The 54216-nt window shown below is 69.7% G+C and carries 63 protein-coding genes; 42 read left to right on the forward strand and 21 right to left on the reverse strand.

Annotation, left to right across the window (positions count from 1 at the left end; genetic code table 11):
* Nucleotides 1-1169 precede the first annotated feature (1169 nt).
* From ABD385_RS34770 to ABD385_RS34780, 3 genes are all read left to right on the forward strand, one after another.
* On the forward strand, nt 1170-1946 hold the full coding sequence (locus ABD385_RS34770; RefSeq protein WP_344583462.1) for a hypothetical protein: 777 nt from the start codon (nt 1170-1172) through the stop codon (nt 1944-1946).
* Nucleotides 1943-2386, forward strand: coding sequence for a hypothetical protein (locus ABD385_RS34775; protein WP_344583463.1), 444 nt, complete (start codon nt 1943-1945; stop codon nt 2384-2386). The genes ABD385_RS34770 and ABD385_RS34775 overlap by 4 nt, the downstream gene beginning before the upstream one ends.
* 209 nt (nt 2387-2595) lie before the next feature.
* Nucleotides 2596-2802, forward strand: a complete 207-nt coding sequence (locus ABD385_RS34780; RefSeq protein WP_344583465.1) for a hypothetical protein — start codon at nt 2596-2598, stop codon at nt 2800-2802.
* A gap of 217 nt (nt 2803-3019) precedes the next feature.
* On the opposite strand, the gene ABD385_RS34785 is transcribed toward ABD385_RS34780, so the two are convergent.
* The gene (locus tag ABD385_RS34785; protein WP_344583467.1) at nt 3020-3955 is read right to left on the reverse strand and encodes a hypothetical protein; all 936 of its coding nucleotides are present in this window, start codon (nt 3953-3955) and stop codon (nt 3020-3022) included.
* 253 nt (nt 3956-4208) lie between these two features.
* Between ABD385_RS34785 and ABD385_RS34790 the strand changes: the two genes are divergently transcribed.
* The gene (locus tag ABD385_RS34790) at nt 4209-4685 is read left to right on the forward strand and encodes a hypothetical protein (protein ID WP_344583468.1); all 477 of its coding nucleotides are present in this window, start codon (nt 4209-4211) and stop codon (nt 4683-4685) included.
* 239 nt (nt 4686-4924) lie between these two features.
* Here ABD385_RS34790 and ABD385_RS34795 read toward each other — a convergent pair whose 3' ends face one another.
* Nucleotides 4925-5488, reverse strand: a complete 564-nt coding sequence (locus ABD385_RS34795; RefSeq protein ID WP_344583469.1) for a helix-turn-helix domain-containing protein — start codon at nt 5486-5488, stop codon at nt 4925-4927.
* Nucleotides 5489-5932: 444 nt separating this feature from the next.
* Nucleotides 5933-7453, reverse strand: coding sequence for a hypothetical protein (locus ABD385_RS34800; protein ID WP_344583470.1), 1521 nt, complete (start codon nt 7451-7453; stop codon nt 5933-5935).
* Nucleotides 7454-7853: 400 nt separating this feature from the next.
* Between ABD385_RS34800 and ABD385_RS34805 the strand changes: the two genes are divergently transcribed.
* Nucleotides 7854-7976, forward strand: coding sequence for a hypothetical protein (locus ABD385_RS34805; RefSeq protein ID WP_344583471.1), 123 nt, complete (start codon nt 7854-7856; stop codon nt 7974-7976).
* A 101-nt stretch (nt 7977-8077) separates the two neighbouring features.
* Here the strand turns inward: ABD385_RS34805 and ABD385_RS34810 are convergent, their stop codons facing one another.
* The gene (locus tag ABD385_RS34810) at nt 8078-9355 is read right to left on the reverse strand and encodes a DUF2637 domain-containing protein (protein WP_344583472.1); all 1278 of its coding nucleotides are present in this window, start codon (nt 9353-9355) and stop codon (nt 8078-8080) included.
* Nucleotides 9356-9519: 164 nt separating this feature from the next.
* Here ABD385_RS34810 and ABD385_RS34815 point away from each other — a divergent pair, with 164 nt between their 5' ends.
* Nucleotides 9520-9756 (forward strand): hypothetical protein, encoded by a 237-nt coding sequence (locus tag ABD385_RS34815; RefSeq protein WP_344583474.1) that lies wholly within the window; start codon nt 9520-9522, stop codon nt 9754-9756.
* A 107-nt stretch (nt 9757-9863) separates the two neighbouring features.
* Here the strand turns inward: ABD385_RS34815 and ku are convergent, their stop codons facing one another.
* The 4 genes from ku to ABD385_RS34835 form a co-directional block, all read right to left on the reverse strand.
* Entirely contained in the window at nt 9864-10664 is an 801-nt protein-coding gene (gene ku, locus ABD385_RS34820; protein WP_344583476.1) for a non-homologous end joining protein Ku, read from the reverse strand.
* A gap of 126 nt (nt 10665-10790) precedes the next feature.
* Complete coding sequence (locus tag ABD385_RS34825) at nt 10791-12797, reverse strand: FtsK/SpoIIIE domain-containing protein (protein WP_344583477.1); 2007 nt, start codon at nt 12795-12797, stop codon at nt 10791-10793.
* 150 nt (nt 12798-12947) lie between these two features.
* Nucleotides 12948-13160, reverse strand: coding sequence for a hypothetical protein (locus ABD385_RS41445; protein ID WP_425585546.1), 213 nt, complete (start codon nt 13158-13160; stop codon nt 12948-12950).
* Between the two features lie 521 nt (nt 13161-13681).
* A complete protein-coding gene (locus tag ABD385_RS34835; protein ID WP_344583480.1) occupies nt 13682-14479 on the reverse strand; it encodes a ParA family protein in 798 nt (265 codons plus the stop codon).
* A 204-nt stretch (nt 14480-14683) separates the two neighbouring features.
* Between ABD385_RS34835 and ABD385_RS34840 the strand changes: the two genes are divergently transcribed.
* The 6 genes from ABD385_RS34840 to ABD385_RS34865 all read left to right on the forward strand — a co-directional run bounded on the left by ABD385_RS34840 (nt 14684) and on the right by ABD385_RS34865 (nt 22167).
* Entirely contained in the window at nt 14684-15055 is a 372-nt protein-coding gene (locus tag ABD385_RS34840) for a hypothetical protein (protein ID WP_344583481.1), read from the forward strand.
* A 9-nt stretch (nt 15056-15064) separates the two neighbouring features.
* Nucleotides 15065-15433, forward strand: a complete 369-nt coding sequence (locus ABD385_RS34845) for a hypothetical protein (protein ID WP_344583483.1) — start codon at nt 15065-15067, stop codon at nt 15431-15433.
* Between the two features lie 62 nt (nt 15434-15495).
* The gene (locus ABD385_RS34850) at nt 15496-18195 is read left to right on the forward strand and encodes an ATP-binding protein (RefSeq protein ID WP_344583485.1); all 2700 of its coding nucleotides are present in this window, start codon (nt 15496-15498) and stop codon (nt 18193-18195) included.
* A complete protein-coding gene (locus ABD385_RS34855) occupies nt 18195-20597 on the forward strand; it encodes a hypothetical protein (RefSeq protein ID WP_344583487.1) in 2403 nt (800 codons plus the stop codon). Before ABD385_RS34850 ends, ABD385_RS34855 begins: the two co-directional genes overlap by 1 nt.
* Entirely contained in the window at nt 20590-21132 is a 543-nt protein-coding gene (locus ABD385_RS34860) for a hypothetical protein (RefSeq protein ID WP_344583488.1), read from the forward strand. The genes ABD385_RS34855 and ABD385_RS34860 overlap by 8 nt, the downstream gene beginning before the upstream one ends.
* Before the next feature lie 3 nt (nt 21133-21135).
* Nucleotides 21136-22167, forward strand: a complete 1032-nt coding sequence (locus tag ABD385_RS34865) for a C40 family peptidase (protein ID WP_344583489.1) — start codon at nt 21136-21138, stop codon at nt 22165-22167.
* Nucleotides 22168-22216: 49 nt separating this feature from the next.
* On the opposite strand, the gene ABD385_RS34870 is transcribed toward ABD385_RS34865, so the two are convergent.
* Nucleotides 22217-22471: a hypothetical protein gene (locus ABD385_RS34870; protein ID WP_344583490.1), complete on the reverse strand. Its 255-nt coding sequence runs from the start codon at nt 22469-22471 to the stop codon at nt 22217-22219.
* 231 nt (nt 22472-22702) lie between these two features.
* On the opposite strand from ABD385_RS34870, the gene ABD385_RS34875 reads away from it, so the two are divergent.
* The 15 genes from ABD385_RS34875 (at nt 22703) to ABD385_RS34945 (ending at nt 31866) form a co-directional block, all read left to right on the forward strand.
* Nucleotides 22703-22963, forward strand: a complete 261-nt coding sequence (locus tag ABD385_RS34875; protein ID WP_344583491.1) for a hypothetical protein — start codon at nt 22703-22705, stop codon at nt 22961-22963.
* A 7-nt stretch (nt 22964-22970) separates the two neighbouring features.
* Complete coding sequence (locus ABD385_RS34880; RefSeq protein WP_344583492.1) at nt 22971-23369, forward strand: hypothetical protein; 399 nt, start codon at nt 22971-22973, stop codon at nt 23367-23369.
* 118 nt (nt 23370-23487) lie between these two features.
* Nucleotides 23488-24063, forward strand: a complete 576-nt coding sequence (locus ABD385_RS34885) for a hypothetical protein (protein WP_344583493.1) — start codon at nt 23488-23490, stop codon at nt 24061-24063.
* Between the two features lie 5 nt (nt 24064-24068).
* The gene (locus ABD385_RS34890) at nt 24069-24389 is read left to right on the forward strand and encodes a hypothetical protein (RefSeq protein ID WP_344583495.1); all 321 of its coding nucleotides are present in this window, start codon (nt 24069-24071) and stop codon (nt 24387-24389) included.
* A gap of 122 nt (nt 24390-24511) precedes the next feature.
* Nucleotides 24512-24739 (forward strand): hypothetical protein, encoded by a 228-nt coding sequence (locus ABD385_RS34895; protein ID WP_344583497.1) that lies wholly within the window; start codon nt 24512-24514, stop codon nt 24737-24739.
* The gene (locus ABD385_RS34900) at nt 24739-25485 is read left to right on the forward strand and encodes a nuclease-related domain-containing protein (protein WP_344583498.1); all 747 of its coding nucleotides are present in this window, start codon (nt 24739-24741) and stop codon (nt 25483-25485) included. The genes ABD385_RS34895 and ABD385_RS34900 overlap by 1 nt, the downstream gene beginning before the upstream one ends.
* 98 nt (nt 25486-25583) lie before the next feature.
* Nucleotides 25584-25904: a hypothetical protein gene (locus ABD385_RS34905; RefSeq protein ID WP_344583500.1), complete on the forward strand. Its 321-nt coding sequence runs from the start codon at nt 25584-25586 to the stop codon at nt 25902-25904.
* Complete coding sequence (locus ABD385_RS34910) at nt 25901-26242, forward strand: hypothetical protein (RefSeq protein ID WP_344583501.1); 342 nt, start codon at nt 25901-25903, stop codon at nt 26240-26242. Before ABD385_RS34905 ends, ABD385_RS34910 begins: the two co-directional genes overlap by 4 nt.
* A 10-nt stretch (nt 26243-26252) precedes the next feature.
* Nucleotides 26253-26711 (forward strand): Pycsar system effector family protein, encoded by a 459-nt coding sequence (locus ABD385_RS34915; protein ID WP_344583502.1) that lies wholly within the window; start codon nt 26253-26255, stop codon nt 26709-26711.
* Nucleotides 26712-26794: 83 nt separating this feature from the next.
* Nucleotides 26795-27427 carry a hypothetical protein gene (locus ABD385_RS34920; RefSeq protein WP_344583504.1) on the forward strand — a complete coding sequence of 211 codons (633 nt, stop codon included), beginning with the start codon at nt 26795-26797 and terminating at the stop codon, nt 27425-27427.
* A 121-nt stretch (nt 27428-27548) separates the two neighbouring features.
* Entirely contained in the window at nt 27549-28412 is an 864-nt protein-coding gene (locus tag ABD385_RS34925; protein ID WP_344583505.1) for a ParA family protein, read from the forward strand.
* Nucleotides 28409-29326, forward strand: coding sequence for a hypothetical protein (locus ABD385_RS34930; protein WP_344583506.1), 918 nt, complete (start codon nt 28409-28411; stop codon nt 29324-29326). The genes ABD385_RS34925 and ABD385_RS34930 overlap by 4 nt, the downstream gene beginning before the upstream one ends.
* 171 nt (nt 29327-29497) lie before the next feature.
* On the forward strand, nt 29498-30862 hold the full coding sequence (locus tag ABD385_RS34935) for a hypothetical protein (RefSeq protein WP_344583507.1): 1365 nt from the start codon (nt 29498-29500) through the stop codon (nt 30860-30862).
* Between the two features lie 102 nt (nt 30863-30964).
* The gene (locus ABD385_RS34940) at nt 30965-31186 is read left to right on the forward strand and encodes a hypothetical protein (protein ID WP_344583508.1); all 222 of its coding nucleotides are present in this window, start codon (nt 30965-30967) and stop codon (nt 31184-31186) included.
* Between the two features lie 68 nt (nt 31187-31254).
* Nucleotides 31255-31866, forward strand: coding sequence for a restriction endonuclease (locus ABD385_RS34945; RefSeq protein WP_344583509.1), 612 nt, complete (start codon nt 31255-31257; stop codon nt 31864-31866).
* A 58-nt stretch (nt 31867-31924) separates the two neighbouring features.
* On the opposite strand, the gene ABD385_RS34950 is transcribed toward ABD385_RS34945, so the two are convergent.
* A complete protein-coding gene (locus ABD385_RS34950) occupies nt 31925-32875 on the reverse strand; it encodes an SUMF1/EgtB/PvdO family nonheme iron enzyme (protein ID WP_344583511.1) in 951 nt (316 codons plus the stop codon).
* A gap of 59 nt (nt 32876-32934) precedes the next feature.
* Entirely contained in the window at nt 32935-33717 is a 783-nt protein-coding gene (locus tag ABD385_RS34955; RefSeq protein WP_344583512.1) for an aminotransferase class IV family protein, read from the reverse strand.
* A gap of 448 nt (nt 33718-34165) precedes the next feature.
* Between ABD385_RS34955 and ABD385_RS34960 the strand changes: the two genes are divergently transcribed.
* Nucleotides 34166-34480 (forward strand): hypothetical protein, encoded by a 315-nt coding sequence (locus ABD385_RS34960; protein WP_344583514.1) that lies wholly within the window; start codon nt 34166-34168, stop codon nt 34478-34480.
* Between the two features lie 198 nt (nt 34481-34678).
* Here the strand turns inward: ABD385_RS34960 and ABD385_RS34965 are convergent, their stop codons facing one another.
* Nucleotides 34679-35386 carry a hypothetical protein gene (locus tag ABD385_RS34965; RefSeq protein ID WP_344583515.1) on the reverse strand — a complete coding sequence of 236 codons (708 nt, stop codon included), beginning with the start codon at nt 35384-35386 and terminating at the stop codon, nt 34679-34681.
* Nucleotides 35387-36021: 635 nt separating this feature from the next.
* Here ABD385_RS34965 and ABD385_RS34970 point away from each other — a divergent pair.
* The 3 genes from ABD385_RS34970 to ABD385_RS34980 all read left to right on the forward strand — a co-directional run bounded on the left by ABD385_RS34970 (nt 36022) and on the right by ABD385_RS34980 (nt 41577).
* Nucleotides 36022-40299 (forward strand): hypothetical protein, encoded by a 4278-nt coding sequence (locus ABD385_RS34970; RefSeq protein WP_344583516.1) that lies wholly within the window; start codon nt 36022-36024, stop codon nt 40297-40299.
* Nucleotides 40296-41078 (forward strand): hypothetical protein, encoded by a 783-nt coding sequence (locus ABD385_RS34975; protein ID WP_344583518.1) that lies wholly within the window; start codon nt 40296-40298, stop codon nt 41076-41078. Before ABD385_RS34970 ends, ABD385_RS34975 begins: the two co-directional genes overlap by 4 nt.
* A gap of 142 nt (nt 41079-41220) precedes the next feature.
* Nucleotides 41221-41577 (forward strand): hypothetical protein, encoded by a 357-nt coding sequence (locus ABD385_RS34980; protein ID WP_344583520.1) that lies wholly within the window; start codon nt 41221-41223, stop codon nt 41575-41577.
* A gap of 60 nt (nt 41578-41637) precedes the next feature.
* On the opposite strand, the gene ABD385_RS34985 is transcribed toward ABD385_RS34980, so the two are convergent.
* Both ABD385_RS34985 and ABD385_RS34990 read right to left on the reverse strand, forming a co-directional pair.
* Nucleotides 41638-42543: a hypothetical protein gene (locus tag ABD385_RS34985; protein WP_344583522.1), complete on the reverse strand. Its 906-nt coding sequence runs from the start codon at nt 42541-42543 to the stop codon at nt 41638-41640.
* 53 nt (nt 42544-42596) lie between these two features.
* Complete coding sequence (locus ABD385_RS34990; RefSeq protein WP_344583524.1) at nt 42597-43367, reverse strand: GntR family transcriptional regulator; 771 nt, start codon at nt 43365-43367, stop codon at nt 42597-42599.
* A 76-nt stretch (nt 43368-43443) separates the two neighbouring features.
* Between ABD385_RS34990 and ABD385_RS34995 the strand changes: the two genes are divergently transcribed.
* A complete protein-coding gene (locus tag ABD385_RS34995) occupies nt 43444-43719 on the forward strand; it encodes a hypothetical protein (protein WP_344583526.1) in 276 nt (91 codons plus the stop codon).
* Nucleotides 43719-44639 (forward strand): diaminopimelate epimerase, encoded by a 921-nt coding sequence (dapF, locus tag ABD385_RS35000; protein ID WP_344583528.1) that lies wholly within the window; start codon nt 43719-43721, stop codon nt 44637-44639. Before ABD385_RS34995 ends, dapF begins: the two co-directional genes overlap by 1 nt.
* Before the next feature lie 68 nt (nt 44640-44707).
* Here the strand turns inward: dapF and ABD385_RS35005 are convergent, their stop codons facing one another.
* Nucleotides 44708-45748, reverse strand: coding sequence for a fatty acid desaturase (locus tag ABD385_RS35005; RefSeq protein ID WP_344583530.1), 1041 nt, complete (start codon nt 45746-45748; stop codon nt 44708-44710).
* Nucleotides 45749-45936: 188 nt separating this feature from the next.
* Between ABD385_RS35005 and ABD385_RS35010 the strand changes: the two genes are divergently transcribed.
* From ABD385_RS35010 to ABD385_RS35035, 6 genes are all read left to right on the forward strand, one after another.
* The gene (locus ABD385_RS35010; protein WP_344583532.1) at nt 45937-46272 is read left to right on the forward strand and encodes a hypothetical protein; all 336 of its coding nucleotides are present in this window, start codon (nt 45937-45939) and stop codon (nt 46270-46272) included.
* A gap of 195 nt (nt 46273-46467) precedes the next feature.
* The gene (locus ABD385_RS35015) at nt 46468-47706 is read left to right on the forward strand and encodes a helix-turn-helix domain-containing protein (protein WP_344583533.1); all 1239 of its coding nucleotides are present in this window, start codon (nt 46468-46470) and stop codon (nt 47704-47706) included.
* 145 nt (nt 47707-47851) lie between these two features.
* Nucleotides 47852-48484, forward strand: coding sequence for a recombinase family protein (locus ABD385_RS35020; RefSeq protein WP_344583534.1), 633 nt, complete (start codon nt 47852-47854; stop codon nt 48482-48484).
* Nucleotides 48481-48735, forward strand: coding sequence for a hypothetical protein (locus tag ABD385_RS35025; protein WP_344583536.1), 255 nt, complete (start codon nt 48481-48483; stop codon nt 48733-48735). The genes ABD385_RS35020 and ABD385_RS35025 overlap by 4 nt, the downstream gene beginning before the upstream one ends.
* A complete protein-coding gene (locus ABD385_RS35030) occupies nt 48732-48950 on the forward strand; it encodes a hypothetical protein (RefSeq protein WP_344583538.1) in 219 nt (72 codons plus the stop codon). The genes ABD385_RS35025 and ABD385_RS35030 overlap by 4 nt, the downstream gene beginning before the upstream one ends.
* A complete protein-coding gene (locus ABD385_RS35035) occupies nt 48947-49198 on the forward strand; it encodes a hypothetical protein (protein ID WP_344583539.1) in 252 nt (83 codons plus the stop codon). The genes ABD385_RS35030 and ABD385_RS35035 overlap by 4 nt, the downstream gene beginning before the upstream one ends.
* A gap of 526 nt (nt 49199-49724) precedes the next feature.
* Here ABD385_RS35035 and ABD385_RS35040 read toward each other — a convergent pair.
* The 4 genes from ABD385_RS35040 to ABD385_RS35055 form a co-directional block, all read right to left on the reverse strand.
* Entirely contained in the window at nt 49725-49973 is a 249-nt protein-coding gene (locus tag ABD385_RS35040) for an NUDIX hydrolase (RefSeq protein ID WP_344583540.1), read from the reverse strand.
* Nucleotides 49974-50276: 303 nt separating this feature from the next.
* The gene (locus ABD385_RS35045; protein ID WP_344583541.1) at nt 50277-50798 is read right to left on the reverse strand and encodes a hypothetical protein; all 522 of its coding nucleotides are present in this window, start codon (nt 50796-50798) and stop codon (nt 50277-50279) included.
* Between the two features lie 241 nt (nt 50799-51039).
* Entirely contained in the window at nt 51040-51510 is a 471-nt protein-coding gene (locus ABD385_RS35050; protein WP_344583542.1) for a DUF6233 domain-containing protein, read from the reverse strand.
* Nucleotides 51507-51842 carry a hypothetical protein gene (locus ABD385_RS35055; RefSeq protein WP_344583543.1) on the reverse strand — a complete coding sequence of 112 codons (336 nt, stop codon included), beginning with the start codon at nt 51840-51842 and terminating at the stop codon, nt 51507-51509. Before ABD385_RS35055 ends, ABD385_RS35050 begins: the two co-directional genes overlap by 4 nt.
* 271 nt (nt 51843-52113) lie before the next feature.
* Here ABD385_RS35055 and ABD385_RS35060 point away from each other — a divergent pair, with 271 nt between their 5' ends.
* The 3 genes from ABD385_RS35060 to ABD385_RS35070 are packed head-to-tail and all read left to right on the forward strand — an operon-like array spanning nt 52114 to nt 52663.
* On the forward strand, nt 52114-52362 hold the full coding sequence (locus ABD385_RS35060) for a hypothetical protein (RefSeq protein ID WP_344583545.1): 249 nt from the start codon (nt 52114-52116) through the stop codon (nt 52360-52362).
* Nucleotides 52359-52493: a hypothetical protein gene (locus tag ABD385_RS35065; protein ID WP_344583546.1), complete on the forward strand. Its 135-nt coding sequence runs from the start codon at nt 52359-52361 to the stop codon at nt 52491-52493. Before ABD385_RS35060 ends, ABD385_RS35065 begins: the two co-directional genes overlap by 4 nt.
* Nucleotides 52490-52663, forward strand: coding sequence for a hypothetical protein (locus ABD385_RS35070; protein WP_344583548.1), 174 nt, complete (start codon nt 52490-52492; stop codon nt 52661-52663). The genes ABD385_RS35065 and ABD385_RS35070 overlap by 4 nt, the downstream gene beginning before the upstream one ends.
* 138 nt (nt 52664-52801) lie before the next feature.
* Here the strand turns inward: ABD385_RS35070 and ABD385_RS35075 are convergent, their stop codons facing one another.
* Together ABD385_RS35075 and ABD385_RS35080 are read right to left on the reverse strand one after the other, a co-directional pair.
* Nucleotides 52802-53506 carry a helix-turn-helix domain-containing protein gene (locus tag ABD385_RS35075; protein ID WP_344583550.1) on the reverse strand — a complete coding sequence of 235 codons (705 nt, stop codon included), beginning with the start codon at nt 53504-53506 and terminating at the stop codon, nt 52802-52804.
* Between the two features lie 71 nt (nt 53507-53577).
* Nucleotides 53578-54111, reverse strand: a complete 534-nt coding sequence (locus tag ABD385_RS35080; RefSeq protein WP_344583551.1) for a GNAT family N-acetyltransferase — start codon at nt 54109-54111, stop codon at nt 53578-53580.
* Nucleotides 54112-54216: the final 105 nt, after the last annotated feature.

Consider the following 54216-nt stretch of genomic DNA (forward strand, 5'->3'; position numbering starts at 1 on the left):
CACCATCACCAAGGCCAACACCCCGCTGAATGTGCTGGCCTCGCCGCCACCAACTCGGCGGGGGCTGCCTGGCACGGCAAGGGGCCTGCACCCTCAAGTGCAGGCCCCTTGCCGAGGGTCTTTGGACTGTCGGCCCCTCCTGGGGGTTTGTGTACGACGAGCCGAAAGACCCCGTTCGCCAAGCGAACGGCGGGAGCCACAGGAGACTCCCCTTCCACACCCAACAACGACCAGACACACCAAGTCGTCACGCAAAAAACGGGACGGGCCGGGCGGCTGACGACCGACCGAAACGGGCCCGCACCGGCGACGCCAACAACCACCAACCGGACGGCGGACGACGGACGACGACGGAGCCGGAGCGACAACCCGGTCGACAACCACCAGGACTGACCGGAACGCCCGCTCCGCGGATGACGCGCAGCAACCGGATCACCGACGCCAGGCGAACGCAGCCCAGTGACGCCCGCGGGCCGACGAGCAAGGAGGCGACCACCAGGCGAGCCGCCGGCGACCACCAGCTCCCCCGCGCCCCGCAGCCAAGAAGCCGAGCAGGAACCGCCAGCGGCCGGATGGCGAGTCAGGGCCGGCACACGGCGGGCGAAGACGGACCGCGGCCGGCGACTCGGAACGGCGCCGACCGACCGCGGCCCGCACACGGCGGTGAAGCCGAACACGAACTCGACCAGAACGATCCCGCGCCCGACGAGGAGGCCCAGCGACGAGCGCGGCGCCGCGGCCGCGGCAGGCGGGGCGACGGAGGCTGGCCCGGAACAGCCAGACCTCGCCTGCTCCACGGCCAGCAGCCGGCCCGGCCCGGGCAGCGCCGCCCCGGCCACGGGAGCGCGGATCCGCCCGAATCAGCAGGACGCCGACTGCGCTGAAGGTGCATCGGCCGCTTCGGGCCGAACCGCCCGAAGCGTCGAGCTGCTGACCTGGGCGAACGCGCACGGCGGGCGGCACCCGGAGAGTGGGTGCCGCAGGGACCGCCGCCGGTGTCCGCCCGGCGCGCCCTGGCCCTCCTCGGGGTCCTAGCCGCCGTACTGCTGGCCGCCCGACTGCTGGGGCAACTCACCCAGTAGGGAACCGATTTCGCCACCATCACCACTTCGAGCCAAGCACCGTAAAGCCGCTTTACATGTCAAGCCGCTTTACAGCATGCTCTGTGTATGAGCACCGCACGAGCCGACGCGATGGCCGCACTGCGCGACTGGTCAACCCCCGGACGCCGGGCGGCCCTTGTCGGGGCCGCATGGCTGGCCGGAGAAAACAACATCGTCGCGCTCGCCGAAGCCGCCCGCACGAGCCGACCGACCGTCTACGCCGACCTGCGCACGCAGGGCATCGTCCCGGAGCAACGACCCAAGGAGCACGACATGACCACACCCGTTGTCATCAACGGATTGACCGGCCTGGACCTGGAATCCGATGGCCGCATCATCCTCGACGCGACGCGCCGTTACGCCGCCGAGCACCCGGGCGGACGCGGCATCGTGGAGTTCGAGGGTAAATCCATCTACCTCCAGGCAGTCCTGCGCGTCTACAACACGCTGCGGCCCCTGCTTGTCGCCGAGGAGCGCGCCCGCGCGGACCGCGACCGCGCCCTCCACCTGGTTGAGGCCGGGTGGGAGGGGCTGACCAGCGCGGCGAACTGGCTGGGGGCACACCACGCCTACGTCGTCGCCGTCGACGAGGCCCGCACCGCGATCAGCGCGTGGGCCACTGCGGCGGCGGACGCCGCGGACGCCGAATGGTTCCGCGACGACGCTCAACTTGCCGTGTACGAGGAGCGCATCCTTGCGGCCGGCCACCCGCCCCTTAGGCGACTGCCCTCCCCCAACAGCGAGCGCGACGAGCTGCTCCGCCGGCTGGACGAGACCCACGCCCACCGTCGGACCCTGACCGCGCAGACCCTCGGACTCGCCACGGAGGCGGGCACCCGATGACCACCAACGACCGCTGGATCGACCGCTTCATCATCGACGACGGCCGCCACCTGCCCGAATTCGTCATCGTCGAGGATGCGTCCACCGCCGCCGGTGCCGCCCGGTACCAGGTCGCGTGCTCGTGCGGCAGGATGCCCAAGCACGCGGCAGGTACCCAGGACGAGGCGCTCGCCACGCACATGGCCCACGTGCAAACCAAGGTGGGCCCGAGCAAGGGGCCGAAGTGGCTGCCGGAAGGCGCCCGCGTCGCCCTCCTCGCGGCGGCCATGATGGTCGGGTGGGGGGCGTGCTACGCCGCTGGGAACATCGTCGTCGCCGACCAGGCACTCACCGGCGCCGCGGCTAAGACCGTCCTGGGCGGGGCGGTGCTCCTCGGGTTCACCCTCGACTTCGCGCTGATGGTCGCCACCCGCCGATACATCGCACCTACCCGAACCTGAACCCGCATTCCGCAGAGGAGAGGGGACTCACAACGAGGGCCGGAGACAGGGCTAGTGCCTCCGGCCCTCACTCTGAGGGTACGCGTGCCTCACTCCCACTTGCTGACCGAGCGGGGCTCAGCCTCTGGCTGGGCCCCGCTGCGTTTCTGCCGCCCTGACACCACGCGCCTTGTGCTGGAGGGGCCGGCCGAGGCTCGTAGCATCACGCCATGAGCACCACGCGCCGCCGGCCCCTCGGCCACGGCCCCCAACAGACCCACACCGCCGCCACGGTGGCCCGGGACGTCCAGCCTCATGTCCGCGCTGTAGAAGCCGACGTCGACCGGACACCGCTGCGGCTCGGCATCGGCCTAGACGACGAGCTCGCCCGCCTTCGCGACCGCGGCATCCTCGGCCCGCAGACGGCGCCGCACTGAGCGCCCTTTCGACCCGCTCTTCGCCATCTACCGCGGCAGAAGAGATGTCGGCGGCCAGGCAGCCCTGCCCATCGGCCCTGAGCTGCGTAGACAGCCCGCGCGCTCTAGGAGGGCTTCCTACCTTCGGCCCCACCTTCGAGACCACGATGCGCCCCAGCATCCCTCCGTCCTGGGATCCCACCTCCGGACCCCCGGGTACTGGCCAGGCTCAAGGCCGTCAACCTCTGAACCGACCGTCGTCTACCTGGCAGGTCCTCCACGCCGCGCGGCTGAAGACAGGCTCGGTGCCGTCCGCGATGCGGTGTAGGACGCCAGCCATCGACCTGCCGTCGGCGACGACGTCCAACGAGCGCGTCCACGGCACCGGCTGGCCGTCGCGGGGCACACTCGGGATCGTGCTCCCGGGCGAGTCCGTCCAGCCGAACCAGGCCGACCAGATCCCCGCGACAGCGGGGTCGAGCGTCGAACGCGTCGCCCACGGGTGGAGTGGGTCCGGGCCGAGCTGAATCGGCTGGTCGGGCAGGCGCAGCAGTGCGTCCGGGTAGCGCGAGGCGGGGCCCATGAAGGTGGGTTCCCTGATCACCCGCCGGTCGGCGAGCAGCGCGTCGAGTTGGTCGAGGACCGCGCGCCGTTCGGCGGTGCCGTACTCGCCGGCCGGGGCGGTGTAGAGGGCGTGGCCGTCGTGCATGGCGACGACGGCGACGGCCTGCTCGGCCGGCAGCGCGCCCGGTTCAACGTCGACTACCAGGAGCACGGCCCCGGTGTCGGCGACCAACTCGCGGGCCAGGACCTGGGCCTGCTCGTGCTGCTCCCACATCGTCACCACATACCGGCAGCCGTCGCAGTACCGGCCCTTGCCCAGCGGCTCCTCCCCCCGGACACCGCACCGCCGGCATTCGTGCTGGAGCCCGCGGGCACGGTCGAGGGCGGCGCGCTGCGCCGGTGTGCACGGCCGCTTCGCCACCGCGGCGGCCGTCTCGTACAGCGGGGCGTAGCAGTTGCCGTGGTAGAGCACCTGGCCCACCGGCTCGATGCCGGGGCCGGGTTTGAGGCCCTGACGGTCCAGCTGCGACTTGGTGTGCAGGCCGTCCGGGACCAGGTCCCAGCGGGTGTAGCGCGGCAGGCCCGGCAACGGCGGGACGGAACGGGGCATGACGACCTCCTGGCAACAGGCCGGGTACGACGCACCCGGCTCGATGACACGAAAAGTGACATAACCACGCAAACCATGTCAACAAGCTTGCGTGCGGCGGGAGTTGGGGCCGTGCGCTTAGATCCGCACCCGCGTACACGAGGCCAGCAATCACCCGTTCAGGGCACACGCCCCGCGCCAAGACACACCCGTCCTGCGTACTCGTGGCCGAACTCGGTCCAGGGCGGGGCCGGTCGTCGATACGGTCGGCTCCATGAGCGCGACATGGGGCCTGGGCGTCCTGCAAAGCGATGACGGTGACCGGTGGGCCCAGGTGGTCATCCAACCCGACGAGACCAGCGAGCACGCCGAGCTGGCGGTCCGGCTGAAGTCCGCCGGCTGCAAGCGGCTGAGCCGGCGGGAGTGGGACGGCGGGCTGTGGCCGCTGTCCAAGTGCTCGGTCACCGTCGAGGCCGGCCGCCTCACGCAGTTGCACACCGGCCGCTCCCGCATCCTGTGCTCCGAGCCCATGCCGGCCTCGACCCGATGGCAGGCAGCCGCCGAGCGCGGGCGCGTCCTCCTGGCGCTCGTGCAGCCCGGGACACTGAACGGCGTCCCGCTGGACGTCGACGTCGTCGCCGACGCCGCCGAGCCGTGGCCGGGGATGCTGGACGCGGTCAGCGCCGGCCGGCTACTGGGCGGGCTGGCGGAGGTGCGCACCAACGCAGAACCGTACGGACGACGCTGGTAGCCCCCTGCGCCGAACTCCAGCAAGACCACGCCCGGACCACAGCATCAGCCCTCTCCCTGGCTATCGCAGAGAGAGGTGTCGGCGCGCGAAAGCGGCTTGCCCACGGGGTCTGACCTGGGCAAACACGCGGATTCGCGAAAAGGGGGTGCCTACCTCCGGTAGTACCTCCGGTGCACCTGTGGGCCCCCCGCTGGGCGCAACGGTGGAGACAACCCTGGGCGCAACCCTCCCCGACAGCGTCAGCGCTTCCTGCGGACACCCCGCTTGATGATCCGCTCCCACCTCGCGGCCCACTGCGGGTCCGCCTCCCGGATCCGCTGCCACCGTTGCTCGCGCAGCACCGGCCAGTACTCCTCGGTGCGGCGCAGCGCGGCCAACAGCCGCTCGGGGGTGGTGGCGAAGGTGGGTGCGGCCCAGTCCTCCCAGGCGATCCACTCGTCACGGGCGTGGTCGTAGTGGGCGAGGGTGAGGCGGCCGCGGTGACCGGTGGTCTCCAGCTGCCGGTAGGTCTCCTCGGCCAGCCCGAGCGCCTTCGCCATCTGACCGCGGCTGCGACCGGTGAACACCCTGAGGTGGACCAGCCGCTCGTTCTCGATCGTGCACAGGTCCGCCGGCCCGACACCGAGCGCCGCCGCCAGCCGGGGCAGCACCTCCGGACGGGGCACACGGGCACCGGCGAGGTAGAGGTGCACCGCGCGTTCGCTCACGCCCACCTCCCGGGCGATCCGGGAGATCGAAGCCCCAGCCGCGGTGCGGGCAGCGCGCGCCTTCGCCGCGTCGAAGCCATACGGAGCGTTGCTCACACCCGTCTCCTACCCGCCGTCGTACATCAAGGTCCGTTCACCCTGAACAATCGGCACAGCACCCGGGCCTGTGGAGGTCCGTTCAGGGTGAACGGACCACACCAGACCGCCGTCATCACGGTGTCACGGACCCCCGAAGCCGCACGACCAGCTGTAACGGGGCCGGGCCCGGCGGTCTCGATCGACCCGGCCCGACCCCGTTACGGACCCGCGTGCGGATGCGGGGCAAGCCCTACGCCGCCCGGCAAGCCCCTCCAGGAGTGGCTGGGCAAGCCCCGGCCTGCCGGGGCAAGCCGGCTGGGCATGCCTCCGCGCGGCTAGAGCGTGTCCGACGGTCGGTGCCGAGCTATCGGACGTGCGGCACGGAGGCGAAGCGGGTACGACGCAGCGGCGGCCGCGGGGTGGCGGGGCTGGCCCTGTGGTGCAGGCCCCGGCGCGCCGTGATCAGGCGGTCAGGCCGTCAACTCCGTCGACGTCCCTGCCAGGCGACAGGTACTCCTGCAAAGCCCGCCGGCGCCATCGCCTCGCGCCTGCGGTGTAGTGCGCGTCGCGGGGGGTGTTCGCCATGTGGGCGGCGGTCAGCTCGTTCACCCAGTCGTCGACCTGGTGGTGGTTCTCCAGCACGTCCAGCGCTGTGCGCATCCGCAGCCGTTCGTCTCCTTCGACGGTCAGGCGCTTGTCGTTGAGGGCGTCCATGATGCAGATCTGCCCGACGCGCAGGAAGTCGCGGTACTTCTGCCCGCCGGCCTCGATGCGGGCGGCGGCTTGCTCGGTGGTGAGCGTGCCGCCGCTGCGGGCAGCGAGCGCGGCCGCCAGGTCGGCCGTCTCCTGGCGGTGCTTCTCGTCGTAGCGGGCGGTGCGCTCGGCGTACGGCTCGTCGGGGCGGCGGTCCATCAGCTCCCGTCCCTCCTGCGTCCAGTTGTGGTTCCAGGCGTCCGGGTGGCGCGGCCCCCACGTCTCGGCGAACGGGAACGGACCGCCGGTGCCGACACGCAGCAGGGCGGCGGCGATGCCCGCCGAGCCGCGGCCGCCGACGATCCAGCCGAGCGTCATCCACCCGCCGTCCTCGGACCAGACCCGCAGGTCGTAGGTCGGCGGGTGCTTCTCGCCCTGGAACCAGGTCGGCTCCGGAGTCGGCTCGTTGGAGGCCGGACGCCCCTCGGGCCAGGTATCGAACGGCAGGCGGGGCACCACCAACCGGTCCGGGGCGGCGTCGGCCCGGTGGACCCGCGCGGGCAGGGTGCCCAGGTCGGAGGTGACGTGCTCGTAGACCTCGGCGCGCAGGACGCCGCAGTCGCCGCCGGCCGGACGCTCCGGCACACTCAGCCGGTGGGCAACCGCCGTGTCCGCCAGGAGGACCGCCTTGTCGAGACGGTCGCACCAGGCCCGCGTCCACCAGCTCGGTGCGCCGCCGGAGTGGTCCTCGCCCACAACGCCATCCGGCACGCTGTAGACCCGCACCTCGTACGGCAGGTCCGGGCTCGGGCACACCGGATCGAGGGTGGCCGGGAAGGTGCCGGGCTGCTCCACCGACCAGCCGTTGTGGACGTAGCGCCAGAACGGCTGGTCGTTCGAGCACCAGACCACCGGCCACAGGGCGGCGACCTCCACCCGGCCGTCGTCCAAGCGGCGCGGCACGGGCACCCGCGTGCCCTTGGGCGCCACCCCGACGTCGCCGCGGACCTCGCGGATGACGACGCCGTCGGCGGCGGGCTCGGCGACGCCCCACCGCACGCCGTTGTCGCGCTGGACCATCGAGTGGCGGGCGTCCTCGTTCCAGATCACCGTGACGGGCACGATGCCGTGCTTGGCGACGACGTCGGACAGCGCGGCCACGACCAGGTCGTCCCACTCCGGGGACGCGGGATCGGGGGAGGCGCTGCGCAGCGCCTCGGTGTACTTCGCGCCCTCCCGGGCGGCGGCGCGGGCCCTCTTGCCCGCGGTGCTCTGCTTCTTCGGCGACATGCGTACTCCAGACCCAGCGGTCTCCCACGCTCCCGCCGGCCGTGTACGTCGGGGCCGATCCAGGACAGAGCAGTGCTTGAACTCGCGGGCCCCGAGAGACCTTGACCGGCGGTGTCCCGGGCGGCGTGGGCGCCGGGACGGCGGTGGACGGCAGTACGCGTCTAGCCGTACGGAAACGGTAGCGCCCACCACTGACAGGGCGCCAGGAAACAGCGAGTGACCCCGTGAACAGCCACGGGGCCACTGGTGAGGGAGATGACAGGACGCTAGGCCTGACCTGGGAGGGGCAAGGGATTGAAGAGCAGCGCGACTAGCCCTCGCCACCCAGTGCGCTGCGGTCCGGTCTTCGTAAGGGTGAGCATTCAGGATTTCGCTCACCAGCTCGCAATCAGAGGGCTACATGGCCGGGGTACCCGCCCTGACGCTGGGGATCTTCAACGCTTTCGCGCCCCGGGACGAGGCCCTGGCGGCGATGCGCGCGGACGGCGCAGCGCGCTACGAGGGCGAGGCGCCGTCGTCCTGACCCACGGTGCCTCGCCGAGGCCGTGACATCTGGGACATGACATGTGGGTGGCCCTGGCTTCAAGCCAGGGCCACCCACATGTCATGTCCCAGATGTTGTGCTCAGCGGCTAAGGGTTTCCTTCGGGAGCAGCCCCTCGTCGTCCATCCGGTTCAGGTGACGCTGGACAGTCCTTACACCGACGGTGTGGTGCTTGGCGAGGTCTGGTCCCGTGATGGGCTCACCGGCCGCAAGCGCGGAAAAGACCAGTTCGACAGTGCGTCGGTAGGTGGCGTCGCGCTCTTCTTCCTCCCGGTCCTCACGCTCTTCGCGCTCGCGGCGGGTCTCCACCGCGGAGGTGGGCTCGGTGTGCTGCTGGGCCGGAACGGTCGGTGCGGCGACGGCCTGGTCGACGGTGCTGAGGACGTCGGTGGTCATGGCGTACGGCTCGTCCCCGGCCGGTTCGGGAACGGTGTTCTTGCCCACGGGGAGGGCCGTGTGCTCGCCAGGGTTCTGCAGTTCTTTGCGGGGTGCTGGCCGGTCGTCCTGTCGGGTCGGGGGCAGGACGGGCTTGCTCATCTGCTGCATCAGGACGGTGTAGCGGCCGGGCTCCTCGCCGCCCCCTTGACCCTTGCCCTGGAAGCGGGCTTCGGCTTCGGCGAGGATCTCGGTGCGGGTCCGGAGCCGGATGTGCTTGGGCACCTGGCTCCACTTCTTGTCGGCGGTGAGTTCGGCCTTCTTGACCAGGAACTGCTCGTGGGCCCACATCGCTTGGTCCGGGGAGTCGATGTTGTGCAGGGCCATCAGACGCCAGCGCGAGAACGTGTCGCCGAAGTTCAGCAGCCACTCGACGGTGCGCAGGCTGGGCATGGGTGGCGGGACCAGGCCCATGTCCTCCAGTGCCTTTCGGCGTACGGAGTGCACGAGGTACTCGAAGCAGACAATGAACATTGCCACCGGTACCACGTGCGTCAACTGGCCCGCTAGATCGGTTGAGTTGGCACTGAAGTTGGTAATCAGAGTGGCGAGCGCTCCCAGGGCTACCAGTGTGCGCAGGATGGGGGCGCGGCGGCCCTTCCGGGCCTCGCGGATCACGTGCAGGCTCAGGATGATGATGCCGCCCTCGAAGGACAGCGGCACGATGTTCGACATCGTGTCGCCGAAGTGGCCCCGCTTCCTGGCGATCCCGCGGATCGTGTCGTAGGACGCGGTGAACCCCATGCCGATGAGGGCGTAGGTGCCGGCGGTGGTGGCCGTGGAGGTCGCCCAGTCCAGCCATTCGCCGGCGGTCCGGTTCTCGTTCGCCTCCTTGCGCCTCTCGCGGAGCACCTGCCACCGGTTTCCCCGTTGGTCGGCGGCGGGCGTCTCCTGGGCAGTGGGCGTCGTCACCTCGTCGTCCATCGCGCGTGTTCCTCCCTGACCTGGCGGGTCCTGACTGGGCGTTAGAGCTCTGCGATTCTCATGATACCAGCCAAGTCTCGCAAGTTTCGCTAAACTTGATGTCGCATCAGTTACACACGCTGGAACCCGCGAGTTGGCGCCGGTCAACCGGAAACGAGGACGCAATGGACGAAACGCTGAAAGCGGCTCTGAAGGCCTACTACCGGCTCTGGAAGGCCCTACAGGTAGCGGCCGCCGAGCCGCATCACCCAGAGACCGAGGACCGGCTGCGCAGCGTCGGCCGGGACGCTAACTCGCGGCTGCGGGAGGCGGGCCTGTTCGACGAGGACGGACGGCTCGACGAGAAACGCCTGACCACGCTGATGATCGCCCAGTTTCCCGACTACGACCCGTCTCTGTAACTGGCTGGCGTAGCCCGTCGCCGCCCGGCCCCGCTCGCCCCAGGCCGGACGGCGGCTGAGTGCGCCAGGCGATGTCGAGTCGGAGACGCAGCGCCCGGCCCCGGCATCTACACCTTCCGCTGTGCTGTCGTCGCCCGGGACTTCCGGGCGGCGTCCACGCTGTCCTGCAGAGCGGCCATCAGGTCCACGACTCCGCCCGGTGCCTCCGCCGGGGCGTGGGGCGGCTTGCTGCCGGCGAGCTTCGCCGTCACCACCGCGTCCAGGGCCTCTCGGTAGTGGTCGCGCTCCTGGTCGAGCCGGAAGTCCTCCGACAACGAGGCCATGAGCGTCTTGGCCATCTGCAGTTCCTGGCGCCGCGGCCGCGGCGCCGATTCGACCAGCCCCTGGGCGCTGCGAATCTCGTCCGGCCACAGCAACAGCTGCGCCACGAGCACCTCGTCGCGGACCTGGAGGATGGCCAGGCGCTCGCGGCCGCGCAACGCCATGCGGGCAATACCTACTTGGTGGCTGTCGGCCATCGCCTGCCGCAGGAGGTGATAGGGACGCACCCCCGCCCCCTTCACCCCGAGGTAGTACGGCCGGTCCAGGGCCAGTGGGTCGATCTGATCAGCGGGGACGAACCCCACCACCTCGATCGACCGCACTGTGGGCAGGGGCAGGTCAGCAAGGTCTTGGTCGGTCAGAACCGCGAGGCGTCCATCCGGCGACTCGTAGCCGCGGGCGATCTCCGCGTACGGGACTTCGACGCCCTCGGCTTCGCAGAATCGTCGCTGCCGAATTCGGCCGCCGTCCTTCGCGTGGACCTGATGCAGGGGAACGGCCCGGCGCTCCGTGGCTGCGTGGACGGTCACCGGGATCGACACCAGCCCGAACGTGATGTGCATGCGGGTGATTGGCATGTCTCCCATGCCACTCTCGGTACGACGTGATCGCATCCGCTGCGCAGTCATGGCGCATGGCGCGGCCCTTCGAGGAGCGATGAGGGTGCCGCGGCCGTTCATCGGCCGCGGCACCCTCATCGAGGCGCGGTGCGGTTACACCAGGGACGACACCCTGCGCATCAGGGCAGTGTCGCCCGGCAGGATTTCGCTGTCCTCTCCCCCGTCGGTATCCCGGTAGGTGATCTCCACCCACTCATCGCCCAGGGCTTCCTCGTCGTCCTCGTCTTCGTAGCCTTGTCCGAAGTGCAGGTCGAGGACCGTTACGAACTCGTCCCGGCCGGGCAGGCGGATCTGGTCGTCGACATCCAGGTCGTACAACCCCGCCTCCTCCTCGTTGTCCGTATCCGGCGCGGGTGCGGCGTTGGCGGCGTCGACTGCCTCCTGGAGCGTCGGTAGCGGGGTGCGGTCGACGGCGGGGACGGCGTGGTGTTCGGCTGTGCGCAGGTAGCCGAGGAATTCCAGGGGGTCGGCATTGGCATGTGCCTCGGCCTGGCGGGTCATGCGGGCGACGAGTTGGTCCCAGATCGTAGCGTCCTGGTCGTCGAAGTCGCCGGCGTCCTCCGGGGTCATCAGCCGCAGCACTTGGACGTGCTCGGGGCCGTGATCGCCGGTCGTGATGGCGCGCCCCTGGATGTTGGGCAGGTCGGCGCCCACCCGGGAGTCGCCCCACATCATGCGGGCGAGCTCGGAGGTGGTCTTGTCGAGAGAGATCCGCATCCGGAAGCTGTCTCGTGCCAGGCCGGTCAGGAACTCGGCATCCGGGCGCTGGATCCCCAAGACGAGGTGGATCTGGGCGGTCCGGGCCAGGACGGCCAGACGGCGCCACAGGGACATGCACGGGTGCTCGCGGCCCTTGAGGTCCTTGTTCGCGGCCTTCATTCCGGCCCAGATTTCGGCGATGGCCTCCTTGAAGACGTAGAACTCGTCAAGGATGAAGAGGATTTTCCCGAAGTCTCCCTTCCTGGCCCTGCGGCTGCGAATGTCAAAGTAGCGCCGCATCATCTCGTCGTGAGTCTTCGTGATGGCTGCGGCGATATGCGTGGGGTCGGTAAGGACCGTAACGCCTTCCAGGTTCTCGAAGTCCAGGTACTCGGTCATCTTCGGGTCGCAGAGAACGACCGGGATGCCCAGCACCCTCGCGGCGACGACGAGGTTGCGAATGAGGACCGTCTTTCCGCTGCCGGTGGGGCCGACGATCAGCGCGTGCGGGTTTTTGCTGCCCAGTTTCCACGAGACGATTTCTCGTGCCTCATTCACCGCGTAGGGAATAGTGAAGGGTTGCATTTTGTGCATGAGCGGGTAGCGGACGTTCGTTGGGAAGGGTGGGCGGAGTTCGAACGTCGCCCGGTCTTCCTGGAAGTTCCACACGTCGCGCCATTCACCGGGCAATTTGGAGTCGATTTGCATGGTGACGCGGGATCGGTAGTTCGCCGACAGGTCGCGTGTCGTCGTCGGGTACTTCACCTCGATGCGACACGGGGTGTCGCCGTCGAACTCGACGTCGGTGACGGTGGCGGCGACGCCCATGATCGCCTGGACGACGCCTGTCGTCCGCTGGCGCAGTCGCGCCTGCTCGGGGGTGTCGTTGACGGTGTCGTCGGTGATGGCGGTGTCGCTCTCGACGATGACGCCGGCCTTCGGTGTCGCGACGAGGAGGCAGTCCACGCGACGGCGGCGGGGGTCCCACGTCGCCGTGACGGTGGTGCCCGTGCGGGTCGCGACGATGTCGCGGACCTTGTCCCGGCTCGGCTTGTCGTTGTCGGCGAAGGTTGCCGGGTAGGCGATCCGGATCTTGGTCGGGAGGCCGTCGCTCCGCTCTTTGATCTTGATCTTGCCCTTGGGGTCGGGCCACTTCATCGCCGGCTCCAGGGCGGCGGTGAGGTCTCGTACGGGACGGTGGCGGCGGTGGATCCACAGCCACAGCAGGGCGCCTGGGGCGGCCACCGCGATGAGGGCGGCGAGGAGGGGGAGGCGCAGTTCTTCGGCGTGGAGCAGGCTGGTGGCGGCGTAGCCGATGAGGGCTAGGCCGGCCACGGTGGCGACGATGCTGGGCAGCGGGGAGCGGTCGCCCATGCCGGCAGAGGTGTCGGGTGGTGCCATGGGAGTCTCCTGTGGTGGTTACTGCTGGTGTGCGGTGTGCCCCTTCTCTCCGGGCTTGACAGTGGGTGTACGCTGATCCTGAACCGCACGAAGGAGGATCTGAGGAATCAGCGTCCCCTCACTGCCCGCCCTTCGAGGCGGGTTTTTTCGTTACGCGAGGTGTTCATCTCCGGCCGCCTCGGCTGGGGCCGACTGTTCGGTCTGCTGGGCCTTGCGGTTGCGGGCGCGCAGCTGGGCGCCCCGAGCGGCCCCTTCTGGCCCGGGACCCGAAGGCAGCCGGCCTTCGACGAGCGGGAAGGGGCGGCCCGCGTTGTAGGTCGCCTCCAGGCGCTCGACCTCCGCGGCGAGCAGATCGCGAACCATGGCCGAGACGGTCTGGTAGCCGTCGGCTCGGGTGTTGGTGTGCCATTGCGCTGAGCGGGCCCGGGCCATGAGGCTCGGCGTCAGCGTGAACGAGAAGTTCTTGCCTCGCTCGACCTTTGTCGCCGGCGCGGAGGCCTCGCCCCCTGACGCTGTCGCCGCGCCGTCGCCAGCGCCGGCTGAAGGGCGGCCGTCGCTCGGGGGGATGTCGCGAGAGGTCCGACCCTGTCGCGACACGGATGCGGGAGACGATGTCGCGGACGGCGGTGTCGCCTCCGCCCCCTGTGTCGCTGTGTCGCCATGTCGCTGTGGGTGTCGTGTCGCGTGTCGCTCGGTGTCGCCCGAGGTGTCGCTGCGGGGCCCGGTGTCGCGTCGCGTCGCGTCGCCGGGGGCGCCGGCCATGTCGCCGAGGACGACATCCACCGGATCCGCCTCGACGCGCGGGGTAATTCCTGCGGGCTGTCGTCGCGTTTTCCCGCGGCCCTGTCGCGTGCGAGTGGCACCCTCTCTTGAGTTGCCGGATGTCATTTTCCTTCTACCTTCTTCAGTAGGTCGTCATAGATTTTCTGGTACCTGTCCGCTACCTCTTCCAGGTCCGCTCCCCCGTACTCGCGGCATGGCGTGTGGTAGCTCTCGATTGCTTCACGGACTCTCGATCGTCGAGGAATCGGGGGTTCAATAAGTGCCTCTTTGAAAAGGGTTCGCATTTCCCCGAGCACCCTGACGGAATCCTTTGATGCGTCATATTCGGTAACGATTACGCCGGCGACTGACAATTCCGGGTTTCCTTTTTGCGTGACACGTGATGCTGTGTATCGCATTTCTTCGGCCCCTTGCGCTCCCCACACCGTGGCACGGGCGGCCACAAAGAGATACTCCATACCCAGAAGTCCGGTGGCCGATAGTTTTCCGATATCTCGCGGGAGGTCGATTATGACGTCGTCCACGATGCCTTCGAGCTCACCCGAGAGGCGGGCATTGCGTAGTGCGGAAATCCCTTCGGGGGTGATGTCGACAGCGCGGTTCCCCAGGTAGCGGTCGGCTGGTGCGACGAGGAGCCGCTCCCAGGCCGTCGGCACCAGGACCTCGGCCAGCGGCAGCGGCGCGGGACGCGGCTGGCCGCCGGTGGGTGCGAGCGAGGCGAGGGCGTCCTTGATCCCTACCGCTCGGGTGGTCGGTTCCACGACGTCCGTGGCGTTGCCCTGGGGGTCGAGCTCCAACAGGGCGACGCGGCGCCCGCGTTGAGTGGCCGCGTAGGCCAGTTCCAGGGCGCTGGTGGTGCATCCCGCGCCCCCCTTGCCTTTGCCGAGGCCGATCCACACGCCACCTATGCCCCACAATCTCCCCCTTTAGCTGCCGTTCGAGTTTCACGAGACATGGTAGTTCTCGCCTGTCCGCCCTCGGATACCCCATAACCGGGCCGTTTTCGTTGCCTTTTCAGCGCGGGATGGGCTTATGCTGGTACGCCAAGTCACCAGAAACTATGGTGACTTGAGAAACTAAAACATACTGGCAGGAAGGTAACGATGCGTCTCCTCACCCCCCGGGTGCGCAGCGCCCTCGAACACGTCAGCCCCGAGCGCCGCTTGCTGCGCCGCCCGCTGACCTCGACGTACAACTCCGTTGCGGCCGGCGCCGCGATGACCGGCGGCAGCGTCCAGCTCGCCGCCTTCGGTACCGGAGGCCTGGAGGGCTTCCTCAAGGGCGACGCCCTGCAGGTTGGCATCCTCGTCGCAGGCCTGGTCATCCTCTACGGCGCCAAGCGCAAGGACTGGTCCGGCACTCTCATGGTCGGCGGGATCGCCCTGGTCGGCATGGCCGTGATGGGCATGGCCACCAAGGGCATGAACATCGGCGACTTCCTCGCCGGCTGGATCTGGACCGACAGCAAGAGCTAGGCGGCCGACATGCGAATGACCACCGACGACGAGGTCTACGCCGTCGACGACGTCTTTCTGGGACCGCCCCGCGGCTCCCTCCCCTTCAGGGTGCGCTACAGGGCCTACGCCATCGGGGCCGCCCTCTACATCCTGATCCTGGCGCTGGAGATCTGGACCGGGGTCATCGGCGCCTGGAACGCGGTCTACGGACTGTTGGTCACCATCGGCCTCACCACAGCGGTCATGGAGCACATCAGCCACGAACGCACCGTCAAAGCCGCCGCCGCGACGTTCCTCCACGAGGTCGCCGCACCTCGCGGCCGCAAGAAGGGCCGGGGCCACACCACCCTGACCCTCGCCGGCGTGCGCCGTCGCGCCCGCCAGAACAACAGCTGACCCTCACCTCACCCCTGCGCAGAACACCACTGCGCCTGCCCAACACCGCAAGGGGAACCTTCGTGACCCAGCACCACACCACCACCAAACGCGCCGAACAGCGCCGCGGCCTGCTCGGCCGCCTCCTCACCACCACACACCACGACAAGACCGCGCGCCCCTACCTCTCCGGCCTCCAGCTGACCGACGTCATCGGCAACCTCGTCGTCTCCCGCACCGGCACGGTCACCGCTTGGTACGTGGCCGCACCGCAGCGCTGGAGCTTCCTGTCAAACGATGACCGCAACACCCTGCTGGTCACCCACGCCCAGCGCCTGGCCGATCTGACCGGCCGGCGCCTTCACCTGCGCATCACCCACCGCCCCTACCCTGTCGCGCGCTGGGCCCGCGCCCTCGACGAGTCCGTCATCCACCCCCTCCCGGGCTGGGACCGCTACCTGCACGAAGAGCAGCTGAAGGTCGCGCAGCTGCCGCTGGACAACAAGGTCGTCTACTACGGGGTGCGCATCGGCCGACTCTCCGGCCTGGGGCGGACGACAGCGAAGTACCTGCGCGCCTCCCAGCGGGAACTCGACGCCCTGGGCCGCGAACTGCAAGAGGTCGACTCCACCATGGGCGCCGCCGGCATGTCCGCGATCCCGGCCACGCCCGACGAGATGCACTGGCTGCTGGTCCGATCCCTGTCCCTGGGGCTGCCCGCTCCCCTGGACGTGCCCCCGCAGACGACCGATCACTGGCACACCGCCGACCTCGCCGAGTACACCGACGCCGCCGAGTGGCGCTCGCCCGAGCCGTACGGGCCGCACATCGAGGTCATCGGCACCCGGGACGGACGCCAACTGCGCCGGTACGTCTCGGTGCTGACGATGGGCCGGATGAGCCTGCCCGCGATCCCCGAGACCGGCCACGCCCCGTGGCTGCAGCGCCTGGACCGCCTGCCGTGTCCGTACGAGGTCAGCGCCACCTTCGAGGTGCGCGAAGGCGATGAGGTCAACAAGGAGATGCGCGACCAACTGCAGCGCATCTACCACCAGGTCCGCCACCACCAGGAGCACGGCGTCGACATCCCCCAGCAGCTGGCGCGCCAGCGTCAGCAGGGCCTGGACACCGAGGACGAAGTCAGGTCCGACGGCTTCGCAGGGGTCTCCACCCGTGTCCGCGGCTGGATCCGCATCGCGGTCGCCGGCACCACCCCCGAGCAGGTCCACGACCGCGCCCAGCGCGTCGAGCGGCTCTACAAGGGGCACATCCTGATTCACCACGGCGCCGACCAGTACCGCATGGCGCGGGAGTTCATCCCGTGCGAGCCCCTGGCGAACGACGCCTACCAGCGCCGCATGCCCGTCACCACCCTCGCCGGCGCGCTGCCCGCAGCCTCCGCGCTGGTGGGCGACCGGTCCGGCCCCAACTTGGGCTACACCTCCGGTGCCAGCCGCCGTGCGGTCATGTGGCACCCCTGGCGGTCGACCGAGGTTCACGAGCGGTCCGGCCTGACCGTCATCGTCGCCTCCCCCGGCGGTGGAAAGTCCACGCTGGCCGGCAAGATCGCCTACGACAGCGCACGAATGGGCGTGCCGTTCACCGTCCTGGACCCGTCCGGTCCGCTGGTGCGCCTGTGCCAGTTGCCCGAGCTTCGGCCGTTCTCTCGCGAGGTCGACCTGATGGCCGCGGAGCCCGGCACCCTCAACCCCTTCCGGATCATCCCGGACCCCCGGGCCGACCACTACACCCCCGACCTGCCGGCCTACCGTGACAAGCCCGACCCCAGGGAAGCCGCCGAACGGGCCTACCGCGCGGCCGTGCAGTCCGCGCAGGCCCAGCGCCGCACGCTGGCCGTGGACGTCCTACGGGGCCTGCTGGACTCCTCCCTGCGTTCCAGCGAGGCGACCAACAAGGCGCTGTTGATGGCGTCTCAGCGTGCCGACACCAGCGTGAACAGCTCGCCGTACGCCATCATCTCCGCCCTGCGGGCCATGGAGGGGTCGCTGGAGGAGCACGCCAAGCACCTCGCGGAGTTGCTCGAAGGCGCCGCCGAGCTGCCGCAGGGTCAGCTGATCTTTCCGCAGGTCGACGGGGGCGACGACACCTACCTCACCGAGCACCACCGCCTGGTGGTGATGAGCCTGCGAGGCCTGTCCCTGCCGACGGCGGGCGTCCCGAGCAACGAGTGGACGCTGGAGGAGCAGTACTCGATGCCGCTGCTGTACCTGGCCGGCTGGTACGCGCAGCGGACGATCTACCACCGCGAGATGAGCGAGCGGAAGGGCCTGTTCCTCGACGAGGCGTGGGCGCTGCTCAGTGTCAGCAGCGGCAGGGCCCTGGCGAAGAAGACCGGTCGCGACAGCCGCAAGCACAACTGCCGGTCGCTGGTTGCCTCGCAGGACGCCGGTGACCTGATCGCCGCGGACTTGGCGAACTGGATCGACAGCGTCTTCCTGGGGCGTACCACCAGTGCGGAGGCGCAGCGGGCGGCCCTGCAGTTGCTGGGGATCTCGCCGGGCAGCGGGTACGAGCGGGTGCTGGCGGAGTTGTCCCAGCCGCGCAGGGACAGCTCCGGTCAGCACAAGGCCGACCAGTTCGACCGCGAGTTCGTCTTCGCCGACGGGGTCAGCGGCATCGAGCGGATCCGGATCGCGCTGCAGCACCGCCCCTCGCTCCTTCAGGCGCTCAACACGACCGCGGCCCCGCTCGCGGCGAAGACCGCGGAGTCCAACCCGTGGATGTCCGACGACGTGCTGGACCTGGTCAAGGGCGGTGCCTGATGACGGCACTGACACTGCGAGCGAGTCGACGGCGTACGTGGTTCCTCGCCTTGGTCCTCGCCCTGGTCGGGTACCTCCTGGTCGGCCCGCAGGCCGGCGCCGCACGGGCGGACGACTGCGACAAGCTGCCCGACAACGTCAAGGGGTACTGCCAACGCGACCCCGCGCCCGGCACGGGGAAGGACCAGCCGGACCCGTGCCGGGGGCTGTCTGGGCCGGCGAAGGACGACTGTCGGCAGCAGAACGGCAAGACAGCTCCCCCGCCCCCGAAGCTCCCCACGCCCTGCGACCTGCTGACAGGCAAGGTCAAGGAGTTGTGTGAGACCCGCAGCAAGGGCACCCCGGACCTCGGCGGGCTGACGCCGGGCTGCCGCACGGCGCCCACGCCGGCCCTGCCGGACCGTGGCCCCGCCGCCTGGGCAGCGACGCCTCCCAAGACGGCGCCGGCGCCGATGGATCCGACCAAGCCGCAGGCGCAGGCCCACCTCTGGGAGCAGTACGGGGTGTCCGGTCTGGAGTGGCACACCTACGACCTGCAGTGCCAGGGCGTGTCCGGCATGGTCAGCGCTGCCGGGACCGAGTACGAGACGAAGATCGCCAACACGGTTCTCAACATGTCCAAGTGGTGGACGACCCTGGCGATCGGCCTTCAGAAGGAGGCGACCGGCGACGGGTTCCTGGGCAAGCTGAACGACGTCTTCGGCACGGCCACCCAGGCCGTCTCCAAGGCGGTCTACCAGCCGTGGATCGTGATCAGCCTGCTCGTCCTGGGCCTGGGCATCGTCTACCGAGCGCGGTCGCGGAACCTGCCGGACGTCGTCAAGGGCCTCGCCTGGGCCATGCTCGTCATGACGATCACGAGCCTGGCGTTCAACTACCCCCAGGAGGCGGGCAAGTTGGCGGACACTGCGCTGACGCAGACCGTCGGCCGGATCCAGCAGGGCGTCGCCGGGGACACCGACCACGGTGGAGACACCGCGACCAGCCAAGGCAACCTCCTGACCAGCGCGATCCTCTACCGGTCGTGGGCCGAGGGCACCTTCGGCTCCGCCGACTCCCAGACGGCCAAGAAGTACGGCGTGCAGCTGCTCGATGCGCAGAGCCTGACCTGGGCGGAGTCGCGGCTGCCGGCGGATGAGCGGGCCACGGTCATGCAGGCCAAGTCCAAGCGCTGGGAGGAGATCGCCTCCCAGATCAAGGACTCCGACCCGGACGCGTACAAGTACCTCACCGGTGAGGCCGATGGCCGCATGGGCGCCGCGATGAGCAGCGTCATCGGGGCGGTCCCGAGCAACTGGTACTCGTTCGCCTCCTCCATCGTGATCATCTGTGCGCGGCTGATCCTGAAGATGATCCTGGTGTTCTTGCCGGCCATCGCGCCGATCGCGCTGCACAAGCGGTTCAGCGGAACCCTGCAGACGCTGTTCAAGAGCGGTGCGGCGGCCCTGGTCAACGCGCCGCTGTTCGTGCTCGCCGCGGCGGTCGACACGCTGCTGATCAAGGTGCTGTTGGACTCCGACAACGGCATCAGCGGCTGGTTCGCGTTCGTTCTGATCTGGATCATCACGGTCATGCTGTGGGCGATCAGCCGGCCCTTCAGGCGCCTCAACTCCATGGTCAGCCCCAACAATGAGTGGTTCCAGGCGGGCACCGGCATCCTCGGCAAGGCGAAGGCGGCCGCGGCCGGCGGTGTCCTGGGGTACGCCAAGGGCAAGATGTCGGCCCGGCAGATCGGCCAGATGGTCAACGGCGGCCGTGGCGGCGCCACCGGGGCCGGCGCCGCCGGGAGTGCGGCGGAGGACGCCGTCGAGGAGACCCTGGTCGAGCGGAGCGTGCGGTACCCGGGTGAGACGGAGTGGACTGAGGAGCGGCCCTACCAGCCGCGCCCCGCCGCGCCGCAGCAGGATGAGGGCTACTGGGCCCCCAGCCGCGGTGAAGAGGGCGACGTGCCGTGGGTCTCCGAGCCCCAGGAGTCCGCAGGCGACGAGACGCCGCAGCAGCCGACCTACGTGCCGCAGGCCGGGCCCACAGCCGGTAGCGACGGCGGCGAGCAGCCAGAGACGGCCGAGGCGGGCACCACCGTGACAGCGGAGCCGTGGACGGCCCCGTCCTCGACTCCCGTCCCCGATGACCACGCCCTCGTCGGCGCGGCCGCGCCGGCAGCCGCGCTGCCGCCGGCCGGACCACGCGGGCCGGTTCCGCCGCAGGGCGGCGCGCCCCGCGCCGAGAGCGAGCCGCAGGCATCCCCCGGCCCCGTCGGCGAGGACCGGCCGGAACCGCGGGTGGCGCCGGCGGTGACCGAGCCCGACGGCAGCACCACGTTCGTGATCTACAGCCCGAGTGAAGGGTTCACCGCGCACCGGACCGGTGGCGGTGCGGAGGAGGGGAATCCTGATGCGTGAGCACATCCGTACGTGGCTGCGCTGGCCGCTCTACAGCCCCCAGCGCCTGGCCGCTGTCCTGATCGCCCTGGTGGTGGTGCTGTGTGTGATCAGTGCTCTCAACACCGGCAGTTCACCGAGCTCGGCCCCGGCCGGTGATGCTCAGCCCTCCCCCGCGGCGCCGGATGCCTCGGCCAGCCCGAGCATGGCTTCCTCGCCGTCGGCCGGCCCGAGCGCCTCGCCGGACCTGGACGGCGCGGTCGTCTTTGCCCGCGCCTTCGTCGCGGCCTGGGCATCCCACACCGAGTCCAAGCAGTGGTACGCCACGCTCGCGCCGAGCTGCACCGAGCGGCTGGCCACCAAGTTGGCGACCACCGACCCGTCGCGGATCAAGGCCACCAAGGTCGGGGGCGCGAAGGTCACCGACACCGGCGGAGGCGAGCTGACCTCGGCTGCGGTCGATACGGACGCGGGGCAGGTCAGCGTCGGCATGGTCTGGACGGGCAACGGCTGGCTGGTGCGTGACATCGAGCCGGGCGCCCAGGCTGTGGGGTAGGCCGTGGTGCTGAATGCGGCGTCCTCCCGGGCCGGCCGCAAGGTGGCTGCCGCCACGGCGGCAGCCATCCTGGGCACCGGCGCCTTCGTAGCCGTCTCCGTCGGGCAACTCCTCGCCCTGACGCCTGCGGCAGGCTCCATGACCGGAGTCAGCTGCCCCGCGGACGGCGTCGCGGTAGGCGAGGGCGATGGGCGCACCGGCCTGAACGCGGAGCAGATCAAGAACTCACAGGTGATCATCGCGGTGGGACAACAGATGCAGATACCGACACGAGGCCATGTGGTGGCCATCGCCGCCGCTCTCCAGGAGTCCGGCCTACGCAACGTCGCTGGCGGAGATCGGGACTCACTCGGGTTGTTCCAGATGCGGCCGTCGATGGGCTGGGGCACCCGCGAGCAGATCCTCACCCCCTCCTACTCCGCGCAGAAGTTCTTCACGGTGCTGCAGGGCGTATCCGGGTGGGAAGGGATGTCGATCACCGACGCAGCCCAGGCGGTCGAGCGCTCCGGTTTCCCGGACGCCTACGCCAAGCACGAGAAGCAGGCGGTGCAGATCGTCGCCTCGATCGGCAGAAGCACGGGGGCGGTGACCCAGGTCGACACCAGCGGATGTTCGCCGGCGGTCGCGACGCCGGCCGGGCCGACCGGCGAGGCGCTGCAGGTGATGCTGCAGCAGGTCGGGAAGCCGTACGTGTGGGGCGCTACGGGTCCGGACTCCTTCGACTGCTCGGGGCTGATCGTCTACGGCTGGCGGAAGGCCGGCTACGAGCTGACAGTCCGGACCAGCCAGCAGATGGCGGACGTGACCACGCCGGTGCCCAGCGGTGACGAGCAACCAGGAGACCTGATCTTCAGCGAGTTCGACCGACAAGCCGGTGTCTCCGGTCCGGCGCACGTCATGGTCGTGGTGAGCCCGGGACTGCTGGTGGAGGCGCCCAGGCCGGGTAAGGACGTGCGGGTGCGGCAGTACAACGCGCAGAAGGAGGGGCTGAGGTTCGGCCGGCTGACGAAGGGGGCGCTGACGGCCAAGAGCTGAGCCAGAACGCACCGGTGGGCCCGATCTACGGATCGGGCCCACCGGTGCGTCAGGTGACGGTGATGCGGAGTTCGTACGGTGCGCCGCGGCTGATGGCCTCGGCCTGGTCGACGAAGTCCTGGTGTCGGAAGCCCAGCAGCGCCTCGTCGGCGGCCTGTCGGAGCAACGGCACGATGTCCGCCGCAGGGCGTCCCTTGTGGCTGTGGGCCAGGGCGTCGAACGCCTGCTGGTAGGTGGTGGCCCGGCTGCCGGCGTGCCGGAGCAATCGGTCCAGGGCTGCTCTGTTGATCGCGATGTCTCCCATGGGTCTCCTCAGGTCCGGTGTGTCCGTATCTGGGCGACGGTACGTGCAGGGTCTGACATCGCACGGGCGGAGAGTGACATCCCCGACCGCATTCGCTCGCATCATTGACAAGTGATTAGCGACTGAACAGTATGGAGGGGTTGGGATTCACCAACAGCAAGGGCGCGGCTCCCGCATGCCAACGAGTCGCCGCGCCCTCCAACTCCCAAAGGAGCGTGAACATTGTCCCTCATGATCCCCCACCACGCCGCACCGCCCGCCGAACAGGCCGCGGTCGACCCGGGGCTGGCCAACAACGCCGCGTGCACCTTGGTGGAGCTGTCCACCGTGCCCGACGACGCCGCGCTGCAGCGCCGCGCCGCCGAGGAGCTGCCGCAGCTGCTCACCCAGCTCCGAGCCACCCTCGGTCGAGCCAGCACCGACGCCCCGACCGGGGCCGACGCCGACTGGCTGGACGTGTGGCGGCCCTTCGGCGTGGTCGTCGAAAGGTAGAACGCCCATGACGCGCACCCCGAGCAGCATCCCCGTCCGAGCCACGCTGACCACGGGCGGACTGTGGGAGGCCGAGATCGTGGAGCTGCCCGAGGTGCGCCCCGCGCACCGCTCCCTGTCCCAACTCCAGGCCCGTGTCCGGGCCGCGATCGCCAAGGCCCACGGCACCGACTCCGGTGACGTGGAACTGGACCTGACGATCAGCACCGGCAGCGCCGAGTTCGACGCCGAGATCACCGCGGCCCGCGAACTGCGCGCCAAGGCGGCCGAACTGGAGGAACAGGCCCGCGCCGCCGCAGTACCGCTGGCGCAGCGGCTCGTACGCAGCGGCGTTTCCACGCGCGACGCCGGCCTGCTCCTGGGATACAGCGGAGCCTCCGTATCCGGCATGACCAAGAGCAGTTAGCACCACAGCACCACCGGCCACGGGAGCACCACGCCCGACTCACCACTGGGCGCCCGCACCGGCCGGATGACCGCACACCCTGCCCAACACCAGGGAGACCACCATGGTCCGACCGTCCATGCCCACATCCCAGTCCTGGGAAGGCAACCTCGCCTCCAGCCTGAACAGCCTGCGCATCAGCGCCGACCGGGCCCGCCACGCCTACCGGGGAGCGTCGGCGGCCGCTGAGGCCCGGCGCCAGGCGTCCGCGACCGCCGACGCCAACCCCGGTGGCACCGTGCTCTACGCGGCCACCGTCCTGTGCGAGGGATACCAGCGCACCCAGTACCCCAGCGTCCTGGCGCAGATCGCCTTCGCCCACCAGAGCCTGGCCACCAGCCTCGCGCGGGTCTGGCGCAATGCCGCCATCGCCTACGCCTACGGACTGGCCACGGCCGACCACGACCTGGCGCGAGGTCGAACCCCGGAGCGCGCCTCCTTCCGTCAGGACAGTGCCGTCCCCGCTCCGCCCGAGGACGACCAGGAGCTGGCGGCCGGCTACCAGTCCGCGGTTGCCTGCGAGTACGCCGTTGCCCGCGACTACGAGACCAGCGGCGCCGAATCCTGGGCCGAGTGCGCCGAAGGATGGCAGCGCTACGCGGCCCAACTCGACCACCGGGTCTGGCAGCGGCTCACGACCGCGACGAACCGGTGACCGGCATGAGCCAGGACGCCGAGTACCACCGGGCGGTCCAGCTCGGCGCGGCCCGCGCGATCGAGCGCCTGCTCAAGGCGGCCGGCACCCCGCGCGTAGCCACGTGGCAGATCGGCGAGAGCGGCACCGTGCGCGGGCAGCTGCTGCTCCCCGATCGCTGCCTCGAAACGGCGGTGAACGCCGTGGACGCCGTGCGCCGGCAGTACCCGGGCAGCACCGTCGTCAGCCGCGCCGCCCACGGCGGAGCCCAGGAACTCATCGTCCGCCTGGAGTTCGAACTCTGGGACATCGAGCTCTGGGCGTACACCCGCTACCCCCGCGGCTGACCTGGTGGGGCGGCCAGTTGGAGCTGGCCGCCCCACCACACCGCGCTCCCGCGACTTCTTCGGGCCGACCTCTGCCCAACTGCCGCCGCCGGCCCGGCCCACCTCACCACGGAGACACCACCGTGACCTACAGCGAAAACGACCTGGCCATCATCCTCGTCGCCAGCCCTCTGATGCTCTCCATCAGCCCGCCGCACCTCGAGCAGATGCGGGCCGCGGTCGCCTACCAAACCCTCCACGGTGGCCTCGACGCCGCCCTGGCCACCTGCAGCGACGACATGGGCCACTACCCGCAGGCCAGCCGCAGGCGGATGGCCGCCGTCCGCACGGCCGAGACGGCAGGTGCGTGATGGCCTATCCCCACCGGATCAAGGACGCCGGCGCCAGTGCCCTCCAGCAGGCCGAACACCTGCGTACCGAGGAGATTCGGCGCCAGCACCGCCGCGGTATCCCCCTGCTGATCCTCGCCACCGCGGTCGGCTACCTCATCAGCCTCCCGGCCCAGCAGGCCGATGCCCCCCTCGCTGTCGTCGTCGTTCTGATCGCCGCGCCCATGCTCTGGGTGACCCGCCGTGCCTACCGACCGGGCCAGCTGGTCCGCAGGTGGCGGCAGGGCGCCGAAGGCGAACGCCGCACTGCCAGGGAGCTCCACCCGCTCACCCGTCGCGGCTGGATCGTTCTGCACGACCGGGCCCTGGCTGGGACCCGAGCCAACCTCGACCACGTGGTCCTGGACCCGGCCGGGCGCAGCGCCCTGTACCTGGACACGAAGTTCTACCGAAGCGGGCGGCACGTCGGCCTGCGCAACGGGAGTCTGGCCTGCGGCAAGTTCACCTACCGGGAGGCCATCTCGACAGTCCGGTGGGAGGCCCAGCGCGCGGCCGTAGCGCTCGGCGTGCCGGTCACCCCGATCATCGTCATCCACGGAGCGCGCGTCCCCGGCGGCAAGTTCGACGCGAACGGGATCACCATCATCAACGCCCGCCACCTGCGCGCCGAGCTTCGGGCCCGCAGCGGTCAGCCCAACTCCCATGTGCAGCAGGCCCTGGCGCAGCGCGCCGAGGCCGCGCTCCCCCGCTACACCGCCGTTCACTGACGGACCCTCACGGGGCCCGGACGTCCGCACGCAGACGCCCGGGCCCCGGCAAGGACCGGACAGCGCCCGGCGCCGGCCTATCGAACGGAGGAGCACGAATGTCCCTGGTCACCGAGTGCCAGACCGACCTGCACTACTGCGCGCGGTCGCTTGCCGAACTGGAGCAGCACCGCCCGCACAGCACGCTGGACCGCTGGCTCTACCTCAACTCCCGCCGCAACCTCCTGGGCCAGCTCGCCGACGCCGCCGCCAACCTGGCCGACGCGCACGAGGAGGCCGACGACCTGCCGGCGGCCCGCGGGACGACGGAGCTCGCCGAGCACTACCTCTACCTGCACAGCGTCGCCGATGGCCGAGTAGAGGAGTTCCGACCGGTGGTCGTGCGCGCCATCGACTCCGCTCTCGGAACCCGTCGATGACCGCCCCTCGCCCGACCATCGTCCCGCCGGCAGGCGTCCTCACGTCGCTCGAAGAGACCGCAGCTCGCGCCCGCCAGGCCATCACCGAGCTCATCAGCCAGGCCGCCGAGGACCCGCGAAGCAGCTACCCCGTTCTGGTGCACCTGCTCTGGACCGATACCAGCGTCCTGGGAGCCTGCGCCAGCGCACTGGCCGACCTCGCCAACAGCCTGACCGCCGCTCGGCAGACGCAGGCCTCCTGCGTCCTCGCCGCTGTCGTGAAGGAGCTCCGCCGCATCACCGGAGACCACCCTGACGTCACCCGCGTCCTGCAGATCCTCGCGCCCTACCACCCGTGAGAGGCCCGCAATGACCGACATCGACGCGCACACTCGCCTGCAGACCGCCCTGGCGAAAGTCGACACCGAGATCAGCCGCAGCAACACCAAGAGCGGACTCCTGCTCAACGCCCTGACGCTCCCGGCCGCGGTCCTCGTCGGCACACTCCCCGGCCGCCATCTCCCTGTGGCCTGCTCGGCCTTAGTCGGCCTCGGCACGACCGGGCTGGTCGCTGCCATGCTGACCGTACTGACGGTGGTCCGGCCCCAGATCCGGCACGCTGCTCGCGGCACCTTCTTGTTCTGGGCCACCTGCACTCCCGAGGAGGCCGAGGAGGACCTGGCGCTCGCGCAGGACACCAAGGCCGCCGACCTCGTGCGGCTGTCGCAGATCGCGAAGCGGAAGTTCAGCGGCCTGAAGGTCGCGATCGCCGTCATGCAGGTGTCGCTGGTGCTGCTGGTCGCCTCCCTGCCAGCCGCGCTCCTGTAGTTGAAGAACCGCAGCGGCTGCTCCACGCAATCGGGCGCTGGAGCAGCCGCTTGTTGTGTGCCGGGCTACGGGATACTGCGGCAGTGACTGACCTGCCGCCCCTGGAGATCGACGGTGGGGACTGGTACCACGCCGTCCCGCCGCCCGCCGTGCCCGTACCCGCCGCCAACCTGGCCGATTTGGACGGCCAGCGTGCCATCGAAACGGCCGACGCGGGCGTACTCACCGACCTCCGGATCGTGGGGGCGACCTCCCGCGAAGGCGCCACGACGTCGTGCACGGTCACGACCGAACTCGACTACTGGCGCGCCAGGCTTTCCCCGGGCCAGGCCGTCGCCGCCCGCAGCGTCCCCATCGACCGGCTGTGGGTGGAGCACCGCCTCGCCTACATCCCACCGTCGTCGGATGCGCAGCCAGCACGGTCAGCCACTGGGGATGAGTTCGCGATCTTCCGTCGCCTGGCGCCGACCGCCAACTCCCCTGCTGCGCGCATGCCGGTCCGAGCTCGAACGGTTTCGCACCTCCACGGCCGCCGGATCATCCAGGTCACCCCCCTCGGCTTCGCCTGGGACCTGCGCGCCATCTCCGAGCCCTACGACCTCGACGGCGAGGTCACGGTCAACGTCTGCAGCGCCCGCGACTATTACGGGTGGGTCATCAGCGGACGCCGCCCCGAACCAACTGCCCTCGGCCTGTACCTCCTGTGGACCGAGTGACCAGCCGACCAAGATCGTTTGTCTACAACTGTACGCAAACGATCTTGGTCGAGTGGCGATCCGGCGCTGCCGGACCCGCTCGTGGGTAACGAACCCCGCGCTCCTGGATATCGTCGCTGCCATGAACGAGACAGAGGCTGAAACGGCGCTTGCTCCGCTCGGCGGCGCCAGCGGGTTGCCGTCTCCCCGCATGGGCAGGCCCGAGCAGACCCGCATCATCGCCATGTGCAACCAGAAGGGCGGCGTCGGAAAGACGACCACCACCATCAACCTCGCCGGCGCACTGGCCGAATACGGCCGGCGCGTCCTGGTGTGTGACTGCGACCCGCAGGGCAACGCCACCACCGGGCTCAAGGTGCCCATGCTGGACCACGAAGCGGGCCCCACTCAGGCCACCACGGTCATCGAAATGCGGGACCCACACCCGCTGGTCGCCAAGACCAAGGTGGAGAACATCGACGTTCTGCCGGCCAGTATGGACATGGTGTTCCTGCCCAGCCGACTGCGGGAGACCGGGGCGGCGCTGCAGTACTACGCCCGGATGCTGGCCCACTTCCACGGCGAGTACGACGACATCCTGCTCGACATGCGGCCCGCCCTCGATACCGACACTGACGCCCAGACCGCAGCCGCGAACGGCGCGATCGTCATGGTCGACGTTGACGAATGGGCAATGAAGGCGGTCAAGATGCAGGTCGCCCAGCACAAGAAGATCATGGCCGGTCTCGGGCGGGAGAGTCTCGACATCCTCGGACTCGTCATCGGTCGTGTCACCAAGCCGATGGGCGACTTCGACGCCACCGTCTACAAGATGCTGCGCAACCACCCGCGCATCCCCTGCATCGGCGAAGTACCCGTCAGGTCCGCTGACCTGAAAGAGGCACGGAACGCGGGCCTGCCCGTGGTCTTCTTCCGGCCGAAGTCCGACACCGCCGGCTTCTTCCGCAGCATCGCCACCAACGCCAAGCTGGTGACTGCGGCATGACGTCCCGAGAATTCGACCTCGACGGCTGGGACGACGACGACGCTTCGGACAAGGCCGCCCGCAGCCTGACGCAAACTGACCGGGACTTGGAGGCTGAGCGCCAGGCCCTGAACGAGAAGGAGCTCGCAGCGCGCATCACGGCCGCAGTCGAGGCCGTGCGGCCGGGACTCGACAAGATCCCAGACCCGGTTGACCCAGCCGGCGCCGGCGACCTCACCGAGGAGGAACAGCAGCATCTCGGCGCTTGCCAGGCCGGCCTGGAGCTGTTGTCCACCGCGATCTGGATCGCCGGCAAGAGCCTCGACACCATCGCCACCGGCAGGCTGTTCCGCAAGCTCCCCCATAAGTTGGAACCGGAGCGCTGCTACAAGACGATCGAGGAATGGGCCGACGTCGAGTACGGCATCAGCCGGGGCCGGTGCAGTCAACTCCGCGACGGCTGGCAACTCGGCGAGGTGCTCAACGCCTGCGGCTACAAGGCCCCCGAGGGCCAGGTGCGCGAACTCGTGCCCTTCACCAAGCAGCATGGGCTCAAGGCGGCCGTCGGCGTGTACGAGATGGTCCTCCAGGCCGCCGGCGCCAACAAGGTCACCGCCCAGCGCCTCCGCGAGACCGTGAAGCTCTTCCCCGGCGACCTCGCCCTCAGCGACGAGGACAACGTGGACGTCATCGCCCAGACACTGGCCACCGCCATACAGGGTGTGGAACCGCCCGCTTCGAAGCCATCGAACGCTCTGCCCACCGCACTCAAGCGCGATGTCGAGCTGCGTGCCGTCGCCCTCGCCGACAAACTCGACCGGCGACGCATCGCACGCAACGAAGTTCTGGTCCAGCTCCTGGCGGCCTTCGCCGACGAGAAGGACTCCCGCGTCTTCGACGTGATCGCTGAGCGGATGACGAACAGCACCAGCTGACCAACGAGACGGCGGGTGCCCGACCAAATGTGGTGGCCGGGCACCCGCCGCTTCTCCAACCGCACCCTACCGGCCGACGCACCGCGAGAGCCCGCGAGTTGGGAAAGGCTTCGCCTGAACAGGATCGGCGAAGGGCCGCTCCCGCCCCGCCTAGTTGGGCATGATCGAGGCATGAGCCTGCGAGCATGGGACACGGTGACAGGCAAGGTCATCGACCTGTCAGGAAACCCAGACAGCGCTGACGACCTGCCCGACGGCACGAGCAAGAACAAGCGCTACGCATGCGACATGTGCGGCCAAGTCCTCTCGTTGTCTCGCCGCAGGAGTCCCGACTCCTCGTACACGTCGCGGTTCGCCCACGAGCACAAGAAGCAGGCTGGCGCCGACGACGACGGGTGCCCAGCGCGGGCCGATGTCCAGAAGCAGATCTCCGACGAGGTCCAGATCGTCATCGACCTCGGGCAGGCCCTGGCCCACGCACTGCCCGGCATGGCGATCTGTGTCGAGTATCCGGGCCCCTTCCGCCCGGGGAAGCCCGCAGAGGCACCGGTGGTGGTGTGCCGCAACGGCCCGGACGGCCCACCCGTCGTCATCATCGACCGTCCGCGAAGGCCCCTGACCATCGATGCCGTCCGCCGCCGCGCCGCCCTGGTGCGCCGGCGATACGGACCGAGCGCATTGCACTACTGGTTCTTCGCCGACGATCCGGAGCACTTCCGTGAGCTCCGTCCCAAGCAGGTCAAGCCCGTTGGCGTCGCTGCTCCCGTCCGGCATCAGCGCGTCCGGCCGACCAACCAACAGCTCGCCATCGTCGCGATGGGCGGCCACGTCTGCTGGCTCCAGCGCGACCGAACGGTCTTAGTGCCGTATGGCGGCCGCGAGTTCTGGCACGTGCCGGACCCGCGGGAGGACTGGAGTGGCCCGATGGCCGGCTCGCGGAAAGACTGGGAGATCAGCCACCCCCAACCTGCTCCGAGCGCCCACTGGTGGGGGCTGGTGCCGATCCCGCTCTCCTCCCTGGGCGGGACGAAGCGCGTCTTCGCCCCGCAGGACGCCTACCTCGTCATGGAGGGGCTGGAAGCTGCTCAGGAGCGCCGCTGGTCCTCGCTGCGCCGACGAGCCCGCGAGCAGTACAACCAGAAGCGGGCCTCCGCCGAGCGCCCGGCGTCCTCACCGCTGCCCGCCCCGCAGGAGGACCCGCTGCCCGCGGCGCCAGACTTCTCCGAGGCCTCGGAAGCGCAGGCAGTCGAGCCCAGCCCGCCGTCGCAAGCCGCGGCACCGCTGCCTGCTCCGGTCGAACCGGCTGCAGCGTCAGAGCCCGTCGTGGAGGAAGCCAAGCCCAGTTCCTCGCCGGAGCGCGCCGTGCCGTCATCGTCTGCTCCGCCCACCGCGCCTGCCGCTACTCGGCCGCCGGTTCCGAGGGTGCCACCGCGGCCGCAGGTGCCTCCGGTGGTGCCGCCACCACGGTCGGCTGAGCCGATGCTCCGGCGGGTGCTCGGCTCGCTGTGGCCATTTCGACGGCGCCCGAAGCGCTAAATCCGTACCCTTGGGTATTTTTTCCTGTTCAGCGGCCTTTGTCAGTGGCAGCTGCTCTCATGGTGTCGAGGCGGGGAATGCCATCAACTCTGGGGAGGGCGCGTGCCGTTCATCGGCAACTACACCCGGCGCGACGGGACGGAGGTGCAGGCCCATTCACGGTCAGCTCCCGGATCCCGGCGCCAACTCTCGATCGCCGCGATCATCATCATTCTGGTCTGGGGCGCGGGGGAGGGCGGCATCCACATCAAGGGCAGTGCCACGACGCCGCCATCGAAGCCGATGATCAGGACCACTGTCGCGCCTGCCGGGGGTGGCCGGTGACGCAGCGCCGCCGCCCCGCTCGTCGACCGTCGCGCCGGCCGAGGAAGGGCAGCTCATCCGTAGACGGCATGACGGTCGTCGGTGTGCTGGTCGTGGTCGCGGTGGCCGCAGCCACCATCCAGTGGTTGCTGCTGCACTGGTGGCTCCTGCTGATCCTCGGTGTTGCGGCCGGCGCTGGTGGGGTTTTCTGGCTGCACCGTCGACAGCAACTTGCTCAGTGGGCTCAGGTCCAGGCCCGCGCGCTCCGCTTCACGCTCGCGCAGATCGACGGCCTGCACTATGACGCCTTCGAAGTCGCGATCCGCGACTTGATGATCAGGGACGGCTGCAAGGCGACGAAGCAGGGCGGCCGCGGTGACGACGGCTGCGACGTGCTCGGCATCGACCCACAAGGTCGTAGGTGGGTGCTTCAGTGCAAGCACCGCAAGCGCGGTCCGGAGGGTAAGCCGGTGGGGGTACCGGAGCTCCAGGTCCTCAACGGCACGGCGCGGCAGATCCACAAGGCCGACGTCGTCGTGATGGTGACCAACGGGCGTATGACGCGCACCGCCGCTCCATGGGCGAAGAACCAGAAGATCCACCTGGTGGACCGGCACGTGCTGGGGGAGTGGGCGGCAGGGGCCAGGCCGCTGTGGGAGGTGCTCGACCGGATCCCGCCGCCTCGGAGAGGTGGAATGTAGGTGCGGGTAGGGGGAGGGGCCAACCACCGCGGTGGTTGGCCCCTCCCCCTACCCGCACCTACGACCGGTTCCGCGGCATGCTCTCCGGCGTTGCTACGCAGCGGAAGCCGGTGTCGTCGTCCGCCATCACGATGCCGTCGGCGTCGTTGTACATGCTTGGCTCGCCCCGGAAGAAGGGGGTCGTCCAGGCACCGCCTTTCAGCTCGTAGCGGCCCTTGGTCGTCTCGTCCGCGCACCACTCCCAGACGTTTCCGATCATGTCGTAAACGCCGTATTCGCTTATGCCGGAGTGGTAGGTGGAGACCGGCGTCGTCGCTCCGATGCAGGTTTCCTTCACGTTGCACTTGGCGGTGGTCCGCTGGTCGCCCCATGGCCAGATGCTGCCGCTTGTCCCTCGGGCTGCCTTCTCCCACTGCAGCGTGGAGGGAAGTGCTTTGTGGGCCCACCTCGCGTAGGCGGTGGCCTGCTCGTGCGTCACCCAGACGACGGGGTGGTCGTACAGTTCACGCGGGCATCGGCCATCGGGCCAGTGGCGTGGGGGAGTGGTGCCGGTAGCGGCGCAGTAGCGGGCCCAGTCCGCGTTCGTCACGGGATGGGCGTCGATCCAGAACGCGTCGACCCAGTTCGGTTCGCTGTCCTGGCCGGCCAGGAAGATCCCCCCGGGCACTTTCGCCATCATCTTGCCGTCGCGAGGATGTCGGACGTACTCCCCGATCTGCGTCTCGGTGAACTCGTCGGCCTCGACGACCACCTGTCGAGGAACGCTGGCGTCCTCGGGGGCGAGTAAGGCGACGAACCGGGCCGTCACTTCGGGACTGGCCTGTTCGAGCAGCGTGTCGAGGCCGGCCTGGTTCACCATCCGTGGGACGACGGCTTCACCGCCGCTCTCCCACTTGACCACCATGCGATCGCTGATCTGCAGGCGCGCTGCGAAGTCGACGATGGGCAGGCGCATCGCCTTTCGGAGCGCCAGCGTCTCGCGGCCCGTCCACTGTGTTACCACTGGCATGCCTGTGCCTCCCCCGGTCGCGTGCTGTCGCCCATCTCAACTCCCCGTGGTGCGTGCGGTTACAGGTGTTCGCCCTCGATGGCGACGTAGTGCTGCTGCAGTTCGTCGAGGACAGGGTCCTCTGTGGCGAAGGGGTGGCCGTCGATTGCGCTGATGGGCCTGACGCCGATGGAGGTGTTGGTCGCGAACGCAGCGCGCAGTCGCGGGAGTTCGGCGGTCGTCACCGGGGCGGTCTTGTGAGGGTAAGCGTTCTGCAGGAGCTGCATCGTGATGCCGGGCAGCACGGGGGCCTGCGGCCAGATCACGGAACCGTCTTCGGCAACGAAGCCGACGTTCCAGGTGCCGCCCTCGCTGATGCGTCCGTCGGTCTCTGTGAACAGCGCGTCGTCGGAGCCGGCCCGCTGTGCCAGTCGGCGCAGGCGGAGCTGAGAGAAGAGGCCGATGTGCTTGACCTCGGGGGTGTCGCGTGAAAATTGGAAGCTGCGGACGGCGAGCGGCGGCGGGGGCATGGCGCCGGCGGGCCGCATAGTGACCAAGACCTGCGGGGCTGCGTCCGAGCCAGGGTGCCCCATCTCCAGTGCCGGGTCGAAGATGGTCACCCGGACGACGGCGGTTCCGGTCTCGTCTCCTACAGCGTGGCGGACGTACTCCAGGACCTGCGTGCGGTCGAGTTCGACGTCGAACACCGCTCGGCAGTCACGCTGCAGCCGGTCCAGGTGGAGCGAGAGACCTCGGATGGTCTGGTTCTCCATCCGCATGCTGGTGAAGTGGCCGTAGTTGACCAGCGCCAGCGTCTGAAGCTCGCTGACGGTGACAGGGTTCCCATTGAATTCAGCCATCATGTCCGCAACCCTCTCACCTGTGGCTCCGGAAAACAGCCCGCTCACCGGCCAAAGTTCGGTGCAAGTTCGGTGCTGCGGCGGGGATAAGTCATTCCGTTCCGTGACCGGAGGCGGAACCCTGGTATAACTGGCGAAACGGCCATCACCACGGGGAGTTCACCATGTCGTTGGACAGCTGGGAGGCAGCGCCGGTCACGGGCCGGCAGGCCAAGCCGCTGTCCTTGGCCTCGACTCCATCTGGCGTGCCGCCGTGGCTGTATCCGGGGGCGGATGTCTACGACACGGTGCGCGATTGCGCGGCGGTCGTGACCGACCTTGGGTTCCCCGGAGACGACCCTCGCCAGACCGATCGGGCATGGGTGCGACCGCCAGGTGGCGGACGCGAATGGAACCCGTTCGTTGACGACCTACGCCCGGCTGGCAGCAGCGAGAGCACCTGGAGGACGCCATGAGGCCAACGCTCCTCACCGACGAGGACTACACCGCAAACGACATGGCCGAGGTGCATCGCCAGATGGACAGCCTGCTGGCCGAGATCGCCGTGCTCGCAAAGCGCACCGACGAACAGGGCCAGTGGGCCCCAGCCAGCAGCTCCAGGCTGGCGCAGCTGAAAGAAGCCCAGCAGGCGCTCGACCAGCTCTACGCCGCCTTGCGCAGTGTCCGCACCGCGGTATCGAACGCGGATGCAGCCGCAGGCACGGCGTTCTCCGCCCGCGCGGAGGCAGTTCATGAACTGCCCGAGTACGTGCTCGCACCGCATTGATGCGTGGTGATCCGTCACCAGGATCACCGCACCAGGGCCCCGGCTGGCCGTCTGCCCAACACCGATACCGGCCGCAGGGCCCAGGCCCGTCTCACCAGCGGGCCGGCCGTGATCGCCCCCCGGCGAATGTCTGCCCAACACGACCGCCGTCGGGGGGTTCCCGGTCTCACGAGCTGCCCAAGGCCTGCAGGGCCGTCCTCAGGTAACAGCGCCGGCCTGGAGGCCGTCGAGGCGGGAGAGCGCAGCCCGCAACATCTCCGAAGTCGCTTCTCCGCCAAGGCGAATCACGGCGACGACCTGTTCGCCCGCCCAGATGGAGCCCGCCCGATCATCGATGCGCTGCCAGCAGGCATAGGCCCTTCGGAGCGCCTCCTGGTACGCGCGGGAGTCGAGGCTGCTCCATCCGCGCGCGGCGATGACGTACGCCTCGCACGCTCCGCTGGCGTCTTCGTCCTGCAGCAGCGCGGCACCGTGGAGTTCCTGGGCCTGAAGGGCGTACGGGTGGGCTGCGCCGTGCTCGACGGCCGCCTGGTCTGCCAACTGGCGCGCCAGCACAGCGGCAACGCCGGCGCGGCCCGCCTTGCAGGCCTCCACGATGACGCGGGTCTGCTGGGCGTAGTCCTCGGGCACGTCTCGCCCGGTCGGATCGGCCTCCCGCTGCTTCGCGACCGCAGCGTCCTGTACTCGGCCGTCCGCGTGCACCAGGAGCTGCCACACCGTCCCATCAGCGTCGGACGCCTGGACCTGGAGGGGCTGGTTGTCTGCGGCCATCTCCGCGACGACGCGCAACGCTGCTGCACGAGCCTCGGCGGCAGTTGCATTCGGTTCGGTGGTGACGCGCGATCCATCCACCCATGCAACGCCGTTGGCCGTGACTGCCACCTGTACTACGTGGTCTGCGGACATGCCGTGCTCCCTCAAGTCTCCTGCTATTGGGCTTAATTGCTATGTACCACGCGAGTCCGACAATCCGTCGCTGGTTGGTCTGTGACCGGCACCTGCAAGGCCCGTCGAGCGTTGGTTCGGGTGGGATCGAAGAAAAAGCTGGTGCGACACGCCACCCGAGGTTTCTTGACAGGGGCTCAGCGTAATAGGGTCTTTGTTTGTCAGTGCGTTCAAGGGAGGGAGACGATCGTGGCTCGGAGGCCAGGCTTTCCGCATCGCGTCACATTGGACTTGACGTCTGAGCAGTTCCAGACGCTGACGGAGGTCACGGACGAGACCGGGGGGTCCATGTCTGACTACCTGAGAGCTCTCATTGAGTTGCACGGATCCGACCAGACGCTGGCCGAGCGCACCCAGGCTCAAGTCCGAAGCGTGGCGGCGAACCGGCGACGCGCTCGTCGGGCCCGCACAGTCCAGGAGGCCGTCGCATGAGCCCCTAAATGCTGGTGGGCCCCCGGCACCACCCGGAGACCCACCAACGAAGCTGACCGCACACCACTGTGTGTCTACCCAACGCTTCCAAACGTTTGAGACTTCCACTCGTCGCCTCACCAGCGACTAGGTGCGTTGTCTGCCCAACAGCACTGAGGATACCCATGCGCATCCCCGCTGCCGAGACGGCGGCCTCATTTGCCCGAATTATCTCCGCGCTGGAGCAGTCGGGCTCACGCTCCGCGTTCACAGAACAGCATAGGGCGAAGTTTTCGTGCCCCGCCCACGAAGGCGAGAGTTCCAGCCTCGCGATCGACTACAACTCGGCGGACCGTAAGACGCTCGTCTGCTGCGACTCCGGGTGCGACACCAAGGACGTTTTGGCCGGGATCGGCCTGCGACTTCCTGATCTTTTCGACGACGCGATGCCCGAGGGGAAGGCCACGCGCCGGAGCGCGCTGCCGTCCGCGCGCCGTGCCGATTCCGGCACCGAGGGCCGCAAGCAGGTGGGGGACCGGCGCCCTGTCAAGAAGACCAAGCCGGCCACGCGGTCCGGTCGCGCGACCGCGGTGGCCTCGGGTGAGCCGATTCCGGGCGACGTCGGTCAGCCGAATCGCAAGGACGAGTACGCCCTGCGCCACGGCGAGTTGGTCAAGGTCACCCGCAAGACTGACGGCGAGGTCGCCTTCGACACCGTTCTGGGCTGCGCGGTGCGCATCGTCCGCGTCGAGACGGAGAACTGCGGGACCGACCAGGCCGACAACCCCGGCCTGCCCCAGTCCGTCCAGGACGGCCAGGACGAGGAGGTTATCGAGCAGCAGCCGACCACTGGCTACGTGCTGGAGCTCGTCCACCCCAAGTTGATCGATCAGCCGGTCCTGATGAGGGTGGCCCTGAAGAAGTTCGCCGACGGCTCGTGGCTGAGCGATCTGCCCTGGCCCAACGTCTACCACCGCAGCACCCGCGGCGCGGTGGCCCAGATCGCCGCGGCGATTCGCGCGGTCAGCGAGGACATCGCCCGGGTGCCGGTCTACAAGGCGACCGGCTGGCGTCGCCACGGCGAGGGCTGGATGTGGGTCCACGCCGGGGGCGGCATCACCGCCGACGGTCATGTTCCGCTGCGCACCGAGTTCCTTGGTCGGCTGAGCCTGCTCGCCCTGCCCGCGCCGACGGACGATCGCGTCCGGCTCCGGCAGGCGATGGAGGACGCGCTGTCGATCATCGACCGGACGCCCGCCCATGTCGCGGCCCCGCTGCTCGGGCTGGCGTTCCGCGCGCCGTACATGCACTGCCCCTCCAGCATCTCCCTCTACGGGCTGCCGGGAGCGTTCAAGACCGCCCTCGGCACGATCACGATGAGGTTCTTCGCCCCAAACCTGACGCGCACCCACAGTCTGTTCTCGCTCAGCTCCTCCGGCTCGACGGTGAACGCGGGCCCGGAAGTGCTGTGGCGGATGAAGGACATCTTGATGCTGGCCGACGACTCGGCCCCCGACAAGGGTGTCCAGGACGCGGCCCGCCGCACCAGCACGGCCAGCCGCAGCCAGTACAACTCCGAGGCGAAGTTGCGCATGCGGTACCGGGACGGGCGCCCGGACCTCGACGAGGCCCGCGGCCCTCGCGGCAGCCTCGTCCAGACCGGCGAGGTGCTCGCCTCCGCGGACAGCGCGCAGCAGCGGATGCTCACACTGGAGATGCGGCAGGGGGAGACCGACCTCGCCGAGCTCCAGGACATGGACCGCCCAGAGTTCCGCCACTCCTGCGCGGTGCTGATGGCCTCCTACATCCGGTGGATCGCCCGGGACTACACCACGCATCTCGCGACGGTTTCCGCCCTGGAGACGCAGCTCGCGAATGCCCTCAACGACTACGCCGGCAACCGCCCTTCCGAGCACCTGGGCCGGATCGCCACCGGCTGGTACATGATGCTGCGGTTCCTGTGCGAGACCGGCATCACCAGCGCCGACGAGGCCGCCTGGTGGTGGGGCAAGACCTGGTCCGCGCTCTTGGACGCTGCGGATCACGAACGCAATCTTCTGGAGGCTCAGGCGATGCACACGCGCGTGCTCGACTACCTGGCGACGGCCCTCACCGGCAAGCAATGCCACCTGGTAGACGGCAAGGGGCTCTGCCCGGCCGACCCCAGCGACCCGCGCGACCACACCCCCGCCCTGCGCTACGGCTGGTACGCGGTCGACACCGTCAAGGACTCCGAGGGGAAGGACGGGAGGAAGGCCTCCGGCGGGCGGCCGGTGTTGAAGCCGGGCGGCGTCCAGCTCGGCGTCGTCACGCACGTCCCCGATCAGACGACGGGGCTGGTGGAGGAGCGGCTGTGGATCGACCACAAGCAGGCCACCCGGATTGCGTTGCGCGTGGCCAGCGAACTCGGTCAGGACCTCAACGCTCGCGACTACGACCTCACCGAGGCGCTGAGACAAGCTCAGGTGATCGCGGTCGAGTGGGAGTCCACGCGCGGTGGTCGATGGGTCAAGGTGCGCCGGCCGATGCCCGGCGGCCGTACTCGGGTGTGGGACATGCCTGCCTCCGCCCTCGGCCTGAACATGCCGGAGAAGGGCGACGACGGCGCACCGCGAAAGCCGCGGCCGGCCGCCCCGCCGGCACCGACCGCGCTGTTCGACCTGTCGGAACTGACGACGGCCCCGCCCGTTCTGGCCCCGCCGCAGGTCCTTCCCGCGCCGGAGGAACCAGAGCAGGAGCAGGAGCCTGAGCCGGAGGCCCTGGCGGAGCCGGAGCCGGTTCCGGCCTCGGAGGCGACTTCCCCGGTCGTGACCGAGGAGAAGGCGCCCGCCGCTGAGGCCTGCGTGGCCCCGACGCCCGATCGTGCCCCGTGGCCCGCGCCCTTGTCGGACACCGACCCCTGGCGTGCTGCCGGCGCCGTGGTCGACGTCGACGGGGTGTACCTGCCCGACGGCACGGTCTTGGACCTGCCCGTGCCCGCCGACCAGATCAATGCCGGCACGCTCGCCCGGATGGCGTGGGACCTCGGCCTGGGGCACGGCGGAAGCCGACGCGGCGTGGGACCGTCGAAGAAGTGGCGCCCCGACGTCGGCGTGCTCTTCGTCCACGACGCGCTCGCCGCCGTTCTCGACCTGCCGGACCCCGACGCCACAGTGGACGACGAAGACGACGACGAGGACTACGGGGTCGACGGCGGCCTCCAGGAGCTCCGCCGCCACAACAACCACCCCTTCCTCAAGCGCGCACGCGACAAGGGCTGGAGCGTGGAGAAGTGGGGACTGCCGACCCGCATCTACCGAGAGCTGCCCGACGGCACCACCATCGGCGCGATGATCGAGGTCAGCCCCTGGGCCCGCACCACGGCCTGGGGGCGCCACAAGGGGGTCGAGTTCCTCCAGGACCACCCCTCGCCCGCCGTGCTCGCCTCGCGCATCCAGCGGATCTGCGACCTGGGCGGCATCAGCTTCCGCCACAGCGCCGGGGCGACCTCGCACGACCTGCTGAAGGCGATGCGGCCGGAGCGCGGCGGAGGCCGGGCGGCGCCGCTGGTCCGCACCGAGATGCCCGAGTTCCTGCGGAAGCGGGTCAAGCTGTACGCGGGCCGCAGCTGGGTCCGTGGCCTGACCGCCGGGCCTGACCGCCCGGCCCTCACGGAAACGGAGAAGGCCAAGACGTACATCCTCGCGTTCGACCAGCGAGCCTCGTACCTCTCGATTGCCGGCTCCACGCGGTTCGGCCGGGGGAAGCTGACGCACCTCACCGGCCCCGACATCACCTTCGACCCGACGCTGCCCGGCTACTGGATGGCCGAGCTGCCGCAGTGGCACCTGCCCGGCTGCTTCGACCTGTTCGGCCCCCGCCGCGAGGGCGAGCCTCGCCCCTACGTCACCCCGACCCTGGCGGCCGCGCAGCAGCAGGACATCGAGTTCACGGTCACCGAGGCGTGGGTGTGGGAACAGCACGACCAGACGCTGGAGCCCTGGTACAAGCACCTGCGGGACTCCATCAAGAGCCTCCCGGATGCCCCGGAGACCATCGACAAGCCCGTCCGCGAGACGGTGAAGGCGTTCTACACCCAGGGCGTGGGCAAGTTCGCTTCTCCCGCGCTGGGAGGAAATCCCCGCAAGGGCATCGAGCCGGACATCCTGTGGCGCCCGGATATGAACGACACCCTCCTGGCGACGCAGCAGGCACACCTGGCCAAACGGATCATCACCATCGGTGAGACGACCGGCATGTGGCCACTGGCCCTGATGACCGACTGCCTCTGGTACGCCACCGACGACCCCGACTTCGCAACCGCCGTCCCGGGCCTGCCGCTGGGGCCGAACCTGGGGCACTTCAAGCCGCACGGGGCCGCGCACATGACCGATGTGCTCGCCCACCTGGGCAGCGACCGACGGGCCGAACTCATCCACCCCAGCCTGTACACCCAGCCGGCTGAGTGGGAGGCGGGGGCATGAGGGACCAAGACGCACTCCTGTGGCAGGCGTTCACGGGCGAGCGGGTTCCCCGCACTGTCCGGCAGCTGGTCACCGCGGCCGGCAGCATCCGGCGCGCGGCCCGGTTGACCGGTTGTGCCGATTCGACCCTGCGTCGTCGACTGCAGAAGGAGGACAAGGCGCAAAAGGAGCTGGCCAGCGTCGCGTCGCAGATCCAGGTGATCGGTTCCGTCAAGGAGGCGGCGGAGGCCGGAGGCGTCTCGGCGGGGACCCTGTATAAGTGGCGCAAGCAGGAGCAGGAAGGCCGGCCGTTCTCGAAGCGGCAGCAGTCGCGCATGGCCCGGCTGCAGCGCGCCTCCGCCAAGGCACAGCAGGCCAAGGCCGGCCCCGTGAAGAAGGACCCGGTGGTCGCGAAGTTGCGCAAGGCCGTCCTGGGGGATGCCCAGGCCCGACAGAGCGCCATCAAGCCCCTGCGCGCGGCTCGGATCTCCCAGGCCGGGGCCCGCTTCCAATCCACCGGTCAGGTCTCGGTGATCTCGACCGACGGGCAGAAGGACACCCGGGAGCGACGTCTCGACCTGGAGATGAGCGGCAGTGCGATGCGCAAAGGGATGCAGCAGTGGCTGGCCGGAGGCGACAGCAAGAGCGTGCGGGAGAAGCTGTCGGACGGATTCACCGACCACTACCTGGCGATGGAGTCGCACGCGGGTGCTGCCGGAGCGCGCTGGGAGTTCGACAACTTCCAGAGCTTGACGATCAGCCGTAACACCCCCGGCGAACCGAGGTGGGGCGAGGAGTAACCGGCGGCGGCCTCGGCCAGGGCATGGTCGCGATACCTGCACCGCGCGTCATGCCGCGGCTGAGGTCGCCGGTTGTGCCTTCGTCGTGGACTGGCCGGCGTGCATGGATACGAAACAAACGGCCTGGGCCAAATGGGGGCACATGCGCGATATCGTGGAGCGCCTGATGACCGATGAGTTTCATGATCTGGCAGGAGTGCCCCGCGTGGCTGAGGACCCCATCGCGCACAACGAGATCGACGCGCTGACCCGCCGTGTTGAGTCGGTCGAGGACCGCGTTGAAGCGCTGCAGGTTCAGTCGGGCGGGAACTTCGCAGCCGTGATCGAGGGGCAGGCCGCGCTGCGACGGGAGGTCCGAGACGGTTTCGCCAAGGTCAACAGCCGTTTCGACGCCCTGGAGGGAAAGGTCGACGCGCTGACCGAGGCGATGCAGCGCAACCAGGCGCAGATCGTGGAGTTGCTCACGTCCTTGGTCGGTAAGGACCCGAACGCCAACTGACTCTCTCCGCGACGTGAGGGCCGGCGAGTTTCTCGCCGGCCCTCACGTCGTGTGTGCTCTTTACGCCGCGTCGAGGGTCTGCTGGACGCGGTTGCTGTCCCAGGTGCCGCCGTCGAGCATGGGTCGGACGGCGGTTTCGTAGGTCTGGAGGGTCTGGGGTGCGGCGTGGGCGCCGGTGCCCCAGACGGTGTCGAACCGCTGGGCCCAGCGGTCGACGCCCTGGAAGTGCACGGACGAGCGGCCGTGGTTGTAGTCGGCGTCGCCTTGTTCTTCCTCGACCAGGACGGCGGCGGAGGCGAAGACGATGTAGTCGACGGCTTCTTCGGCCCGGAGGCGGTCGCGGATGGCCAGGCCGGCGGTGACGCCGATCTGGCGGTGCTGGTTGATCAGGGCCAGCAGGTCGCGGGCGTAGGCCTCGCGGGTGAGGTCGTCGCGGTTGGCGATGAACAGACGCTGGATCTGGCCGCCGGAGTCGATCATCTGCCGGTTGGCGTTGAGGTACTCGCGCCGACGGGTGAGCAGGGTGGGGTTGGTCGTCAGGTCCGCGGCCAGGATCCGCTGCGGCTGGGACTGGGCGTCGATCAGGGTTTTCACGAGCATGACGGACAGGCGTGGTACGTCGGAGGCGTAGACGCGCATGTGGCCGTTGGCGATCTCTTCGTAGTCCTGCACGAGGTCCCGTTCGACCTGCACGCGGACGCGTTCGTAGAAGGCGGCGTCATCCATGGCCGTGAGGTTATTCGCCTTGGGCAGCGTGATAAAGCGCTTCGAGCGCCATATGTGGGAGCCGACCAGCAGCAGGACGATCCCGGTTTCGGCGGCCAGGAGGATGTTCTTGAGGTCTGGCGTCTTGGTGGCCCAGGCGACGGCCGGGGTGATGATCCCGACGAGGCCGATGAGGTTGGCCAGCCCTGGTGAGGCGAGCGCGTCCAGGGTCCGTGACCCGGGCGGTCGTTGAGCAGCCACGATGAAGTTCCCCCTCCAGTGGCCCCGGCGGGGCCGTGTGTCGATGTCCCCGGTCAGGTGTCGCCCGGTGCGGGCAGCGGGATGTCGTAGGTGACCTCCCAGCGCTCCTGCGGCACGACGATGTCCGCGGTCTCCACCGGCCGGCCGGCGGTGTCGTAGTGCGTGCGGGTGATGTGCAGGGCCTGGGCGCCGGGGCGCAGGCCCAGCAGGTGGGCCTGGTCGTCGTCGAGCCGGCACGGTGCGGGCACCTCGACGAGGCGGACGACGGTGATGCCCAGGTGCGCCATCCGCGCGATGACGCCCTGGCCGGCGAGCGGGCCGCCCTCGGGCAGGACGACGACGGTGCCACCGGTGAGGGCCATGGGCTCCCAGCTGGTGGTCAGCATCACCGGTTGCCGGTCGGCCAGGTGCTCGTAGCGGGTGCGCACGCACAGTTCGCCGGGCGCGATGTGCAGGCGGGTGGCGACGTCGACGTCGGCGGGGACCTTGGCGAGAGAGTCCGACTCCCAGGTGCCGCCGACGCCGGCCGGGGAGATGCTGGTCGGCGTCGTGCCGGGTGCGGGGGTGCGCAGCATGGGGCGGCGGGTGTAGGTCGGGCGGACGTAGGTTCCGGCGCCCGGACGGCCTTCCAGCAGGCCCTCGTTGATCAGGAGCTCCTGGGCGCGGCGGATGACGTTCTCGCCGACGTCGAGTTCGGCGCCGAGCTCCTGGCGGGCGGGCAGCCGGTGGTCGGCCGGCCAGGTGCCGTCGGCGATGCGTGCGCGGAAGACGGCGGCGACCCGCTCGTAGGGGTAGGGCGGGGTGCGTGACGCGCCGTCGGTCATGCCTCTCCTCGCCTGGGTGGTGATCGTCCAATTGACAAGCTAGTCACTAGCTTGGAATCTAGTGACTAGATCAACCGTGAGTAACCGAGCTGAACGGGGTGCAGTGGCCTACGACCCGCAGATCGCCCTCATCCATTCCCTGAGCGCCCAGCTGGGAGCGATGGCCGGCGTCGAGCCCCGCGTCATCTACGACGACGGCATCGCCCACATCGAGGTCGAGGTCACCGACGACCTCCTGCGCCGCTGGGAACGCGCGATCCCCGTGCTGTCCAGGGGCGACGCGTTCGGCCTCACCGACACCGAGACCGGGCAGATCGCCTGGCTGCGCATCTCCAGAGACGGCAACCACTGATGACCACAGCCACAGCCCCCGCCGTTTTCCTCAAAGGGCACGGCGCGCAGAACGACTTCCTTCTGCTGCCCGACCCCCACGGTTGCCTCCACCTGACGCCCGAGGACGTGCGCCGGCTGTGCGACCGACGCCTCGGGATCGGGGCCGACGGCCTGCTGCGCGCGGTGCGCTGCGCCGCGGCCCCGGAGGCGGCCGCGATGGCCGGCGAGGCCGGCTGGTTCATGGACTACCGCAACCCCGACGGGACCGATGCCCAGATGTGCGGCAACGGGATACGGGTGCTCGCCCGCTACCTCGTCGACGCCGGCCACCAGCCTCCCGGCGACTTTGCTCTCGCCACCCGCGCCGGCCTGCGCCACGTCCACGTCCGCGCCCGCAGTCTGGAGTTCGCCGGCGAAGTGGCCGTCCAGATGGGCCACCCCCGCCTTCCGGGCCCCGACGGCATCCGCGTCAGTGCCGGCGGCCGCTCCTGGCCCGCCCTGCACGTGGATATGGGTAACCCCCACGCCGTCGCCTTCGTCGACGACCTCGACGATGCCGGCGATCTGCGCACCCCGCCCACCGTCACGCCCGTCAGCGCCTATCCGGCCGGCGTCAGCGTCGAGTTCGTCGTCGTGCGCGGCCCGCGGCACCTGGCCGTCCGCGTCCACGAGCGGGGCGTCGGCGAGACCCGGGCCTGTGGCACCGGCGCCTGCGCAGCCGTCGCCGCCGCCCTCGCCCACACCGGCGCCGGCGCCCCGAGCGGCGCCCCGGCGCGGTACGCCGTCGACCTGCCCGGCGGCCGCCTCGACGTCGACGTCGCCTCGGACGGCACGATGCAGCTCACCGGTCCGGCCGCCATCGTGGCCCGCGGCACCCTCAACCCGCTCCCCAGCATCCCCGGTCCGCGGATCGGCTGGTCGCCCGCCCGGGCCCGCTGACCCGCGGCGAACAGAACGAGGCCCGGCCCCCGTTTTCCGGGAGCCGGGCCTCGCGCACGGAGCGGTCCTCACACGGCCAGGTGGACCGACGCTTTCTCTTCCGCGGGGGTGTCGGTCGTGCTCCGCAAGGCGCGAAGGTGTCGACCGGCGACCGTCTCGGTGCCCACGAGCAGTCCGGTGGGGGAGTAGTGCGGGGAGCCCAAGTGCCGTTCCAGGGCGGGCAGGTAGTTCCAGCGCACCGCCGGGTGGGCGGAGTGCGCGAAGTGGTGCAGGTCCCCGTACGGCAGCCACGTTGCAGCTGCCACCGCGGCCAGGATGCGGTTGTGCGGGTAGAGCCGAAGGCACCGCCCCGCTTCGACCTCGGCCGGCGTCCCCACGCGGTGGTCGGCGTCGAACCAGGTGTGCTCCACCAGCAGGCTCAGCCACGCCAGCAGCGGGTACAGCAGCAGCCGCGGGACCAGCATCGCGAAGACGACCGCGTTCACCCCGCCGACCAGGAGCGCGGCCGCGGTGACCGTGGCGACCATCGCGATCCGGGCCGGCGAACGCCGCAGGTTCCCCGCGATCTCGCTCAGGGTGGACCACATCCCGCGAGGAGTCAGTGGCAGCACGAAAGCGACGGCGAATTGGCGGCGAGCGATACCTGGCCGCAGCCCGGCCCGGCGGAGCTCCGCGAGGTTCGGATCGGCCGCCAGGGTCGCGTGGGGATGGTGGTCGCGCACATGGCGCCGGCGCCGCACCTCGACCGGGACCAACCCCATGGGCAGGTGCACGAAGGCCTCGCCCAGGAGCCGGTTGGCGCGGGCGGTGCGGGCGAGCACACCGTGCACGGCGAAGTGGCTGATCTCCTGCAGATGCCGGCAGGCCACGGCCACGCCCACGGCGGCCGCCAAGGCCGGCAGCGGGCCACGGCCGGCAAGCAGCCACCAGCCGACGATCTGCAGCCACTGGCCGCACAACAGCAGTACCGGGCTCCAGTTGTTCGCCCGGCGGCGCTGCAGGGATATCAACTCCGCTGCTCCAGCGGCACGGGGGCGGCCTCGGGCGAACCAGACCCGGTCGACCTGGCGGAGAGCGATGCCGACGGCGATGACGGCTAAGCACAGCATGGGCAGTCCTGGGTGAGCAGCAGGCGGCGGGCACTTCCCACCGATCATCACGCACAGTACATCTAGTGACTAGATTTACCCCATAGTGACGATCGGGGTATTGACAAGTGTTCAGTCGCTGAACACTATGGATTCGCCTTGGGGCAGCCAGATTGCCCCTGACGTCGACCACCAAGAAACGGAGCCTCATGGACGCCGAACTCGCCCGCATCACCAACGTGGAAACCTCGACCGAGCGCGGCCGCAACGACCAGCTCGGCGAACTCGCTTACCTCGCGCCGGCCGCGGCCGCAGCTCTGCAACTACTGGCCGACGCCATCAAGCGCGGCACCGCCGACCAGGACGACGTCCTCCACAAGCTCCAGGAGGCGGGAGTCCACACCGCGTTCGCCGGCGTCCTCGACGCGGCCAGCGACGCGGTCAGGAACGAGACAGACGACCCCTTCGACGTGGACTACTCGCTGGACGCCGACAACCTCTCGGCCGCCGCGAGGGAAGTACGCGACGCCTTCTGCTGGCTCTGAACCCCGCGCGAGAGCAGCCACGCAGCAACTCGGTTCCGAATGCCAGCGGTGTGCCGCCATGCGATATCGGTGCCAGCGACTCGGGAACGCCAACGGCCCGTACTCAGGCGTGAGTACGGGCCGAAGCGTGTCCCCGGACGCGGAGCCGGGGGTACCTTCCGAAGTAGGCGAACATCCGGAAGGAGCAACCCGATTATGGCTCGGTGGGCGGACTACACGACAGGTGAACGCATCAAGATCCTCCGCGGCAAGGACCGGCAAACGGACCTTGCCCGCATGACCGGCCTCTCGGTCGTCACGATCCAGAAGGCGGAGCAGAACAAGGTCCTAACCCTTCCCACGCTCATGGCGCTTGCCGACGCGATGGAAACCGACACCTCCGTCATTCTCGGCCAGCAGGAACCGCGGAGGGCTATGGGGCGAGGCGACCGGGCCATCTCGCGGGCGCTGTCTCGGGCAGTGCACGACACCGCCGCGGGCCTCCTCCCCGACAACATCGACCAGGCCCCGACGCTGGCGGAATTGAAGGCAGCGACCGCGCGGTGCTGGGACCTGTACTGGCGCGGCCACTACAGCGAGGCCGGCAGCGTCGCCGCCCAGTTCCTTGCCGCTGCCGCCGCCGCGGTGCACGAGCGGCCAGTGGGCGACCAAGCGGCGGCGCTGGGAGCGCTCAGCGACGCCTACCGGGTCGCGGGATACGTTGCCAACCTCATGGGGAACCGCGATCTCGCGTACGCGGCGATCGGGCACGCTCAGGTGATGGCGGAGCGCGCCGCCGACGACCTTCGCGGCGCCCTGGTGATGTCGGGTCGGGCCTGGGTGTACCTGCGTGACGCCCGACTCCCGGAGGCGCTCACCCTCGCCGAGAAGGCCGCGGTGGACATCGAACCGCGCTTCTCGACCGCAACACCGGAGCTGCTCACCGTCTACGGCTCGCACATCAACTTCGCGGCCGTGGTCGCCTCGCGGATGGGCAACAAGGAACGCACCGCGGACTACCTCGGCCAGTCCCACGCCGCCGGCGCGAGGATGGGCGACGAGCACAAGGCCCACGGCACGCTGTTCGGACCGGTCACGGCCACCACTCAGGCCGTCGGCATCAACGTTGCACTCGGCCAGCCGGGGAAGGCGCTGAAGCTGGCGGAGAGCATCGCGGACGTGTCCCCCCTCACGCCGGCAGCGCAGAACCGCTACGCCATGGACAAGGCGATGGCGCAGGCCGACGCCAAGATGTGGGACGCCAGCCTGGACACCCTGGAAACCGCGCTTCGGGCGGCGCCGGAGTGGGGCCGGCACCAGGCGCTCCCCAGCGTCATCGTGGAGAAGGTCGGCCGTGCCTCCACGGCCCGTCTGCGGCGCGTCTCCGAGCTGATCGGCGTTCGGGCCGCCGGGGTGGACGGGTTCGCGCCGGCCACGGCCCGCACCGCTCTCTGACTCTCCGGCTGGTATCGGGCGGGCGACTCTCGAAGGTCGCCCCCTCAACAGTCGTCCGTGGCGGACGACTTCGAGCCCGGCGAATCATCGAAGTCGTCCTCCTGGTGTCTTCGCTTCCACGCTCTGTAGCGGCACGGTTACGGGCATGGGTAACAAGCCCCCTCGCCGCTTCCCCGTCGTGCTCTACGCCGCAGCGGGCGAGCCCGAGCCGCTCGCCGACTACTGCCGCCAGTACGCCCACGCCCGGGACTGGGACGCCATCGAGACCGCGACGGACACGGACCGTTCGGCCCCGCTGACCTCCCGCCCCGGCTGGACCCGGGTACTTGAACTTCTTGCCGCCGGCACCGTGCGAGGTGTCGTCACCTACTCGGCGCAGATGATCGCCGAATCCACGACCGACTTCGACGCAGTCCGGGACGAGTTGCAGGACCGCGACGCCTTCCTGAGCGTCGCCCGGTCCATCACCAGCACGCCCCACCCCCCGACCCGCCACACCGCCGCCCAGGCCACCCGCCGCCGCGACGTCGCCGACATCGCAGCCGGATACGACGGCTGCGGAACAGAGAGGGAGAGCGCCGCAACGGCCTCCCCCTCGGCGGGCATCGGTGACCTGGTCCACGACCACGTCGCCGACCGCAAAGGCGTCGTGACCGACCTCGCCGTCGGCGGCCAGCCCGTCCTACGCCCTCTCTTCGGCAGCGGGTCGACCTGGATCCCCGAGGACCTCGAAGAGATCAAGGTCGAGGCCCGGCGGGGCGCCTGGAGGCTCCCGTGAGCCCCATCGGAACCCGCCGCGCCATCATCGGCCCGTACCCGCCGGGCGAGGTGGTCTTCGACATCATCGCTCAGGCCGTCGGTCGGATCGCCGACCCCGACGCCTACCCACCCGGTTGCCTCAGCTGCAAGTGCGTCCTCGTCGTTCCCCTCATCGGCAGCGCCCCCGCGTGGCAGGCCGAGCCCGAAGCGCTGCGCACCGCGGCCCCCGAGGAGATCACGGCCACCCTCGCCGACGGAGTTGAGCAGTGAGCGCCCGGCGCCCCGAGGTGGGCGACCTGATGACCAACGTCCTCACTGACGCTGAGTGGGTGTGCACGGACATCGCCGGCGCGGCGACCGACACCCCGGTGTGGCTGCTGCGCCCCCGCCACGGCGCGGACCCCAAGCGCTTCCTGCGCGTGGACCACCGCGACATCGTGACGTACGCCGTCACCGCACCCCGAGGTGAATGGGGGCAGCCGTGAGTGGCCATCACGCTCGTCCGACGAAGCCGGCCGGCGAGGGCCTGTGGCGCCCACTGACGTTCCTCGCCGTAGTCGGCCTCGGGCCACCCCTCGCGATCGTCAGCAGCTCCCCGCACGCCCACGCGGCACCCGCCGGCATCGAACGCCCCGAACTCACGACCGACACCACCGGGGAGCATCACGGGACGTCCGCACCACCTCGGTACGTCCCGCACACTGACCAGACCGGCTCCAGGAGGCACCTGTGAGCCGTCACGCGCGCCACGGGCCGCGCAGCCCCGCCCGGGAGGCCTCTACCGTTGCGGTCGCCGCGGTGGTCGTGGCGGCTGGCCTCCTGGCGGTGCTTTTCCTCGCCGCCACCTAGAACTCCGGCGATCGCGCGCTGAGCCCGCGGCCGCCAGCCACTCCATCCCTGGCCGCCGGGCCCCACGCTCGGCCTGGACCGGTGGCGGTCCCCCCAACGGTCATGGCGGGGCAGTCCGGAGGTGTCCCTCGTCGCCACCGGGGCCACCGCTCCACCTGGTCCTTCAAGCGAGGCCGAGCGGGCACGGAGGGGCCCCGGCGTTGACCGACCGCCGGGGGGCCGCCGTTGTAGCCCCAGCCGAAGCCGCCCAGTTCGTCCACGTGCTGAACACGGTCACGTGTCCGCGCTGGATGGGCCCGCGTCGGCCGGTGTGACGGCCAAGAGATCCAGTGGCACACCCCGCCGACGGGTCAGCCGCCAGCCATAATTGCTGGCGCCCTGCCGACGTAAGGGCGTTGTGTGCTCTACAGCTATGCGCGGGCGGTGCTGTAACCGGCCCCGGCCGTCGCGAGCAGCGGGGCCACGCCGTCGGGGTACCACGGCATCAGCGCGCTGGCCTCCTCCACCGTCACCCAGGCCGCCTCCGACACGTCCTCGTCGTGCCGGTCGGCCGTCGGTTCTCCGGAGAGGAACTCGGCGCGGAAGACGGTGAAGACGTCGTGTACTGCGGCATCGATGCGCTCACTGACGTGCACCACCGGGCCGGCCTCGACGACCACCCCGGCCTCCTGCCCGCACCCTCTCCGTCTTCTCCTCCGATTGTCCCGCCCTCCACCCGCCGCCGCAGGGCACCGCAGAAGGTGAGGGCCCTGTCACACTCCACCGTCCCGGCATGCGGCGGGCGCTGCCCCGGCCCTGTGTGAAGTCACTCCGGGTGCGTAGGCGACACTGGACGGGCCCGGCGGCGCGACGACGTCCGGCCGATGCTGCCGCCGCCGGGCCCCTCCTCGTCCCCCGGACCCCGGGCACCGATAACCCGGGCCCGTGGCGGTTGGGCCGAAGAACCCCGCGTAGAAGCGGGCTCAGTCCTTCGGGCGCTTCCACGACCAGTGCGAGGGGCCGTGCTCAGTCAGCGCCCTGCACACACCCTTGACCAGCGACTGCGGGTTCACGCAGCTGCCGGCCTTGTACTCCGTCCACTCCAGCGCATAGACGAACAGGTCCCGCACGTGCTCGGCAGCAGCTGCATCGCCGGCCGCCACGGTGAACAGCGCCTCGAAGGAGTCCGGGTCCTCCGAGGACCAGGCCGACATCAGCCGCAGGGTGTGTGCCCGGGCGGGCGGCACCCGCTCATCCAGGCTCTCCGTCTGCTCCTCGGCCTTGGAGGCGAGCTTGCCGGTGGCCCACTCGTTGCCGGTCACCATCGTGATCGAGTCGAGGAAGGCGGCTGTCGCCCGAGCCATCGACAGCAGATCGAACCCGCGCAGCGCCAGCACCGCGTCCAGGCGTTTGCAGGCGGGCTCGAACTCGCCGAGGGCGGCCTGCGCGACGGCGGCCTGCAGGTGGACTTGGGCGAGCTGGTGGTCATCGGCGGCGTACTTCACGGCGACAGGGCTCCTCGCGGTGACGGGGAATCAGCTGATACTGCGGTAGGCGACCAGACCCCTGGCACGCGCCGCGTGGCGGGGCCCGCGCCAGCTGCTGCTCCGCGACGCGCGGACCCCGCCAGCGAGTATCCCGCCCCAGAGATGATCAGTTCAGAGCTTTGCCCAGATCAGCGGGCTTCTGCCCGAGCCGCTACCCCGAGGTGAGCGCGCGCCGATGCGAGGACCGGATGCGAAGCCGTCACCGTAGATGCCGCAGCACCGCGTCGGGGCTGCACACTTCGCAGGCCACGGCGATCTCTGGATCGGCGAGCATCTCCATGGCCTGGGTGTCGGTGATGGCCTGCGTGCTGCGCGTCTGGGCGCAGTCGGGGCGGTGGATGAGCAGGTCTGCGCGCATCCAGTGTGGGGCGTCGTCCACCCGCCACCGTTGACGCTCTTCGGGCGGGGGCGGATCAAGGGAGACGTAGCTCTGCCCTGCTACGGGTTGGACGACGGGGTAGGGCGCGCTGATCGGCACGGTGCGTGTGACCAGCTGGGGCCCGCGGCGACGGTCGAACTCAGCGTCTGGGAGCTCGACGAGCAGGTCGTACCACCAGATTCCGGAGCGGTCGCGACGGCGTCGTACGACGGGGGCTCGTAGCATCTGGCCGTCCGGGAGTGTGATCTCCGCGATCGGAGCGGAGGGCGGGGTGCCGTCCTCGTCGGTCATTCGTCTGCGGACTGGTGCTTCAGCGCGGAGCGTGCCTTGGGCGGGTCATCAGAGGTAGCCCAGTACGCGTGGCAGACGACGGCAGTGGCGAGTTCGAGGCGGCGGGTACGCAGAGCCTCTACCTGGGCCTGTTCGTCCGTTGTCCAGCCGGGAGAGTCCGGCCTGCTGCTGGCGAAGTAGTGCCCGCCCGCTTCCTTGCTGCGTGTCCAGCCGGCCTGCGGGGCGACTGACCACGGCAGGCGGTCGTAGAGGGACTGCAGCTCGTCTTCGACACGCCGAAGGGCTGCTTGGGAGTCCAGCAGATCTTGAGGGAATTCGAACGTGTGCGCCACCGGCAAAGGGTACCCGGCGGTCACCTTCCGCCGCATCGCGACGTGAACGCTTAAGTCATTGACAAGTGATTAGCAGCTGAACACTATGAGGGTGGGTTGATTTCCACCCACCGCATCACGAGGCACCCAGGCGCGGCCGACTTCAGGCGAGCCCTGGGCGCGAGCACGAGAGAGGGCCGGGAGTTCCCGCTCCCAGCCCTCAGACCGGCAGGAGTTCACGCTCCGCGCCGATCTCCGGAAACCCCTATGCGTCTCACCGAGAGGGATCTCCATGCAGCATCTTCCCAAGCCCCACCACGAACTCACCACGCGGGGCACCCCCATCTCCACCCCCGGGACCCTGGTCGCCAGCCGCATCGCCGGCCCCTGCAGCGACTGCTTGGACTTCCGAGCCGTGAAGATCCGGTTCAGCGACGAACTGATCACCGTCACGTGCAAGTGCGCCACCACCGCCGGCCTCCTCGACGACATCGAGGGCGAGGACGGCGACGACCACGAGGCGGAGGGACGCGCCGCATGAAGTCCCAGAAGGACCAGGCCGCTGCCGCACGAGAAGCCGCTGAGGCCGCCCGCAAGGCGGGGGAGACCAGGCGGAAGTGCGAGCAGGAGCTCCGGCGCCACGGTGAGGCGATGAGCGGAGTACGCCGGTGACCAACCTGCCGCTGCCCAGCCGAACTGACGGTGACTCCATTGCCGCCGAGATGGCCCGCACCGCACACGAGCTGCGTGCCAGCGGCCACGACGACGAGACCGTCCAGCAGACGCTGATCGCCGACGAATTGACCATCGACATGCACCTCCGTCCGGCTCAGCCCGAGTGACCCTAGAGGCTCGGATAGCGCCGCGACACCGGCCGGGCGGTTCGGCTCCTCACCAGGAGCGGAACCGCCCGGTCTTCCCGTTGTAAACCACGGCCGACGGCACGGTCAGAAGCCGGGAAACGGTGGCCTCTCCCGCTGCTACTCCTCGGATGCATCCACTGGTTCGGGGGCAGCGACCGGAGTGTCGTCCGGCATGAAGAAGATGACGGTCAGGTCGGGACGTTGCCCGGTCCTCATGTTCAGGCAGCGCCACACCGTGTGCAGGCCGGCGCCTGTCCTCCAGATCCACTCCGTTCCGTCGAAGGAGGTCGGAGCGCCGGGGGCCGGAGAGTGATCTTGGTCTAGTTGTTCGCGGAGCTCGGTGAGCGCGGGGTCGTCTGGGTTCGCTCGGAGCCCAGCCTGGAGCACTGCGCGAGCGATCACAGTCAGGTCGCGGTGGTTGACCAGGCGGCGCTCAGCGTCGGAGTCGAGCAGCAGCCACGCCAACAGGCTGGACCTGTCCGTGGCCAGTGGCAGCTGCTCGGTGAGGGCAGGGGAGCCCTCGGTGATGCGCCAGCTGTGGTCGGCGATCGCCCACAGCGAGGTGCTGGCGAGGAAGAAGGCGCGCTCGTCCCCGGAGAGCGGGGCGCCGGTTTGCACTTCGAGCCGCTCACGCTCGGGGCCTTCGATCCCCAGCGCGTCGAGCACCGCGGTGTACGCCTCAGCTCCCGGCCAGCCAGTGCCGGCCTCCAGCGCCTCAAGGCGTTCAGGCGCGATCCCCGCCTGCTGGGCGAGCTGCTGCTGGCTCAACCCGACGCTGTGTCGCCGGGCGATGAGGATGTCTTTGGTGACCATCGAGAACATATAGGCCGACAATACCTTTATGCCGCCAAAGTCTCGGACAGGCCGTTCGGCCACCATTCCTCCCAGTGGTGCTACGGCACGTACTCGCGGTGGTCCAGCCCGTACAGCAGCATGTCCATCCGCTCACCCGTGTTGATGTTGATCGCCGGCGCAGGGTTCGCGCCTTCGCGGCGAAACCCGGTGCGTTCAAGGAGCGCAGCCGAGCGGCTGTTCCGGACGTCGCACTCGGCATAAACGCGGTGCAGCCCGCGCGCGAAGAGGTGGTGGAGGACAGAGGTCACCATCTCAATGCCGTACCCCTGGCGGTGGAAGGCGGGTGCCAAGGTGAAGCCGACTTCGGCCTGCAGCAGGCCCTCGTCGAGACGTACACCGAGATCGCCAGCGAGGGAACCGGTGCCCTTGTGCTCGACTGCGTACTGGAACCAGCCCGCCTGTGTGGGGTCTTGGCTCGCGTAGAGCAGCACCTGCTGCTCCGCAGTCTCGGGGGTCAAAGGAGAGCGCCATGCCTGGTATCGAGCGATGGCGGAGTCATTGCGGTAGGCGCGCATAGCCGGCGCGTCAGCGAGGGTGAAGCGGCGCAGTATCAACCGTGGCGTTTCGATCATCCGGGCAGCCTGGCACGCAACGGACACCAGAAGAACGGCCGGTCCCAGTCGGAACGTAGACGTTGCGCTCGCTGCCGCTCAGGACTTCCGCTTCGAGGGCGACGT

This window comes from Streptomyces lunalinharesii (genome assembly GCF_039532155.1).
GTDB lineage: Bacteria > Actinomycetota > Actinomycetes > Streptomycetales > Streptomycetaceae > Streptomyces > Streptomyces lunalinharesii.

Excerpts from the sequence above, each read along its gene's own strand:
- ABD385_RS34770 (WP_344583462.1), top strand. The coding sequence starts at position 1,170 with ATGAGCACCGCACGAGCCGACGCGATGGCCGCACTGCGCGACTGGTCA.
- ABD385_RS34775 (WP_344583463.1), top strand. The coding sequence starts at position 1,943 with ATGACCACCAACGACCGCTGGATCGACCGCTTCATCATCGACGACGGC.
- ABD385_RS34780 (WP_344583465.1), top strand. The coding sequence starts at position 2,596 with ATGAGCACCACGCGCCGCCGGCCCCTCGGCCACGGCCCCCAACAGACC.
- ABD385_RS34785 (WP_344583467.1), bottom strand. The coding sequence starts at position 3,955 with ATGCCCCGTTCCGTCCCGCCGTTGCCGGGCCTGCCGCGCTACACCCGC.
- ABD385_RS34790 (WP_344583468.1), top strand. The coding sequence starts at position 4,209 with ATGAGCGCGACATGGGGCCTGGGCGTCCTGCAAAGCGATGACGGTGAC.
- ABD385_RS34800 (WP_344583470.1), bottom strand. The coding sequence starts at position 7,453 with ATGTCGCCGAAGAAGCAGAGCACCGCGGGCAAGAGGGCCCGCGCCGCC.
- ABD385_RS34805 (WP_344583471.1), top strand. The coding sequence starts at position 7,854 with ATGGCCGGGGTACCCGCCCTGACGCTGGGGATCTTCAACGCTTTCGCG.
- ABD385_RS34810 (WP_344583472.1), bottom strand. The coding sequence starts at position 9,355 with ATGGACGACGAGGTGACGACGCCCACTGCCCAGGAGACGCCCGCCGCC.
- ABD385_RS34815 (WP_344583474.1), top strand. The coding sequence starts at position 9,520 with ATGGACGAAACGCTGAAAGCGGCTCTGAAGGCCTACTACCGGCTCTGG.
- ku (WP_344583476.1), bottom strand. The coding sequence starts at position 10,664 with ATGGGAGACATGCCAATCACCCGCATGCACATCACGTTCGGGCTGGTG.
- ABD385_RS34825 (WP_344583477.1), bottom strand. The coding sequence starts at position 12,797 with ATGGCACCACCCGACACCTCTGCCGGCATGGGCGACCGCTCCCCGCTG.
- ABD385_RS41445 (WP_425585546.1), bottom strand. The coding sequence starts at position 13,160 with ATGGTTCGCGATCTGCTCGCCGCGGAGGTCGAGCGCCTGGAGGCGACC.
- ABD385_RS34840 (WP_344583481.1), top strand. The coding sequence starts at position 14,684 with ATGCGTCTCCTCACCCCCCGGGTGCGCAGCGCCCTCGAACACGTCAGC.
- ABD385_RS34845 (WP_344583483.1), top strand. The coding sequence starts at position 15,065 with ATGCGAATGACCACCGACGACGAGGTCTACGCCGTCGACGACGTCTTT.
- ABD385_RS34855 (WP_344583487.1), top strand. The coding sequence starts at position 18,195 with ATGACGGCACTGACACTGCGAGCGAGTCGACGGCGTACGTGGTTCCTC.
- ABD385_RS34860 (WP_344583488.1), top strand. The coding sequence starts at position 20,590 with ATGCGTGAGCACATCCGTACGTGGCTGCGCTGGCCGCTCTACAGCCCC.
- ABD385_RS34870 (WP_344583490.1), bottom strand. The coding sequence starts at position 22,471 with ATGGGAGACATCGCGATCAACAGAGCAGCCCTGGACCGATTGCTCCGG.
- ABD385_RS34875 (WP_344583491.1), top strand. The coding sequence starts at position 22,703 with ATGATCCCCCACCACGCCGCACCGCCCGCCGAACAGGCCGCGGTCGAC.
- ABD385_RS34880 (WP_344583492.1), top strand. The coding sequence starts at position 22,971 with ATGACGCGCACCCCGAGCAGCATCCCCGTCCGAGCCACGCTGACCACG.
- ABD385_RS34885 (WP_344583493.1), top strand. The coding sequence starts at position 23,488 with ATGCCCACATCCCAGTCCTGGGAAGGCAACCTCGCCTCCAGCCTGAAC.
- ABD385_RS34890 (WP_344583495.1), top strand. The coding sequence starts at position 24,069 with ATGAGCCAGGACGCCGAGTACCACCGGGCGGTCCAGCTCGGCGCGGCC.
- ABD385_RS34900 (WP_344583498.1), top strand. The coding sequence starts at position 24,739 with ATGGCCTATCCCCACCGGATCAAGGACGCCGGCGCCAGTGCCCTCCAG.
- ABD385_RS34905 (WP_344583500.1), top strand. The coding sequence starts at position 25,584 with ATGTCCCTGGTCACCGAGTGCCAGACCGACCTGCACTACTGCGCGCGG.
- ABD385_RS34910 (WP_344583501.1), top strand. The coding sequence starts at position 25,901 with ATGACCGCCCCTCGCCCGACCATCGTCCCGCCGGCAGGCGTCCTCACG.
- ABD385_RS34915 (WP_344583502.1), top strand. The coding sequence starts at position 26,253 with ATGACCGACATCGACGCGCACACTCGCCTGCAGACCGCCCTGGCGAAA.
- ABD385_RS34925 (WP_344583505.1), top strand. The coding sequence starts at position 27,549 with ATGAACGAGACAGAGGCTGAAACGGCGCTTGCTCCGCTCGGCGGCGCC.
- ABD385_RS34930 (WP_344583506.1), top strand. The coding sequence starts at position 28,409 with ATGACGTCCCGAGAATTCGACCTCGACGGCTGGGACGACGACGACGCT.
- ABD385_RS34935 (WP_344583507.1), top strand. The coding sequence starts at position 29,498 with ATGAGCCTGCGAGCATGGGACACGGTGACAGGCAAGGTCATCGACCTG.
- ABD385_RS34945 (WP_344583509.1), top strand. The coding sequence starts at position 31,255 with ATGACGGTCGTCGGTGTGCTGGTCGTGGTCGCGGTGGCCGCAGCCACC.
- ABD385_RS34950 (WP_344583511.1), bottom strand. The coding sequence starts at position 32,875 with ATGCCAGTGGTAACACAGTGGACGGGCCGCGAGACGCTGGCGCTCCGA.
- ABD385_RS34955 (WP_344583512.1), bottom strand. The coding sequence starts at position 33,717 with ATGATGGCTGAATTCAATGGGAACCCTGTCACCGTCAGCGAGCTTCAG.
- ABD385_RS34960 (WP_344583514.1), top strand. The coding sequence starts at position 34,166 with ATGAGGCCAACGCTCCTCACCGACGAGGACTACACCGCAAACGACATG.
- ABD385_RS34965 (WP_344583515.1), bottom strand. The coding sequence starts at position 35,386 with ATGTCCGCAGACCACGTAGTACAGGTGGCAGTCACGGCCAACGGCGTT.
- ABD385_RS34970 (WP_344583516.1), top strand. The coding sequence starts at position 36,022 with ATGCGCATCCCCGCTGCCGAGACGGCGGCCTCATTTGCCCGAATTATC.
- ABD385_RS34975 (WP_344583518.1), top strand. The coding sequence starts at position 40,296 with ATGAGGGACCAAGACGCACTCCTGTGGCAGGCGTTCACGGGCGAGCGG.
- ABD385_RS34980 (WP_344583520.1), top strand. The coding sequence starts at position 41,221 with ATGCGCGATATCGTGGAGCGCCTGATGACCGATGAGTTTCATGATCTG.
- ABD385_RS34990 (WP_344583524.1), bottom strand. The coding sequence starts at position 43,367 with ATGACCGACGGCGCGTCACGCACCCCGCCCTACCCCTACGAGCGGGTC.
- dapF (WP_344583528.1), top strand. The coding sequence starts at position 43,719 with ATGACCACAGCCACAGCCCCCGCCGTTTTCCTCAAAGGGCACGGCGCG.
- ABD385_RS35005 (WP_344583530.1), bottom strand. The coding sequence starts at position 45,748 with ATGCTGTGCTTAGCCGTCATCGCCGTCGGCATCGCTCTCCGCCAGGTC.
- ABD385_RS35010 (WP_344583532.1), top strand. The coding sequence starts at position 45,937 with ATGGACGCCGAACTCGCCCGCATCACCAACGTGGAAACCTCGACCGAG.
- ABD385_RS35015 (WP_344583533.1), top strand. The coding sequence starts at position 46,468 with ATGGCTCGGTGGGCGGACTACACGACAGGTGAACGCATCAAGATCCTC.
- ABD385_RS35020 (WP_344583534.1), top strand. The coding sequence starts at position 47,852 with ATGGGTAACAAGCCCCCTCGCCGCTTCCCCGTCGTGCTCTACGCCGCA.
- ABD385_RS35050 (WP_344583542.1), bottom strand. The coding sequence starts at position 51,510 with ATGACCGACGAGGACGGCACCCCGCCCTCCGCTCCGATCGCGGAGATC.
- ABD385_RS35060 (WP_344583545.1), top strand. The coding sequence starts at position 52,114 with ATGCAGCATCTTCCCAAGCCCCACCACGAACTCACCACGCGGGGCACC.
- ABD385_RS35065 (WP_344583546.1), top strand. The coding sequence starts at position 52,359 with ATGAAGTCCCAGAAGGACCAGGCCGCTGCCGCACGAGAAGCCGCTGAG.
- ABD385_RS35075 (WP_344583550.1), bottom strand. The coding sequence starts at position 53,506 with ATGTTCTCGATGGTCACCAAAGACATCCTCATCGCCCGGCGACACAGC.
- ABD385_RS35080 (WP_344583551.1), bottom strand. The coding sequence starts at position 54,111 with ATGATCGAAACGCCACGGTTGATACTGCGCCGCTTCACCCTCGCTGAC.